At 63.7% G+C, this 56367-nt stretch carries 54 protein-coding genes, 1 tRNA gene and 1 other annotated feature (2 of these 56 running past the window's edge); of the genes, 19 read left to right on the top strand and 36 right to left on the bottom strand.

All coding sequences use genetic code 11. The features are described 5' to 3' along the window. Positions 1 to 161, bottom strand: partial view of an ABC transporter permease subunit gene (locus tag RNZ50_01170; GenBank protein ID MDT8853662.1) — the 5' end (the start) only. The gene continues 697 nt to the left of window position 1, outside the view; only the first 161 of its 858 coding nucleotides appear in the window; its start codon is at positions 159 to 161; the stop codon falls past the left edge of the window. Between the two features lie 39 nt (positions 162 to 200). Continuing rightward, positions 201 to 1001, bottom strand: a complete 801-nt coding sequence (locus RNZ50_01175; protein ID MDT8853663.1) for an ABC transporter ATP-binding protein — start codon at positions 999 to 1001, stop codon at positions 201 to 203. Between the two features lie 113 nt (positions 1002 to 1114). Between RNZ50_01175 and RNZ50_01180 the strand changes: the two genes are divergently transcribed. Next, positions 1115 to 1333, top strand: a complete 219-nt coding sequence (locus RNZ50_01180; protein ID MDT8853664.1) for a hypothetical protein — start codon at positions 1115 to 1117, stop codon at positions 1331 to 1333. Positions 1334 to 1347: 14 nt separating this feature from the next. Here the strand turns inward: RNZ50_01180 and hydA are convergent, their stop codons facing one another. Then, positions 1348 to 2799: a dihydropyrimidinase gene (gene hydA, locus RNZ50_01185; GenBank protein MDT8853665.1), complete on the bottom strand. Its 1452-nt coding sequence runs from the start codon at positions 2797 to 2799 to the stop codon at positions 1348 to 1350. An 86-nt stretch (positions 2800 to 2885) separates the two neighbouring features. Beyond that, positions 2886 to 4148, bottom strand: coding sequence for a Zn-dependent hydrolase (locus tag RNZ50_01190; GenBank protein ID MDT8853666.1), 1263 nt, complete (start codon positions 4146 to 4148; stop codon positions 2886 to 2888). A 125-nt stretch (positions 4149 to 4273) separates the two neighbouring features. Here RNZ50_01190 and RNZ50_01195 point away from each other — a divergent pair, with 125 nt between their 5' ends. Further along, positions 4274 to 4903, top strand: a complete 630-nt coding sequence (locus RNZ50_01195) for a TetR/AcrR family transcriptional regulator (GenBank protein ID MDT8853667.1) — start codon at positions 4274 to 4276, stop codon at positions 4901 to 4903. 87 nt (positions 4904 to 4990) lie between these two features. After that, a complete protein-coding gene (gene rarD, locus RNZ50_01200; protein ID MDT8853668.1) occupies positions 4991 to 5908 on the top strand; it encodes an EamA family transporter RarD in 918 nt (305 codons plus the stop codon). A gap of 7 nt (positions 5909 to 5915) precedes the next feature. On the opposite strand, the gene RNZ50_01205 is transcribed toward rarD, so the two are convergent. Further along, positions 5916 to 6173, bottom strand: coding sequence for a cupin (locus tag RNZ50_01205; protein MDT8853669.1), 258 nt, complete (start codon positions 6171 to 6173; stop codon positions 5916 to 5918). 131 nt (positions 6174 to 6304) lie between these two features. Further along, positions 6305 to 7633 carry an aspartate aminotransferase family protein gene (locus RNZ50_01210; GenBank protein ID MDT8853670.1) on the bottom strand — a complete coding sequence of 443 codons (1329 nt, stop codon included), beginning with the start codon at positions 7631 to 7633 and terminating at the stop codon, positions 6305 to 6307. 222 nt (positions 7634 to 7855) lie between these two features. Here RNZ50_01210 and RNZ50_01215 point away from each other — a divergent pair, with 222 nt between their 5' ends. After that, positions 7856 to 8470: a TetR family transcriptional regulator C-terminal domain-containing protein gene (locus RNZ50_01215; protein ID MDT8853671.1), complete on the top strand. Its 615-nt coding sequence runs from the start codon at positions 7856 to 7858 to the stop codon at positions 8468 to 8470. Positions 8471 to 8521: 51 nt separating this feature from the next. Here the strand turns inward: RNZ50_01215 and RNZ50_01220 are convergent, their stop codons facing one another. Continuing rightward, positions 8522 to 9526: an LLM class flavin-dependent oxidoreductase gene (locus RNZ50_01220; GenBank protein ID MDT8853672.1), complete on the bottom strand. Its 1005-nt coding sequence runs from the start codon at positions 9524 to 9526 to the stop codon at positions 8522 to 8524. A gap of 263 nt (positions 9527 to 9789) precedes the next feature. Then, positions 9790 to 10833 carry an IS5 family transposase gene (locus RNZ50_01225; GenBank protein ID MDT8853673.1) on the bottom strand — a complete coding sequence of 348 codons (1044 nt, stop codon included), beginning with the start codon at positions 10831 to 10833 and terminating at the stop codon, positions 9790 to 9792. Positions 10834 to 11066: 233 nt separating this feature from the next. On the opposite strand from RNZ50_01225, the gene RNZ50_01230 reads away from it, so the two are divergent. Beyond that, positions 11067 to 12095: a hypothetical protein gene (locus tag RNZ50_01230; protein ID MDT8853674.1), complete on the top strand. Its 1029-nt coding sequence runs from the start codon at positions 11067 to 11069 to the stop codon at positions 12093 to 12095. A 58-nt stretch (positions 12096 to 12153) separates the two neighbouring features. Here RNZ50_01230 and preA read toward each other — a convergent pair whose 3' ends face one another. Together preA and RNZ50_01240 are read right to left on the bottom strand one after the other, a co-directional pair. Continuing rightward, complete coding sequence (gene preA / locus RNZ50_01235) at positions 12154 to 13455, bottom strand: NAD-dependent dihydropyrimidine dehydrogenase subunit PreA (protein MDT8853675.1); 1302 nt, start codon at positions 13453 to 13455, stop codon at positions 12154 to 12156. A 130-nt stretch (positions 13456 to 13585) separates the two neighbouring features. Further along, positions 13586 to 14947 (bottom strand): NAD(P)-dependent oxidoreductase, encoded by a 1362-nt coding sequence (locus RNZ50_01240; GenBank protein ID MDT8853676.1) that lies wholly within the window; start codon positions 14945 to 14947, stop codon positions 13586 to 13588. 258 nt (positions 14948 to 15205) lie between these two features. Here RNZ50_01240 and accB point away from each other — a divergent pair, with 258 nt between their 5' ends. From accB to aat, 3 genes are read left to right on the top strand one after another with little or no spacing between them, the layout of a single operon-like run. After that, positions 15206 to 15697 (top strand): acetyl-CoA carboxylase biotin carboxyl carrier protein, encoded by a 492-nt coding sequence (accB, locus tag RNZ50_01245; protein ID MDT8853677.1) that lies wholly within the window; start codon positions 15206 to 15208, stop codon positions 15695 to 15697. Between the two features lie 22 nt (positions 15698 to 15719). Further along, a complete protein-coding gene (gene accC, locus RNZ50_01250) occupies positions 15720 to 17069 on the top strand; it encodes an acetyl-CoA carboxylase biotin carboxylase subunit (protein ID MDT8853678.1) in 1350 nt (449 codons plus the stop codon). 34 nt (positions 17070 to 17103) lie between these two features. Further along, positions 17104 to 17754: a leucyl/phenylalanyl-tRNA--protein transferase gene (gene aat, locus RNZ50_01255; protein MDT8853679.1), complete on the top strand. Its 651-nt coding sequence runs from the start codon at positions 17104 to 17106 to the stop codon at positions 17752 to 17754. Here the strand turns inward: aat and RNZ50_01260 are convergent. The 6 genes from RNZ50_01260 to RNZ50_01285 all read right to left on the bottom strand — a co-directional run bounded on the left by RNZ50_01260 (position 17718) and on the right by RNZ50_01285 (position 22040). Then, entirely contained in the window at positions 17718 to 18014 is a 297-nt protein-coding gene (locus RNZ50_01260; protein ID MDT8853680.1) for a DUF2155 domain-containing protein, read from the bottom strand. The two genes, aat and RNZ50_01260, sit on opposite strands and share 37 nt — an antisense overlap. Positions 18015 to 18070: 56 nt before the next feature. Beyond that, positions 18071 to 18541, bottom strand: a complete 471-nt coding sequence (gene mlaD / locus RNZ50_01265; protein ID MDT8853681.1) for an outer membrane lipid asymmetry maintenance protein MlaD — start codon at positions 18539 to 18541, stop codon at positions 18071 to 18073. Continuing rightward, positions 18541 to 18915, bottom strand: coding sequence for an NADH:ubiquinone oxidoreductase subunit NDUFA12 (locus RNZ50_01270; GenBank protein MDT8853682.1), 375 nt, complete (start codon positions 18913 to 18915; stop codon positions 18541 to 18543). The genes mlaD and RNZ50_01270 overlap by 1 nt, the downstream gene beginning before the upstream one ends. A gap of 140 nt (positions 18916 to 19055) precedes the next feature. Continuing rightward, a complete protein-coding gene (clpX, locus tag RNZ50_01275) occupies positions 19056 to 20321 on the bottom strand; it encodes an ATP-dependent Clp protease ATP-binding subunit ClpX (protein MDT8853683.1) in 1266 nt (421 codons plus the stop codon). Positions 20322 to 20435: 114 nt separating this feature from the next. Continuing rightward, positions 20436 to 21068: an ATP-dependent Clp protease proteolytic subunit gene (locus RNZ50_01280; GenBank protein ID MDT8853684.1), complete on the bottom strand. Its 633-nt coding sequence runs from the start codon at positions 21066 to 21068 to the stop codon at positions 20436 to 20438. Positions 21069 to 21428: 360 nt separating this feature from the next. Next, positions 21429 to 22040: a CDP-alcohol phosphatidyltransferase family protein gene (locus RNZ50_01285; GenBank protein MDT8853685.1), complete on the bottom strand. Its 612-nt coding sequence runs from the start codon at positions 22038 to 22040 to the stop codon at positions 21429 to 21431. Between the two features lie 165 nt (positions 22041 to 22205). Between RNZ50_01285 and RNZ50_01290 the strand changes: the two genes are divergently transcribed. From RNZ50_01290 to RNZ50_01300, 3 genes are read left to right on the top strand one after another with little or no spacing between them, the layout of a single operon-like run. After that, positions 22206 to 23420, top strand: coding sequence for an ABC transporter substrate-binding protein (locus RNZ50_01290; GenBank protein MDT8853686.1), 1215 nt, complete (start codon positions 22206 to 22208; stop codon positions 23418 to 23420). After that, positions 23417 to 25096, top strand: coding sequence for an ABC transporter permease subunit (locus tag RNZ50_01295; protein MDT8853687.1), 1680 nt, complete (start codon positions 23417 to 23419; stop codon positions 25094 to 25096). Before RNZ50_01290 ends, RNZ50_01295 begins: the two co-directional genes overlap by 4 nt. Further along, the gene (locus tag RNZ50_01300; GenBank protein ID MDT8853688.1) at positions 25093 to 25773 is read left to right on the top strand and encodes an ATP-binding cassette domain-containing protein; all 681 of its coding nucleotides are present in this window, start codon (positions 25093 to 25095) and stop codon (positions 25771 to 25773) included. Before RNZ50_01295 ends, RNZ50_01300 begins: the two co-directional genes overlap by 4 nt. A gap of 113 nt (positions 25774 to 25886) precedes the next feature. Here RNZ50_01300 and RNZ50_01305 read toward each other — a convergent pair whose 3' ends face one another. Beyond that, positions 25887 to 27209, bottom strand: coding sequence for an ATP-binding protein (locus RNZ50_01305; protein ID MDT8853689.1), 1323 nt, complete (start codon positions 27207 to 27209; stop codon positions 25887 to 25889). Positions 27210 to 27253: 44 nt separating this feature from the next. On the opposite strand from RNZ50_01305, the gene RNZ50_01310 reads away from it, so the two are divergent. The 3 genes from RNZ50_01310 to RNZ50_01320 all read left to right on the top strand — a co-directional run bounded on the left by RNZ50_01310 (position 27254) and on the right by RNZ50_01320 (position 33656). After that, a complete protein-coding gene (locus RNZ50_01310) occupies positions 27254 to 28165 on the top strand; it encodes an MBL fold metallo-hydrolase (GenBank protein MDT8853690.1) in 912 nt (303 codons plus the stop codon). 80 nt (positions 28166 to 28245) lie between these two features. After that, positions 28246 to 28320 (top strand) — tRNA-Asn (locus tag RNZ50_01315). A 443-nt stretch (positions 28321 to 28763) separates the two neighbouring features. Next, the gene (locus tag RNZ50_01320) at positions 28764 to 33656 is read left to right on the top strand and encodes a type ISP restriction/modification enzyme (GenBank protein MDT8853691.1); all 4893 of its coding nucleotides are present in this window, start codon (positions 28764 to 28766) and stop codon (positions 33654 to 33656) included. Between the two features lie 24 nt (positions 33657 to 33680). On the opposite strand, the gene RNZ50_01325 is transcribed toward RNZ50_01320, so the two are convergent. The 7 genes from RNZ50_01325 to RNZ50_01355 form a co-directional block, all read right to left on the bottom strand. Then, complete coding sequence (locus RNZ50_01325) at positions 33681 to 34322, bottom strand: hypothetical protein (protein ID MDT8853692.1); 642 nt, start codon at positions 34320 to 34322, stop codon at positions 33681 to 33683. Between the two features lie 636 nt (positions 34323 to 34958). Beyond that, on the bottom strand, positions 34959 to 36962 hold the full coding sequence (locus RNZ50_01330) for a phage/plasmid primase, P4 family (GenBank protein MDT8853693.1): 2004 nt from the start codon (positions 36960 to 36962) through the stop codon (positions 34959 to 34961). Next, positions 36962 to 37570, bottom strand: coding sequence for a hypothetical protein (locus RNZ50_01335; protein MDT8853694.1), 609 nt, complete (start codon positions 37568 to 37570; stop codon positions 36962 to 36964). The genes RNZ50_01330 and RNZ50_01335 overlap by 1 nt, the downstream gene beginning before the upstream one ends. Beyond that, on the bottom strand, positions 37567 to 37869 hold the full coding sequence (locus tag RNZ50_01340; GenBank protein MDT8853695.1) for a hypothetical protein: 303 nt from the start codon (positions 37867 to 37869) through the stop codon (positions 37567 to 37569). The genes RNZ50_01335 and RNZ50_01340 overlap by 4 nt, the downstream gene beginning before the upstream one ends. Positions 37870 to 37979: 110 nt before the next feature. Then, positions 37980 to 38261, bottom strand: coding sequence for an AlpA family phage regulatory protein (locus RNZ50_01345; protein ID MDT8853696.1), 282 nt, complete (start codon positions 38259 to 38261; stop codon positions 37980 to 37982). An 85-nt stretch (positions 38262 to 38346) separates the two neighbouring features. Continuing rightward, positions 38347 to 38814: a hypothetical protein gene (locus tag RNZ50_01350; protein MDT8853697.1), complete on the bottom strand. Its 468-nt coding sequence runs from the start codon at positions 38812 to 38814 to the stop codon at positions 38347 to 38349. Continuing rightward, positions 38811 to 40070: an integrase arm-type DNA-binding domain-containing protein gene (locus RNZ50_01355; GenBank protein ID MDT8853698.1), complete on the bottom strand. Its 1260-nt coding sequence runs from the start codon at positions 40068 to 40070 to the stop codon at positions 38811 to 38813. The genes RNZ50_01350 and RNZ50_01355 overlap by 4 nt, the downstream gene beginning before the upstream one ends. 419 nt (positions 40071 to 40489) lie before the next feature. Here RNZ50_01355 and RNZ50_01360 point away from each other — a divergent pair, with 419 nt between their 5' ends. Next, positions 40490 to 41425 carry a hypothetical protein gene (locus RNZ50_01360; protein ID MDT8853699.1) on the top strand — a complete coding sequence of 312 codons (936 nt, stop codon included), beginning with the start codon at positions 40490 to 40492 and terminating at the stop codon, positions 41423 to 41425. Here the strand turns inward: RNZ50_01360 and RNZ50_01365 are convergent. The 3 genes from RNZ50_01365 to RNZ50_01375 form a co-directional block, all read right to left on the bottom strand. After that, positions 41426 to 42669 (bottom strand): IS3 family transposase gene (locus tag RNZ50_01365; GenBank protein ID MDT8853700.1). Its coding sequence is split into 2 segments (ribosomal slippage): positions 41426 to 42366 and positions 42366 to 42669, totalling 1245 coding nucleotides; the frame shifts between segments, so codons are not numbered across the junction. It abuts the gene before it with no gap. Beyond that, positions 42257 to 42373 (bottom strand) — a sequence feature (AL1L pseudoknot). Its footprint overlaps the gene before it by 117 nt. Beyond that, positions 42623 to 43900, bottom strand: coding sequence for an IS256 family transposase (locus tag RNZ50_01370; GenBank protein MDT8853701.1), 1278 nt, complete (start codon positions 43898 to 43900; stop codon positions 42623 to 42625). The genes RNZ50_01365 and RNZ50_01370 overlap by 47 nt, the downstream gene beginning before the upstream one ends. Before the next feature lie 59 nt (positions 43901 to 43959). After that, complete coding sequence (locus RNZ50_01375; protein ID MDT8853702.1) at positions 43960 to 44220, bottom strand: integrase core domain-containing protein; 261 nt, start codon at positions 44218 to 44220, stop codon at positions 43960 to 43962. Between the two features lie 109 nt (positions 44221 to 44329). Here RNZ50_01375 and RNZ50_01380 point away from each other — a divergent pair, with 109 nt between their 5' ends. From RNZ50_01380 to RNZ50_01390, 3 genes are read left to right on the top strand one after another with little or no spacing between them, the layout of a single operon-like run. After that, entirely contained in the window at positions 44330 to 44686 is a 357-nt protein-coding gene (locus tag RNZ50_01380; GenBank protein ID MDT8853703.1) for an RAD55 family ATPase, read from the top strand. Between the two features lie 18 nt (positions 44687 to 44704). Then, positions 44705 to 45787, top strand: a complete 1083-nt coding sequence (locus RNZ50_01385) for an ATPase domain-containing protein (protein MDT8853704.1) — start codon at positions 44705 to 44707, stop codon at positions 45785 to 45787. Further along, complete coding sequence (locus tag RNZ50_01390) at positions 45788 to 46159, top strand: response regulator (GenBank protein MDT8853705.1); 372 nt, start codon at positions 45788 to 45790, stop codon at positions 46157 to 46159. A gap of 146 nt (positions 46160 to 46305) precedes the next feature. Here RNZ50_01390 and proX read toward each other — a convergent pair whose 3' ends face one another. From proX to RNZ50_01405, 3 genes are all read right to left on the bottom strand, one after another. Beyond that, entirely contained in the window at positions 46306 to 47334 is a 1029-nt protein-coding gene (proX, locus tag RNZ50_01395; GenBank protein ID MDT8853706.1) for a glycine betaine/L-proline ABC transporter substrate-binding protein ProX, read from the bottom strand. A gap of 73 nt (positions 47335 to 47407) precedes the next feature. Further along, complete coding sequence (locus tag RNZ50_01400) at positions 47408 to 48340, bottom strand: proline/glycine betaine ABC transporter permease (GenBank protein ID MDT8853707.1); 933 nt, start codon at positions 48338 to 48340, stop codon at positions 47408 to 47410. Next, positions 48324 to 49550, bottom strand: coding sequence for a glycine betaine/L-proline ABC transporter ATP-binding protein (locus RNZ50_01405; protein ID MDT8853708.1), 1227 nt, complete (start codon positions 49548 to 49550; stop codon positions 48324 to 48326). The genes RNZ50_01400 and RNZ50_01405 overlap by 17 nt, the downstream gene beginning before the upstream one ends. A 460-nt stretch (positions 49551 to 50010) precedes the next feature. Between RNZ50_01405 and RNZ50_01410 the strand changes: the two genes are divergently transcribed. Further along, complete coding sequence (locus RNZ50_01410) at positions 50011 to 50370, top strand: hypothetical protein (protein MDT8853709.1); 360 nt, start codon at positions 50011 to 50013, stop codon at positions 50368 to 50370. A 76-nt stretch (positions 50371 to 50446) separates the two neighbouring features. On the opposite strand, the gene RNZ50_01415 is transcribed toward RNZ50_01410, so the two are convergent. The 6 genes from RNZ50_01415 to RNZ50_01440 form a co-directional block, all read right to left on the bottom strand. Beyond that, positions 50447 to 51415 (bottom strand): type II secretion system F family protein, encoded by a 969-nt coding sequence (locus tag RNZ50_01415; GenBank protein MDT8853710.1) that lies wholly within the window; start codon positions 51413 to 51415, stop codon positions 50447 to 50449. Between the two features lie 12 nt (positions 51416 to 51427). Next, positions 51428 to 52429, bottom strand: a complete 1002-nt coding sequence (locus RNZ50_01420; protein MDT8853711.1) for a type II secretion system F family protein — start codon at positions 52427 to 52429, stop codon at positions 51428 to 51430. A gap of 11 nt (positions 52430 to 52440) precedes the next feature. After that, complete coding sequence (locus RNZ50_01425) at positions 52441 to 53673, bottom strand: CpaF family protein (GenBank protein MDT8853712.1); 1233 nt, start codon at positions 53671 to 53673, stop codon at positions 52441 to 52443. A gap of 279 nt (positions 53674 to 53952) precedes the next feature. After that, positions 53953 to 55224, bottom strand: coding sequence for an AAA family ATPase (locus RNZ50_01430; protein MDT8853713.1), 1272 nt, complete (start codon positions 55222 to 55224; stop codon positions 53953 to 53955). A gap of 16 nt (positions 55225 to 55240) precedes the next feature. Further along, entirely contained in the window at positions 55241 to 56056 is an 816-nt protein-coding gene (cpaB, locus tag RNZ50_01435) for a Flp pilus assembly protein CpaB (GenBank protein ID MDT8853714.1), read from the bottom strand. Positions 56057 to 56096: 40 nt separating this feature from the next. Next, a protein-coding gene (locus tag RNZ50_01440; GenBank protein MDT8853715.1) for a prepilin peptidase crosses the window boundary here: on the bottom strand, positions 56097 to 56367 show its 3' portion. 239 nt of this gene lie beyond the right edge of the window; only the last 271 of its 510 coding nucleotides appear in the window; the start codon falls outside the window, past its right edge — the gene reads right to left on this strand; the stop codon is at positions 56097 to 56099.

The raw sequence follows: 56367 nt of genomic DNA on the forward strand, positions 1-56367 counted from the left end.
TCCTGCGCCATGGTCAGCGGCAGCAATTGCGCGACGGAAAGCTCCGTCCCCGCCCGCGCCGCCTGATCCCGCTCCCACGGCGCATTCAGCCAGACCGCCGCGCCATACCAGACCGCGACAATCACCCCCAGCACCGTCAGGATCGGCAGCACCGACTTCATGCACAGACCCCGCCAGCAGTGCGCGACGCATCCCGGCCGCTATGCGTCATAGGAATGCCCCGCCCGCAGCTCCTCGCGCACCCGGTGCGCAATCTCGATGAATTCCCGCGAATCGCGGATGTCCAGCGGGCGGTCCCGCGGCAGGGTGCTTTCGATCACATCGGTGATCCGCCCCGGCCGCGGGCTCATCACCACGATGGTGGTCGACAGATACACCGCCTCGGGAATCGAGTGGGTGACGAAACCGATGGTCTTGCCGGTCCGCGCCCAGAGCTTCAGCAGCTCCTCGTTCAGCCGGTCGCGCACGATCTCGTCCAGCGCGCCGAACGGCTCGTCCATCAGCAGGATGTCGGCATCGAAGGCCAGCGCCCGGGCAATGCTCGCGCGCTGCTGCATCCCCCCCGAAAGCTGCCAGGGAAACTTGTTGCCGAACCCGTCCAGATCCACCAACGCCAGCACCCGCGCCACCCGCGCCGCCATCTCGTCGCGCGAAAACCCCATGATTTCAAGCGGCAACCGGATGTTTCCCGCGATCGTGCGCCAGGGGTAAAGCCCCGCCGCCTGAAACACGTAACCATAGGCGCGCGCGCGCCGCGCTTCGTCCGGCGTCATGCCGTTGACGGTCAGCGTGCCCCCGGTCGGATGCTCCAGCGCCGCGATGGCGCGCAAGAGCGTGGTCTTGCCGCAGCCCGACGGCCCGATGAAGCTGACGAACTCGCCCTTGCGGATCGTCAGGTTCACGTCCTTCAGCGCCTGCACCGGCCCGTCGCCGGTCTGGAACACCAGATCCAGCCCGCGCGCCTCGACCACCGGTTCGCCTGAAAATGCCGTGTCTTTCATCTTGCCCCACACCACGTCCGCGTCATGCCGCCTTCACAGGACCGTGAGCCCCGGGTGCTAGCCTGCCGCAGAATCGGCACCGCCCGCTTCACAGCCAACACAGGAGAACCTTGATGTCCACCGATCACGAAGTCGCCGAAATGCTGGAACAAGCCGTCGCCGCCGCCGCGATGATGATGGCCGTTCCGGTCGACACCCCCTCCGGCCTGACAGCCGAAGAGGAAGACGCCGACGAGGAAGACGGCGCCGACGAAGACGGCACCGAGGAAGACGAAGACGACGAAGACGGCGACGAAACCGAGGACGACGAAGAAGAAGACGAAGACGCCTGACAGGTCACGCCGCATCACACGCCCGTCGCCGGCAGACCCGAGCGGGCGACGGGCCGCGGTGCGGTGATCTCCTTCCACGCCGAAAGTGCCCGGTTGACCGCCGGGCGCGCCTCGCGCGGCACGAACTTCCCGTGACCCTCCTCGGTCTGCACCACGCCATCGGCCACCGCCACCTTGCCGCGCGTCAGCGTGTAGCGCGGCAGCCCCGTGACAACCTTGCCCTCGAACACGTTGTAATCAATCGCGGATTGCTGCGCGGCGGCGGTGATGGCCTTCGACCTCGCCGGGTCCCACACCACCAGATCGGCATCCGCCCCCACCAGAACCGATCCCTTTTTCGGATAACAATTCAATATCTTGGCGATGTTTGTTGATGTAACGGCCACAAACTCGTTCATCGTCAGCCGACCCGTGGCGACCCCATGCGTCCACAGCATCGGCATCCGGTCCTCCAACCCGCCCGTTCCGTTCGGAATCTTCGTGAAATCCCCCAGCCCGAACCGCTTCTGCGCCGTGGTGAAGGCGCAATGGTCGGTCGCCACCACCGACAGGCTGCCCGACTGCAACCCGGCCCACAGGCTGTCCTGATGCGCCTTGCTGCGGAACGGCGGGCTCATCACCCGGCGCGCGGCATGGTCCCAATCCGCATGAAAATACTCGCTCTCGTCCAGCGTCAGATGCTGGATCAGCGGCTCGCCCCAGACCCGCTTGCCCGCCAGCCGCGCCCGGCGGATCGCCTCGTGGCTGTCCTCGCAAGAGGTGTGCACCACATAAAGCGGCACCCCCGCCATGTCGGCGATCATGATCGCGCGGTTGGTCGCCTCGCCCTCGACCTGCGGCGGGCGGGAGTAGGCATGGGCCTCGGGCCCGGTGTTGCCCGCCGCCAGCAGCCGCGCCGAAAGCTCCGCCACCACGTCGCCATTCTCGGCATGAACCATCGCCAGCGCGCCCAGATCGGCGCAGCGGCTGAAGGAGTGGAACAACTCGTCGTCGTTCACCATCAGCGCGCCCTTGTAGGCCATGAAATGCTTGAAGCTGGTGATCCCCTGATCCACCACCGCCGCCATCTCGTCGAACACCTGCTCGCTCCACCAGGTCACCGCCATGTGGAAGGAATAGTCGCAGTTCGCCCGGCCGGTCTTGTTGTGCCACATCTGCAAGGCATCCAGCAGCCCCTGCCCGGGGCTCGGCAGCGCGAAATCGACCACCATCGTGGTCCCCCCCGCCAGCGCCGCCCGCGTGCCCGATTCAAAGTCATCCGCCGAATAGGTGCCCATGAACGGCATTTCCAGATGGGTATGCGGGTCGATCCCGCCCGGCATGACATAACACCCGGTCGCATCCAGAACCGTATCGCCGACCAACCCCGGCCCGATGGCGGCAATCACCCCGCCTTCCACCAGCACATCCGCCTTGTAGGTCAGATCGGCGGTGACAATGGTTCCATTCTTGATGACCGTGGTCATGGCTCGCTTCTCCCGGAGAATCCCTGCATTCATCTTGGTCCAAATATCCCACGGGGGTCCGGGGGTGTGAAACCCCCGGTCCGGCCTCAGCCAGCCACTCCCGCCACCTCAAGCACCGCGTGCAGCAGCACATCCGTCCCCGCCGCCGCCCACTCGGGCGAGATCTCCTCGGCCTCGTTGTGGCTCAGCCCTCCCACGCAGGGGCACATGATCATCACCGTCGGCGCCACGCGGTTGATCCAGCAGGCGTCGTGCCCGGCGCCGCTGATGATGTCCATGTGGCCGTAGCCCAGCCGCTCTGCCGCCGCGCGCACCACCGTCACCAGCTCCGGGTCAAAAGTCACCGGGTCGAAATGCCCGACGTCCTCGATTGCGATGCCAAGCCCCAGTTCCACCGCCACCGCCTGCGCCGCACGCGTCACCTCGGCCTTCATCGCGTCGAGCTTGGCCTGCTCGGGGCTGCGGATGTCCACCGTGAACACCACGCGGCCCGGAATCACATTGCGCGAGTTCGGGTAGACCATCACCTGCCCAACCGCGCCCACGGCGTTCGGCTGGTGGCTCATCGCGATCTGGTGGACCCGTTCGGTGATACGCGCCATCCCCAGCCCGGCATTGACCCGCATTGCCATCGGCGTCGATCCGGTGTGGGCGTCCTTGCCGGTCAGGGTGATTTCCAGCCACCACAGGCCCTGACCATGGGTCACCACGCCGATTTCCTTGCCCGCAGCCTCCAGGATCGGGCCCTGCTCGATGTGCAGCTCGATCATGGCGTGCAGCTTGCGCGCCCCCACCGGCTCGTCCCCGACCCAGCCGATCCGCGCCAGTTCCTCGCCGAAAACCTTGCCCTCCGGGTCGCGCCGCGCCTTGGCATAGTCTTCGCTATGCACCCCGGCGAACACGCCCGAGGCCAGCATGGCCGGGGCGAAGCGCGCGCCTTCCTCGTTGGTCCAGTTCACCACCATCACCGGATGCCGCGTCCTTATCCCTGCGTCGTTCATGCTGCGCACACATTCGAGCGCCCCCAGCACCCCCAGCACGCCGTCGAACCTGCCCCCCGTCGGCTGGGTGTCGAGATGCGAGCCCATGCAGACCGGCAGCGCATCCGGGTCGCTGCCCGGCCGCGTGGCGAACATGTTGCCCATGGTGTCCACCCCCATGGTCATCCCCGCCGCCAGACACCAGTCGCGGAACAGGTGGCGGCCTTCGGCATCGGCATCGGTCAGGGTCTGGCGGTTGTTGCCGCCCGCCACGCCGGGGCCGATCTTCGCCATCTCCATCAGGCTGTCCCACAGCCGCGCCGCGTCGATCCGCAGGTTCTCGCCCGGTGCAGGCCCCCGTTCCGCCATCTTCTTCCCCCCGGTCGCGGTGCCTGACGCCCCTTGCGACGAATCTTTTCCTGACCGTATGGTCAGATTGAAACGCACCACAAGCCGACCAACCGGTCAACGACATTCTTGCCCCCGGAGCGCCCATGACCGAGCCCGCCCGGCCCCCGAAACGCCGCGAAATCCGGCAGCAGAATGAAACGCTCATTCTTCAGGCAGCCGAAAAAGTCTTTGCCGAGGCGGGGTTCGGCGGGGCCACCATGCAGCTGATCGCAGATGTGGCGGGTCTGCCCAAGGCCAACCTCCACTACTATTTCGCCACCAAGGAAGACCTCTACCGCCGGGTGGTGCAGAACATCTTCGAGATCTGGCTGCACGCCGCCGACTGTTTCGACGCCGCCCCCGGCCCGCAAGAGGCGATCGGCGCCTATATCGACGCCAAGATGGAAATCTCGCGCCGCCACCCGGCCGGGTCGAAGGTCTGGGCGTCCGAGGTGATGCACGGCGCCCCGGTGATCCAGGACTGCCTTGAAACCACGCTGCGCGACTGGACGCGCGGCCGCGCCGCCCTGATCCGGCGCTGGATCGACGAGGGCCGCATGGCGCCGGTCGACCCAGAGCATCTGCTCTACATGCTCTGGGCCACCACCCAGCATTACGCCGACTTCGGCCACCAGATCGAAACCCTGAACGGCGGCAGGCCCCTGACCGACCGCCAGTGGCAGGCGGCCAAGGACGGCGTGAAGGGCATCATCCTGCGCGGCATCGCGGTCTGACCGCGATTGTGGCGGGTACAAGTTTGAATTGGCACCCGGCCTGCGGATGGTCTAGCCCTGCGCTCGACCATCAGGGGGGGCACGGGCATGACCGATACGGGCATGATCAAGAACGAGGACAGCCTGCGCGGCTTTGCCTTCGCGCTGACCGCGTATTTCCTCTGGGGGTTCCTGCCGATCTACATGAAGGCGCTGGCGCATGTCTCGCCCGTCGAGGTCATCGCGCACCGGGTGCTGTGGTCCATTCCCATCGCGGGCGCGGTGCTGTGGGTCACCGGGCGCACGGGCGACCTGAAGGTGGCACTGCGCACCCCGCGGATGCTGGGCATGGCGGTGGTGACGGCGACGCTGATCTCGGTCAACTGGGGCATCTATGTCTGGGCCATCGGGTCGGGCCATGCGCTCGACGCGGCGCTGGGCTACTACATCAACCCGCTGTTCAGCGTGTTTCTGGGCGCGGTGCTGCTGAAGGAACGGCTGGATCTGGCGCAGAAGGCGGCGCTTGTGCTGGCGGCGGCCGCCGTGCTGCTGCTGACCTGGGAAAACGGCCGCCTGCCCTGGGTGGCGCTGGCGCTGACGCTGTCCTGGGGCGGCTATGCCTATCTGAAGAAATCGCTGCCGATCGGTCCGAATCAGGGTTTCCTGCTGGAGGTGCTGCTGCTCGCGCCGCCTGCGGTGGCCTATGTGGCCTGGGCGCAGGCCAGCGGCAGCAGCCATTTCCTGACCGGCCCGGCATCGGACACCTGGCTGCTGCTGGGCTGCGGCGTTGTCACCGCCGTGCCGCTGATGATCTATGCCAACGGCGCCAAGCTGCTGCGGCTTTCCACCATCGGCATCCTGCAATACATCGCGCCGACCATGATCTTCCTGACGGCGGTGTTCATCTTCGACGAGCCGTTCGGCACGGCCCGGATGATCGCCTTCCCGATGATCTGGGCGGCGCTGGCGATCTACACCGCCGCCCTGATCGGTCAGGCCCGGCGCGGCAGCGCGCCGTCCCGCTGACCGGGCGCTATTTCAGTTCGACCTCGACAAAGCTCATGTCCTCGTCGCCGTCGCAGATCACGTTGTGCTCGGCCCCGGCATCCCGCCGATAGCAGGTGCCCGCAGGCACCAGCACCCGGCGTTCCGCACCATCCGCCCAGATCATCAGCATCGGGCAGTCGGTCAGGGCGGTGATGACATAGTCAAGCATGTGCCGTTGCATCCCGGTTTCGGCCCCCGGCACGAAATCGAACCGCGTGACATGCACCCGGTCGTCATTGATCATCAAAGTGGCTGTGCAGGAAGGACGCATGTCTTCGGTCCGGGTTGGGCAGGAAGACTGATACCAGAACGGAATCAATGACCTGCGGGTGTTTCTTGAAGTGGCGGGGCCGGGGTCGCCCCCGGCCCGGCCGGTCACGGCAGAGTTTTCAGCACATCCGCCAGCGTGCCGACCAAGGTGTCGATTTCGGGTTTCGACACGATCAGCGGCGGGCTCATCGCGATGATGTCGCCGGTGGTGCGGATCAGGATGCCCTTGTCATAGGCGCGCAGGAACGCCTCGAACGCCCGCTTGGTAGGCTCGCCCGCAATGCCTTCCAACTCCACCGCTCCGATCAGCCCCAGATTGCGGATGTCGATCACATGCGGCAGGCCGCGCAGCGAATGCAGCGCCGCCTCCCAGTAGGGCGCCATGTCGGCGGCGCGCTGGAACAGCCCTTCTTCCTTGTAGATCTCCAGCGTCGCGATCCCGGCGGCGCTGGCAATCGGGTTGCCGGAATAGGTGTAGCCGTGGAACAGCTCGATCATGTGTTCCGGGCCCTGCATGAAGGCGTCGTGGATGTCGGCGGTGGTCAGCACCGCCCCCATCGGAATCACGCCGTTGGTCAGGCCCTTGGCAGTGGTCATCATGTCGGGCAGCACATCGAAATGCTGCGACGCAAAGGCCGACCCCAGCCGCCCGAAGCCGGTGATCACCTCGTCGAAGATCAGGAGGATGCCGTGCTTCTTGGTGATCGCGCGCAGCTTTTCCAGATAGCCCACGGGGGGCACCAGCACCCCGGTCGATCCCGCCACCGGCTCGACGATCACCGCCGCGATGGTTTCCGCGCCATGCAGCGCCACGATGCGCTCCAGCTCGTCCGCCAGGTTGGCGCCATGCTCGGGCTGCCCCCTCGACCAGGCGTTCAGCGCGGGCAGATGGGTGTGGGGCATGTGGTCCACCCCGCCCAGCAGCGTGCCGAACACCTTGCGGTTGCTGACGATGCCCCCGACCGAGATGCCGCCGAAGTTGACCCCGTGATAGCCGCGCTCGCGCCCGATCAGCCGGGTCCGCGCGCCCTCGCCCCGCGCCCGGTGATAGGCGATCGCCAGCTTCAGCGCGGTTTCAACCGACTCGGACCCCGAGTTGGTGTAGAACACATGCTCGATGCCCTTGGGTGCAATCTCGATGATCCGGTTCGCCAGTTCGAACGCCACCGGGTGGCCCATCTGGAAGGCCGGCGCATAATCGAGTTCCGCCGCCTGACGGGCAATCGCCTCGGTGATCTTCGGACGGCAATGGCCTGCGTTGCAGCACCACAGCCCCGCCGTGCCGTCCAGCACCTGCCGCCCGTCGCTGGTGGTGTAGTGCATGTCCCTGGCACCGACGAACATGCGCGGCGACTTCTTGAACTGCCGGTTCGCGGTGAACGGCATCCAGAACGCGTTCAGGTCGTTCGGCGTGGGCTTGCGATCAAGCGCCATCTGGGTCTCTCCCGGGTTGTGGCCTGCCGGGCGGGGCGGGCCATGGTGGCTGACCAGATGGTCAAGGAAACGCTAGCACCGCGCCAACGCCAGTCAAGGGCCGTTGCCGTGCCATTCGGTTTGCATCCTGCCCCGTTTTCCGGCAAGCCTTCGGTCCTGACTGCGGCGTGGACTGGTCTGTCCACGACTTTATTCGCACCCAGCCCCGCCCGAGGAGCCCGGATGACCCAACCCCGCCCCCAGACCCGCATCCGGGCCCGCAATTCGCAGACCATCCTCGATGCCGCGCTGGAGGTGTTTTCGCAGCACGGCTTTCGCGGCGCCACGCTGGACCAGATTGCCGAGGTTGCGGGGCTGTCGAAACCGAACCTGCTCTATTACTTCCCGTCGAAAGAGGCGATCCACGTCACGCTGCTGAAGCAGTTGATGGAAACCTGGCTCGACCCGCTGCGCGACCTGGACCCCGCAGGCGACCCGGTCGCGGAAATCCTGACCTATGTTCACCGCAAGCTGGCGATAAGCCGCGACTACCCGCGCGAAAGCCGGCTGTTCGCCAACGAGATCCTGCAGGGCGCGCCGCGCATGGGCGATGCCATCGCGGGCGAGCTGACCGCTCTGGTGCAGGAAAAGGCAGGTGTGCTGCAGGGCTGGATGGACCAGGGCCGGATCGCCCGGCTGCATCCGGTGCATCTGGTGTTCTCGATCTGGGCGCTGACCCAGCATTACGCCGATTTCGACACGCAGGTGCGCGCCGTGCTGGGCCCGGAGGGCGCCGACCCCTACCCCGAGGCCGGGCGCTACCTCGACACCCTGTTCCGCCGCCTGCTGCAGCCCTGAGCCGTCAGGCGGACCTGATCCCGCGCCGCCAGGCGACCGGACCCCGCGCTGTCAGGCCACCCGCACCCCGCGCCGGATACCCTCCAGCACCTCGGCCGCAAGCGCGAAGGACCGCAGCCGCGCCACGGGGTCGTGAATCATTCCCGTGACGATCACCTCGTCGGGCTGGTGGCGGGCGATCAGCCGCTGCAGCGCCGCCGAGACCGTGGCGGGCGAGCCGGTGGCCGAACAGGCCAGCGCCTCCTCCACCCCCGCCAGCACCGGCGGCGCGACATGGTCGCGGATGTCGCTGACCGGGCGCGGCAGCTTGCCCGGCTTCCCCGAGCGCAGCCGCGCAAAGGCCAGTTGCTGCGAGCTGCGCAGAAACCGCGCCTCGTCGTCGCTGTCGGCGACACAGACCCCCGCCGCCATCATGAAATACGGCCGCGCCAGATGCGTCGAGGGACGGAAGGTCTGCCGGTAGGTCGCCGCCGCATCCGCCAGCATCGCCGGGGCGAAATGCGAAGCAAAGGCATAGGGCAGCCCCAGATAGGCCGCCAGCTGCGCGCCATAGAGGCTCGACCCCAGGATCCACACAGGCACATGCGTGCCCGTGCCCGGCACCGCCCGGATGCGCCCCTCGCCCGGGTCGCCGAAATAGCCGATCAGCTCCATCACGTCCTGCGGGAAGGTGTCGCCCGCATCCATGTGCCGCCGGAGCGCCCGTGCCGTCGCCATGTCGGTACCCGGCGCGCGGCCAAGGCCAAGGTCGATCCGCCCCGGATAGAGCGTGGCGAGCGTGCCGAACTGCTCGGCGATCACCAGCGGCGCATGGTTCGGCAGCATGATCCCGCCCGCCCCGACCCGGATCGTCTTCGTCCCGCCCGCGACATGCCCGATCACCACCGCCGTCGCCGCACTGGCGATGCCCGGCATGTTGTGATGCTCGGCCAGCCAGAAGCGGTGATACCCCAGCGCCTCGGCCTGCCGCGCCAGCGCCAGCGTCCCGGCCAGCGCCTGGGCGGCATCCGAGCCTTCGGACACCGGCGAAAGATCGAGAATCGAATAGTGCTGCATCGTGAGACCCCTCAGGTTGCCCCGATATGGGGCGTGGGGGCGGGAAAGGGAACAACCGGGTGGTCATATGTGGGGCACCTCGATTTTTGACTGTTTTCGCGGCAACGGCATAGCAGGTTCTGCCCGAAGCGCGGCAGCGACCTTCAGCTGACCGATTGTTGCCTTGGTTTTTATGATCTGCCGCCCATTTCGCCTCGCGGACCTTCGGTTCAGGGCCGTTTTTAGCGATGCGCGGGGCGATCTGCGTCCTTGGCCGACCGTTTTCAGGCTGGGTGCGGGTTGATGCGACCCAGTTGGCCGAGGCGGCGCATGTTGTAGGCGAGATTCTTCATGCCGACTTTGGCCTTCGCCCGCACCAAGCCGATGGTGCGCACCAGGGTGCCGCCCATGTCGTTGGCCTGCGCGCCGAAGATGTGCTCAACCCGGACCCGCACGGTGGATTTGGTGCGGTTGCTGCCCTTGGCCTGGTCGGTCAGCGGCTTGCCCCGATTGCCCTTGCGGTGGATGTGGCTTTTCAGTTTTAAGGCGCGGAGTTTGGCCTCCATCTCCTCGGACCGATAAGCAGCATCCGCCCACACGCCAGACCCGGTGTTGCCCTGCATCAGCAGATGATCCACTGCCTGGCTGTCATGCACAGCGGCGTCGGTGACGTGGTAGCGCCGGACCAGCTTATGCGTGCGGTCCACATTCACATGGTTCTTGTAGCCGTAGTGGCTCTTGCCGTGCTTTTTCGTCCAACGTGCGTCCACATCCTTTTGCACCCGTTTCGCTGGCTTATCAGCCCAATCCTCGGGGACCTCGCCCTTCTTGATCGTTGCGTTTTCATCGCGCGTGTTGTGATTGCGCGGCACCGGCACGATGGAGGCGTCCAGGATCTGACCGCCGCGCGCAATGTAGCCCCGCCGCGCCAAATGACCGTCAAACAACCCGAACAACTCCTCCACCTTGCCGGCCTGCGCCAGCGCATCGCGATACAGCCACACCGTCTTGGCGTCGGGCACCCGGTCACCAAGGCCCAACCCCAGGAAGCGCATAAAGGAAAGCCGGTCGCGGACCTGATATTCGATCTGATCATCCGACAGGTTGTAAAGCGCGCTCAGAACCAGCGTCTTGAACATCAGCACCGCATCTATCGGCTTGCGCCCCGCGCGGGACTTGCGATCCGCAACAGGCTTGCGCCAGACCCGCTCAAGAGCCGGACGAAACTCCTCCCACGGCACGACGGCATCAATTTCGACCAGCGGATCCCTTTTGGCATCGAGGCTCGCGTAACGGTCCGAAAGATCGAAAAAACCCATCTGCGCCATCGTTGCATCCCCAATGCCAGTTCACTGTCTCACCATACCGAAGTGCGGGGGATGGGGCAATTTATAGAGGTGCCCTGTGCTTGATCGGGGGGGGGGTGGGTTGGTGGGGAGCGGGGCTCTACCCTGTTTCACGATGGACGACCGCCGAGGTAGGAGTATACGGTTACCCCAAAGTTGCCAGTTAACATTGATGTGGCGTGCTGCGGTTAACTCTCCAAAATAAAGGCTAACAGATGGCTGGAAGAAATCAGCATCACTTTTGGCAGGTCCTGCAACGGGGCTTCGGCATTGAACGTAAGCCAGGTTTTACCACGGTGTTTGCATATCAAAAAGGCAAGCCGCCTTTCAATGTTGGAACCAAAAATCTTGGGGCGGAACGGGATTTCTTTGATTTCGCTCCAGGGGACGGGGCTGATGACCTGATCACAAAGACAGAGAATGATCTTCAAGGCCTCGTGAGGCATCTGCAAAACGGCGGCCATTTGGCAGAGGATCATACCGCCATGATTGCACTTCTCATTGCTCACCTTGAAACCAGAACGAAGTTTCTTCGGCAACACCTTGCAGAAACGCTTTCAGACCTCACGGGTGGAATCTATAGCTGGTTTGCAGACCCACATATATTTCAGAAGATGATGAAGAGGCATGCATCTGATAGCTTCGCGGAGATAGACACTCAGCTTGCAAAGCACGTCTCAGATCCAAGCATTCGCGCTGCACTCAGGGGATTCATGATTGATAATATCGACCAGCTTGGTGCAAATGTGATTAAAACCGCTTCAGATAATGCAGCGGAAGCGATTAAGTCTCTGGCAGAAAAATTGCAGGGCATTGCCAAGCAATCTCATATCAAGGCAATACTAAACATTGAGCCCAATAACACCCGATCGAACCGATATCTGGATTTAAAGTATCGGACACAATCTAGATTCAGTGGAAATCTTATCTGTCCTGATACTATGGTTGCGTTCCTGACAGATCAAAAACCAAAGCCATTCCTTGATATAGGTGACCAGCTAGAAGCTGTTTGGATTCCCCTCACCTCTGACCTGATGCTGATCGGGGAGAGTGGTGCCAGTGTGGATCGCACCCATCAGTCAGTCCTGCGCGTACTGGCGAGCACATCATATTCGACCTTCATTGCAAACTCAGATGCTCCTGATCTACGCAAACTGTCATCGCGCATCGGAAAGAATGCGGAAATCTTGTCCGCGACAGAGACTAAGGCAATTATGCGTGAAACTCTTTCGAGTCTGCTCTGAGCGAGATTTCGACGCCATGCCAGAGCCATTCTAGAATGACCTCTCGCTGCCCTCCCCCCTACTCCGCCGCCTGCGCGCTCGGGTTGTTGGGATGCGTCGTCCAGTTGGCATAGCCCGTGACCGTGCGCCCCGTGCGAGGGTCCACGCTGCCCTGCGCCATCTCTTCCATGGTGATGCAGTTTTCCACCGGGCAGACGTTGACGCAAAGGTTGCAGGCGACGCATTCGTCGTCCTTCACGGTGAACACCCGCTCGGGGCTCATCGCGATGGCCTGGTGGCTGGTGTCCTCGCAGGCGGCGTAGCAGCGGCCGCACTTGATGCAGAGGTCCTGGTCGATGCGGGCCTTGGTGACGTAGTTCAGGTTCAGGAACTGCCAGTCGGTGACGTTGGGCACCGCGCGGCCGACCAGGGGGGCCGGGCTGTCGAAGCCCTTGCTGTCGAGGTAGTCCGACAGGCCCGAAATCATCTCCTCCACGATCTTGAAGCCGTAGGTCATCACCGCGGTGCAGACCTGCACGTTGCCCGCCCCCAGCGCCATGAACTCGGCCGCGTCGCGCCAGGTCGTGACGCCGCCGATGCCCGAGATCGGCAGGCCGTGGGTTTCGGGGTTGCGGGCAATCTCGGCCACCATGTTCAGCGCGATCGGCTTTACCGCAGGGCCGCAATAGCCGCCGTGGGTGCCCTTGCCGTCGATCATCGGCTCGGGGCTGAAATCATCCAGATTCACCCCGGTGATCGAGTTGATCGTGTTGATCAGCGACACCGCATCCGCCCCGCCACGCTTTGCCGCCTCGGCCGGCTTGCGGATATCCGACACGTTGGGGGTCAGCTTGACGATACAGGGCATCCGCGAATGGGTCTTGACCCAGCGGGTCACCATTTCGATGTATTCCGGCACCTGCCCCACGGCCGAGCCCATGCCGCGTTCGGCCATGCCGTGCGGGCAGCCGAAGTTCAGCTCCACCCCGTCGGCCTCGGTATCCTCGATCTGCTTGAGGATCGCCTTCCAGCTTTCCTCGTCGCAGGGCACCATCAGGCTGATGACCAGCGCGCGGTCCTTCCAGTCGCGCTTGACCGCCTTGATCTCGCGCAGGTTGACCTCAAGCGGGCGGTCGGTGATCAGCTCGATGTTGTTCAGCCCCAGCAGGCGGCGGTCTGCCCCCCAGATCGCGCCGTAGCGCGGCCCGTTGACGTTGACCACCGGCGGCCCCTCGGCGCCCAGCGTCTTCCACACCACCCCGCCCCAGCCCGCCTGAAACGCGCGGCGCACGTTGTATTCCTTGTCGGTCGGCGGCGCAGAGGCCAGCCAGAACGGGTTGGGCGAATTGATTCCGATGAAATGCGAGGTCAGATCAGCCATCCGAAGGTCTCCTTGGCAGGGCGGGCGTCGCCGCGCACCGTTTCGCTGGAAGGGTGCGCAGCCCTGCGCACCGGGTTCATGGCCGGAGGTAAATGGCCCGGGGATCATGGCCGGGGCTCATGCACGGGGCTCATGCACGGGGGCCGGCCATCAGGCATTCGTGCATGTCCATCGCGGCATCGCGGCCCTCGGCCACGCCGGTCACCGTCAGGTCCTCGCCGCCCGTGGCGCAGTCGCCCCCGGCCCAGACTCCGGGCAGGCTGGTGCGCCCCGGCCCGGTGACGGCGATCTTGGCCCCGGCCAGCGCCAGCCCGTCGGGCGCGCCGGTCAGGGTCTGGCCGATCGCCTTGAACAGCTGGTCGGCGCGCAGCCGGAAGGTCTCGCCGGTTTCCTTCAGCCCGGTCAGCGTGTCCTCGGTATAGGCGAACTCCACCTCGCGCAGGACGGTCTGGCCATGCACCGGCTGCCCGTGCAGCGCCACCGGGGCGGCGTTGCAGATGATCCGCACCCCGCGCGCCGCCGCCAGTTCCTGCTCGTGTCCCGAGGCGCTCATCTTCCCCTGACCGCGACGGTAGACGATGGTGACGTTTTCCGCCCCCAGCAATTTCGACTGCACGGCGGCATCGACCGCCGTCATGCCGCCGCCGATCACCACCACGTCGCGCCCGACCTCCAGCGCCCCGCGGTCCTGCGCCTGCCTCAGCTCCGCAATGAAATCGACCGCATTGCGGACATTCTTCATGTCCTCTCCCGGCACGCGCAGCGTGTTCACCCCGGACAGTCCGATTGCCAGGAACACCGCGTCATGCTCGGCGCGCAGGTCGTCGAGGCTCAGGTCGCGCCCCAGCATCCGCCCGGTCGAGATCCGTATCCCGCCGATCCGCAAGAGCCAGGCCACCTCGCGCTGGGCGAAATCGTTCGGGGTCTTGTAGGTGGCAATGCCGAATTCGTTCAGCCCGCCGGGTTTGCCGCGCGCATCGAAGATCACCACCTCGTGCCCCAGCACCGCCAGCCGGTGCGCGCAGGCAAGGCCGGCGGGCCCCGCCCCGACCACCGCCACCGTGCGCCCGGTCGGTGCCGCCCGGGTGAAGGGGTGGATGCCCTTTTCCATCAGCACATCGGTGGCATGGCGCTGCAGGCGGCCGATCTCCACCGGCTTGCCCTCGGCGGCCTCGCGCACGCAGGCGGCCTCGCACAGCTGTTCGGTCGGGCAGACGCGGGCGCACATGCCGCCAAGGATGTTCTGCGCGAAAATGGTGCGGGCCGCCGCCTCGGATGTGCCGGTGGAGATCTGGCGGATGAACAGCGGGATGTCGATCGCGGTCGGGCAGGCCGTCACGCAGGGCGCGTCATGGCAGAAATAGCAGCGGTCCGCCGCCACCAGCGCCTCGTGCACGCCCATCGGCGGCTCCACGTCGCGAAAATTGTCACAATAGGCGCGGGCTGGCAGACGCCCCGGCACCACGCCGGGCGTAAGCGGGCTGTTGGTCAAGGTCGGCACCTCCCCTTGGTCGTTTCTTCCACGCTGCCACAGGATATTTTTTTTATCAAACGGTAAATTTTATACGGTTCGCGGATTCGTCGGCCCCGCGTCAGCTTGCCGCGAAAAGCGGCAATCTGACCAGCCCCCGGCCTGCAACTGGTGCTTTTCACCCATGGATGTGTCGCGTATAAGCGCGTTCAGCCAAGTCGGGCCCGGCGCCCGCACCGACACGGCCACCAACAGGCGAAAGCGCCAAACGAGGACGGCATGAGCAAACATTCCACCGAAGATGACGTCGCATTCATTCAGGCCCTCGCAGAGCTTCTGAACAAGAACGAACTGACCGAAATCTCGGTGAAACGCGAGTATGGCGAGGATGACCGGCTCGACGTGCGGGTCACCAAGCAGGTCAATGTCGTGACCACGCAGGTGGCCGCGCCGATGATGATGGCCCCCGCCGCCGCCCCGGTCGCCACAGCCGCCCTCCCCGCCCCGGCGATGCCGAACGAAGACCCGGCGCAGCACCCCGGTGCCGTCACCTCCCCCATGGTCGGCACCGTCTACCTTTCGGCCGAACCGGGTGCGACGCCCTTCGTCGCCATCGGCGCCAGCGTCACCGAAGGCCAGACCGTGCTGATCATCGAGGCGATGAAGACGATGAACCACATCCCCGCCCCGCGCGCGGGCACCGTGAAACGCATTCTGGTCGAGGATGGCAACCCGGTCGAATACGGCGCCCCCCTGATGATCATCGAGTGAGGCGGCAACAGTGACACAACCGATGTTCGAGAAGATCCTGATCGCCAACCGGGGCGAAATCGCGCTTCGCGTGATCCGCGCCTGCCGCGAGATGGGGATCAAGTCGGTCGCCGTCCATTCCACCGCCGATGCCGACGCGATGCATGTCCGCATGGCCGACGAATCCGTGTGCATCGGCCCGGCCTCCTCCACCTCCAGCTACCTCAGCAAGGCCGCGATCATTTCCGCCTGCGAGATCACGGGCGCGCAGGCGGTCCACCCCGGCTACGGCTTCCTGTCGGAAAACGCCGCCTTCGCGCAGGCGCTGGAAGATCACGGCATCACCTTCATCGGCCCCTCGGCGGAACATATCCGCATCATGGGCGACAAGATCACCGCCAAGGAAACCGCCAAGGCGCTCGGCATTCCGGTGGTGCCCGGCTCTGACGGCGGCGTGGCCGACTTCGAGGCCGCGATCGGCGTTGCGGCGGGCATCGGTTTTCCGGTGATCATCAAGGCCACGGCGGGGGGCGGCGGCCGGGGCATGAAGGTCGCACGCAACGCGGCCGAACTGGAAGTCGCCTTCCGCACGGCCCGCGCCGAATCCAAGGCCGCCTTCGGCAACGATGAAGTCTATATCGAGAAATACCTGCAGAAACCGCGCCATATCGAGATTCAGGTGTTCGGTGACGGCAAGGGCCGCGCCGTGCATCTGGGCGAGCGCGACTGCTCGCTGCAACGCCGCCACCAGAAGGTGTTCGAGGAGGCCCCCGGGCCAGTCATCACCCCCGCCCTGCGCGACCGCATCGGCAAGGTCTGCGCCGAGGCGATGGCCAAGATCAGCTACATCGGCGCCGGCACCATCGAGTTCCTCTATGAGGACGGCGACTTCTTCTTCATCGAGATGAACACGCGTCTTCAGGTCGAACATCCGGTGACCGAGGCGATCTTCGGCGTCGATCTGGTGCGCGAACAGATCCGCGTCGCGGCCGGGCTCGACATGTCCTTCCATCAGGAAGAACTGGAAATCAACGGCCATGCCATCGAGGTCCGCATCAACGCCGAAAAACTGCCGAACTTCGCGCCCTGTCCGGGCCGGGTGCGGGTGTTCCACGCGCCGGGCGGCCTTGGCGTGCGGATGGATTCGGCACTTTACGGCGGATACACCATCCCGCCCTATTACGACAGCCTGATCGGCAAGCTGATCGTGCATGGCCGCGACCGGCCAGAGGCGCTGGCCCGCCTGCGCCGCGCGCTGGGCGAGCTGATCGTTGACGGGGTCGATACCACGGTGCCGCTGTTCGATGCGCTGCTGAACGAACCCGACATCCAGAACGGCGACTACAACATCCACTGGCTGGAAAAATGGCTCGCGGCGCAATTCGGCGGCTAGGCTCCGGCGGCCTGCGCCGCCGTCCGGCCGGGCCTTGACCCCCGGGCACGCCGACCTGACGCCCGACATCCTGCTGCGTGCCTATGCGGCGGGCATCTTTCCCATGGCCGAAAACCGCGAGTCGCCCCGGATCCACTGGGTTGATCCGCGTCGGCGCGGCGTGCTGCCGCTCGATGGTTTCCACATCTCGCGCAGCCTCGCGCATCGCATCAGGACATGGCGCTACCGCGTTGAGATCAATACAGATTTCACCGCCGTGCTGCACGGCTGCGCCGACCGGCCCGACACCTGGATCAACCACGCCATCTTCCGGCTTTACCAGACCCTGCACCGCGCAGGCCACGCCCATTCGCTGGAGGTCTGGGAAGGGGACGCGCTGGTGGGCGGGGTTTACGGCGTCACGCTGGGGGCGGCGTTCTTCGGAGAAAGCATGTTCTCGCGCCGCACCGACGCGTCAAAGGTGGCGCTCGCCTGGCTGGTGCACCGGCTGCGCGCGGGCGGTTTCACCCTGTTCGACACACAGTTTTTGACACCGCACCTGCAAAGCCTCGGCGGGGTGGAGATCAGCCGCACCGCCTATCACCACCGCCTGGCCCATGCCCTGCAATCCCCGGCGACGTTCGACCCGCCGGGTTACGCCCCCGATCCTCAGGGCGTGACGCAGCGCAGGATCCACACGTCGTAGCGCGCATGGTCCAGCGCCGAAAGCGCCGGGCTGTCGGCAATCATCCAGCCGGAGAACACCGGCTCCGCCACCAGGGAATCGCGGATCGTCAGGTGCGCGAAGGCGTTCGAGGCCGGGTCGTCCGCCGGATAGCGGCAATCGTCCAGCTGGATCGTCAGCCGCCCGCTGACCGCCGACTGACCCCGCGACAGCTCGATATCCGCCGTCTCACCCGAAACCTTGTCCAGCCAGCGCAGCAGGCCACCAGGCGCATTCGCCATGTCCTGCGCGCCCGCAGGCAGCGCCAGCAGCAGCCCCGCCGCCACAACCGCGGCCTTCACGGCGCACTGCCGCCGATGGCGTCCTCTGCCGACTTTCCGACGAACTTCATCAACAGCGCGATCAGGCTCACCGCGCCCTGCGTGTCCTCGATCTCGGCCCCCGGGCCCAGGTTTTCCAGCGACCCGCCGGGGATCAGCTCGACAAAGTTCCCGCCCAGCAGCCCTTCCGACGAAATCAGGATGGCCGAATCCTCGGGCAGCACGATGTCCTTCTGCACCGTGATGGTGGCATCGGCGAAATAGGTCTGCGGGTTCAGCGCGAGGTTCGTGACCGTGCCGACCTTGACCCCCGCCAGCCGCACGTCGCTGCCCACCGTCACCCCCTCGACCGAGCGGAAGCTGGCGACCAGCGGGTAGCTGCCGGTGTCGCGCGTCAGGCCCGAGTTCTGCCCGGCATAGAGCAGAAACCCCACCGCCGCTGCCAGCACCGCCCCGCCCGCGATCACTTCTGAGATGTTCTCGGCCATTATTCGGGCTGCCACGCCTCGTAGTCGCGCCGCGCCACCGGGTCCTGCCGCCGGATCGACCCCGGCGGCGCATAGGCCGCGTCGGTTCCGGTCAGGTTTTCCTGATGCGGCTTTTCCCAGGCCTTGTGCAGCAGCGGCGCATCGGTCGGCGGCTGGTCCCAGGTGAAATGCAGCCAGCCATGCCAGTCGGGGCTGACCCGGCTCGCCTCGGCCTCGCCGTTGTAGATCACCCAGCGCCGCTTGCCGCCGGTGGTCTGGTAGAACACGTTGCCCTGCACATCCTCGCCCACCCGGATGCCGCGCCGCGCCGTGAACAGCTGGGTGCCCAGGGTCTGGCCGTTCCACCAGGTCACAAGGCGTTTGAGGAAAGACATGCACGAACCTCCAAGCTTTGCCCTGATATGACCGATGCACGGGGCCGCGTCCAGAGCCAAGGCACCCCGGGCGCGGATGCCCGCGCAACATGCAAAAGGCCGGGGAAACCCCCGGCCCTGCGCCCCGTCCGCCCCCGCCGTCAGCTGGCGGTCGCGGCTTCCTTCTTCTTCATCTCGGTATAGATCAGCAGCGGCTTGGCGCCATTGCTGACCGCCTCCTCCTTGACCACGACCTCCTGCACGCCCGCCAGACCCGGCAGTTCGAACATGGTATCCAGCAGGATATCTTCCATGATCGAGCGCAGGCCCCGCGCCCCGGTCTTGCGCTTGATCGCCCGCTTGGCAATTGCCACCATCGCATCGGGGGTGAAGGTCAGCGTCACGCCCTCGATCTCGAACAGGCGCTGGTATTGCTTGACCAGCGCGTTCTTCGGCTCGGTCAGAATGGTGACCAACGCCGCCTCGTCCAGATCGGTCAGGGTGGCGATCACCGGCAGGCGGCCGACGAATTCCGGGATCAGCCCGAATTTCAGCAGGTCTTCCGGCTCCAGCTCCTTGAACAGCTCGCCCACACCGCGGTCTTCCGGCCCCTTGACCTGGGCACCAAAGCCGATGCCCGAGCCCTTGTTGCGCTGCGCGATGATCTTTTCCAGACCCGAGAACGCGCCCCCGCAGATGAACAGGATGTTCGTCGTGTCCACCTGCAGGAATTCCTGCTGCGGATGCTTGCGCCCGCCCTGCGGCGGCACAGAGGCCACCGTGCCCTCCATGATCTTCAACAGCGCCTGCTGCACGCCCTCGCCCGACACGTCGCGGGTGATCGACGGGTTGTCCGACTTGCGGGTGATCTTGTCGACCTCGTCGATGTAAACGATGCCGCGCTGCGCCCGTTCCACATTGTATTCGCTGGCCTGAAGCAGCTTGAGGATGATGTTTTCCACATCCTCACCGACATAGCCGGCTTCGGTCAGCGTCGTGGCATCGGCCATGGTGAAGGGCACATCCAGAATCCGCGCCAGCGTCTGCGCCAGCAGCGTCTTGCCGCAGCCGGTCGGGCCGATCAGCAGGATGTTGCTTTTCGACAGCTCGATGTCGGTTTTCGAGGAATGGTTCAGCCGCTTGTAGTGGTTGTGCACCGCGACCGAAAGCACCCGCTTGGCATGGATCTGCCCGATGACATAGTCATCCAGCACCTTGCAGATCTCGCGCGGGGTCGGCACCCCGTCCGAGGATTTCAGCCCGCTGGTCTTGGTTTCCTCGCGGATGATGTCCATGCAAAGCTCGACGCATTCGTCACAGATGAACACCGTCGGCCCTGCAATCAGCTTGCGCACCTCATGCTGGCTCTTGCCGCAGAAAGAGCAATACAGGGTGTTCTTGCTGTCGCTGCCAGAATTGTTCGCCATCGTCTTCCTCTGCAGTCTGCCGCACCTGGCATCTTCTGCGAAGTCTAGGCCAAGGCCCGGGCCTTCACAATGTCAAATCGCCCCCGGTCCGGGCTGCGTTCCGGGGGCGAAAAATCACTTCGGCGTGTCTTCCGCCTTGCCGCGGCTCTCAAGGATCTCGTCGATCAGGCCCCAGGCCTTGGCATCCTCGGCCGACATGAAGTTGTCACGCTCCAGCGCCAGCTCCACCGTCTCCAGATCCTGCCCGGTATGCTTGACATAGATCTCGTTCAGGCGGCGCTTCAGCTTCTCGGTCTCGCGGGCGTGGATCATGATGTCGGTCGCCTGCCCCTGATACCCGCCCGAGGGCTGGTGCACCATCACCCGGCTGTTGGGCAGGCTGAACCGCATCCCCTTGTGCCCTGCGGTCAGCAGCAGCGACCCCATCGAGGCCGCCTGCCCGATCACCAGCGTCGAGATCCGCGGCTTGATGTACTGCATGGTGTCGTAGATCGACAGCCCGCTGGTCACCACGCCGCCGGGGCTGTTGATGTACATGCTGATTTCCTTGGACGGATTCTCCGATTCCAGGAACAGCAACTGGGCGCAGATCAAGGACGACATGCCGTCATGCACCGGGCCGGACAGGAAGATGATCCGCTCCTTCAACATGCGGCTGTAGATGTCATAGGCGCGCTCGCCCCGGCTGGTCTGCTCGACCACCATCGGGACCAGTGTATTCATGTATGTGTCGATCGGATCTTTCATTGCGCCCGCCCTTGTCGCTTGGGATATGATTATCGCCTCAGGATTACCCGAGTCTTAGTGGGGCGTGCCGGGGGCTGCAAGGGCAAGGGGTCATAATTGCACACCCCTGGCCTCCCCGCCGGCCCATCTGCCGGGGCGCCCGCCCTTCACCCTTTTCCGGACCCTTTTGCCGTCCGCCGCCCGTCTTGATTCCCCGGTTTCTCTTTGGACCAAATACCCCGGGGGTCCGGGGGCAGAGCCCCCGGCCTTTCGGCCCGGCCAACCCGGTGCCGGAAAAGATGAACAATGTCCAAACGAAAATCTAAAAATAACATTAAAACAATATGTTGTCAGGCATTTCACGCGTGAAAATCCGGCCCCTCACCCCCCGAACACCCGCCGCGCCAGCAAAACCCGGCTCAGCGCCGTCACGAAACACAAGGCCCCGAATCCCCAGGCCAGCGGCACGAAGAACGCCGGAAACAGGCAGATCGCCGCAAAGAACGCGATCGTCTCCGTCCCCTCCAGCAACCCGGCGGTGAAATACAGAGACTTCTCCCCCCGGTCCCGCGTCACCATCCCGCGCTTTTCCGCAAGCACGGCATAGCCCAGAAAACTGGCGCCGTTGACGTAGAAAGAGGCCAGCAGAAACGCCCCCGCGACCCCGTTTTCCCCCGGATCGCGCAGCACGAAGGCCAGCGGAACCGCCGCGTAGAACAGGAAATCGCAGGTGATGTCGAGATAGCCGCCGAAGTCGGTCCTGGCCGTCGCCCGCGCCACCGCCCCGTCCAGCCCGTCGGCGATCCGCGAGCCCGCCAGCGGGATCAGCGCGACCCACCCCGGCGCCCCCGCCGCGATCAGCGCCGCGGCCAGCAGCCCCAGCCCCAGCCCGGCCAGCGTCACGCGGTCCGCCCCGACCCCGCGCGCCGCGAGCCAATGCCCGCCCCGGTTCAGCCCCGGGTCGATCACGCCCCGCATCCATCCGTCCAGCATGGCACCCCCGTTCGTTTCCCCAGCCTTACCGCCCGCCGCGCCGCCCGTCACCCCGGGGCGGCGTCACATTGGCGTGGCCGCGGGTTACACCCCTTGCACGCCCCCCCCGCCGCCGCCTAGCAAGGGGCATTCCGCGCCGATGCGGGCCGCAACACAGGACGACACATGCAGTTTTCCCTTCTTCCGGCACTGGCCGCCACCGCCCTGCTGGCCACCCCGCTGGCCGCCGAAACCCCCGACCCGGCCGACTGGCCCGCCGTGCTGGAGCAGGCGCGCGGCCAGACCGTCTACTGGAACGCCTGGGGGGGTGATCCGAAGATCAACGCCTTCATCGCAGAGGTCGGCGGGATGGCGCTTTCCCGCCACGGGGTGACGCTGGAGCATGTGAAGCTCGCCTCGACCGCCGATGCGGTGGCGCGCGTGCTGGCTGAACAGCAGGCCGGGCAGACCACGGGCGGCGCGGTGGACCTGATCTGGATCAACGGCGAGAACTTTGCCGCAATGAAGGCGCAGGGCCTGCTGCGCGGCCCGTTTGCCGAAGACCTGCCGAACTGGCCGCTGGTCGATGTCGCGGGCAAGCCCGCCGTGATCCGCGATTTCACCGAAAGCACCGGCGGGCTGGAAAGCCCCTGGGCGATGGCGCAGTTGGTGTTCGAGCATGACAGCGCCCGCCTGCCCGACCCGCCGCAGAACACGGCGGCGCTGCTCGACTGGATCGTGGCGAACCCCGGCCGCTTCACCTATCCGCAGCCGCCCGACTATCTGGGCACCACGTTTCTGAAGCAGGTGCTTTACGGTGTGATCGACGACCCGGAGGTGCTGCAATCCCCGCCCGACCCCGCGACCTACGAGGCGGTCGTGGCGCCACTCTGGGCCTGGCTCGACGCGGCGACGCCGCATCTTTGGCGCGCGGGGCGGGCCTATCCGGCCAATGAACCGGCGCTGGGGCAATTGCTGGCCGACGGCGAGACCGACATCTCGTTCGCGTTCAACCCCGGCCGCGCCTCGGCGGTGATCGCGGCGGGCGAGCTGCCCGACACGGTGCGGACCTTCGTGCTGGACAACGGCACGATCGGCAACGCCTCGTTCGTCGCGATCCCGTTCAACGCGGCGCATCAGGCCGGGGCGATGGTGATCGCCAACCTGCTGCTGGACCCTGAGGTGCAGGCCCGCGCGCAAGACCCGGCGGTGCTGGGCTTCCAGACCGTGCTGGACATGGACGCCCTGCCCCCCGAAGACCGCGCGCGGTTCGACGCGCTCGACCTTGGCGTGGCGACCCTTGCCCCGGCCGACCTTGGCACCGCCCTGCTGGAGCCGCACGCGGGCTGGATGGTGAAGATCGCTGAAGACTGGACCGCCCGCTACGGGGTCGCCCCGTGACAGGCCGGGGGGGCGGCTGGTTGCGGCTGGCCCCCCCGGTCACGCTGGCGCTGATGCTGGGGCCGGTGCTGGCGGGGCTGGCGGGCACCTTGGCCCCGGCCCTGATGCAGGACGCGCGCGGCTTTGCCACGCTGGCCGACTGGCCGGGGCTGGCGGGCGCGGTGTGGCTGTCGCTGACCACGGGGATTGGCTCGACGGTGCTGGGGCTGGCGGCGACGCTGCTGCTGGTGGCGGGCCTGCACGGCACGCGGATCTTTGCGGCGCTGACGCGGGCCATCTCGCCCCTGCTGGCGGTGCCCCATGCGGCGGCGGCGCTGGGGATCGCCTTCCTGATCGCGCCCTCGGGCTGGATCGCGCGGGCCCTGTCGCCCTGGGCCACCGGCTGGGACAGCCCGCCCGACCTTCTGATCCTGAACGGCCCGGCGGGGGTGGCGCTGACGCTGGGGCTGGTGGCGAAAGAGGTTCCGTTCCTGTTGCTGATGACGCTGGCCGCCCTGCCGCAGACCGACGCGCGGCGGCGGCTGATGCTGACGGCGAGCCTTGGCTATGGCCGGATCGCGGGCTTTGCCTTTGCGGTGCTGCCCGCCCTTTACCGCCAGATCCGGCTGCCGGTCTATGCGGTGCTGGCCTATGCGATGACGGCGGTCGAGATGGCGATGATCCTGGGCCCGACGCGCCCCCCCACCCTGTCGGTGCAGATCGTGCTGTGGATGTCGCATCCCGATCTGGCCTACCGCGCCACCGCCTCGGCCGGGGCGGTGCTGCAACTGGGGCTGGTGGTGGCGGCGCTGCTGGGCTGGCGCGGGGCCGAGATGCTGGCCGCACGCGCCTTGCGCGCCCTGGCCGGGGCCGGGCGGCGCGGGCGGGGCCTTGACGGCACGCTGCGCCCCGTGGCCGGCGGGCTGGCGGTGGGGCTGGTGGCGGTGCTGGCCGCGGGGCTGGCGGGGCTGGCGGTGTGGTCGGTGGCGGGGCTGTGGCAGTTCCCCGATGCCCTGCCCGAAACGCTGAGCCTTGCCACCTGGACGCGCGCCGCCCCGGGGCTGGCACAGGCCGCGGCAGTGTCGGCCGGGCTGGCGCTGGCGGCAACCGTTGTGGCGCTGGCGCTGGTGCTGGCGTGCCTGGAGGCCGAAGCGCGGCACGGGCTGCGCCCCGGCAGCCGGGCGCTGTGGCTGCTGTATCTGCCGCTGATCGTGCCGCAGGTGGCATTCCTGCCCGGCCTTCAGCTGATGGCGCTGCTGACCGGGGCCGAGGGCACGGGCCTCGCGGTGGCGGCGGCGCATCTGGTCTTCGTGCTGCCCTATGTGTTCCTGTCGCTCGCGTCGCCCTTCCGGGCATGGGACGGGCGGATCGCGGTGGCGGCGCAGGCGCTGGGGGCCGGGCCGGGCCGCATCTTCTGGCGGCTGCGGCTGCCGATGCTGCTGCGCCCGGTGCTGACCGCGGCGGCCGTCGGGGTGGCGGTTTCGGTCGGGCAATACCTGCCGACGCTGATGATCGGCGGCGGCCGCGTGGTCAGCCTGACGACCGAGGCGGTGGCGCTGTCGTCGGGCGGCAACCGGCGGGTGGTGGGCGCCTATGCGATCCTGCAGATGGCGCTGCCCGCGCTGGCCTTCGGGCTGGCGCTGGCGCTGCCCGCGCTCGTGTATCGCCACCGGCGCGGCATGGCGGTGGCGGCATGACCGGGCTGGCGCTGATCGGCCTGCAGGTGTCGCTGCGCGGCGAGGTGCTGGTGGCGCTGGATGCGACCGTTGCCCCGGGCGAGGTTCTGACGATCATGGGCGCCTCGGGGTCGGGCAAGTCGACGGCGCTTGCGGCGATGCTGGGCACGCTGGACGCGGGGTTCGCCATGCAGGGCCGTATCGTGCTGGACGGCGTCGATGTCACCGCGCGGCCGCCGCAGGAGCGGCGCATCGGGCTGCTGTTTCAGGATGACGTGCTGTTCCCGCACCTGTCGGTCGGCGGCAACCTTGCCTTTGCGCTGCCCGCCGCCCTGCGCGGCCGGGCTGCCCGCCGGGCGGCGGTCGAGGCGGCGCTGGAGGCGGCCGGGCTGGCAGGTTTCGCCGACCGCGACCCTGCCTCGCTGTCGGGCGGCCAGCGCGCCCGGGTCGCGCTGCTGCGCACCCTGCTGGCCGCCCCCCGCGCGCTGCTGCTGGACGAGCCGTTCTCGCGGCTGGATGCCACGCTGCGCACCCAGATCCGCACCTTCGTGCTGAACCGGGCCCGCAGCGAAGGCTTGCCGGTGGTGCTGGTGACGCATGACCCCGAGGATGCCCGCGCCGCCGGCGGCCGGGCGCTGACGCCGCTGGGGCAGCCGGTGCCCCTGCCCCGCCAGACCCCGGATGCCCGCCGCGCCTGATGTCCTGCCGCGGCTGATCTCGCCGCACCTCGCCTCGCCGCGCCTGTCCTCGCCGCGCCTGTCCTCGCCGCGCCTGTCCTCTTTCCGCGCCTCACCTTTCGCCGGGACTGACCTCAACGCGCCAGCACCAGTTCCGCCTTCAGCCCGCCCATGCTTTCGCTTTCGCCCAGTCGCAACATGCCGCCGTGGTTGCGCGCGATGTCGGCGGCGATCGGCAGGCCAAGGCCGACGCCGCCGCCCCGGTTGGGGTCGCGCGCCCGGTCCAGCCGGGTGAAGGGGTGCATCGCCTCCTCGCGCCGGGCCTTGGGGATACCCGGCCCGTCATCCTCGACCGTCAGGCGCAGGGCACGGTCGGAAACGGCAAGAGCCACTTCGGCCCGGGTGCCGTAGCGGATCGCGTTGCCCAGAAGGTTTTCCAGCGCCCGCGTCACCGCAGCGGGCCGCAGCCGGACCCGGATCATCTGCCCGTGAAAGGGCCGCAGCGTGACCGGCTGCCCGGCCCGCACCGCGTTTTCCACCACATGCTGCATCAGCGCCAGCGGATCGACATCCTCGGCCGCATCCAGCGCGTCGCCGCGCGCGAAGGCGAGGAATTCATCGACCAGCCGCTCCATGTCGGTAACATCGGCCAGCAGGGCGCGGGTCTGCTCGTCCTCGGGCAGCATCGAGAGGCCCAGCCGGAGCCGGGTCAGCGGCGTGCGCAGGTCATGGCTGACCCCCGACAGCATCAGCGTGCGCTGTTCGATCTGCCGTTCGATCCGGGCGCGCATGTCGAGGAAGGCATTGCCCGCCGCCCGCACCTCCAGCGCCCCGCGCGAGCGGTAGTCCGACGGGCGGCCCTTGCCGAACGCCTCGGCGGCCTCGGCGAGTTTCTTGATGGGGCGCAACTGGTTGCGCAGGAACATGTAGGCGATCACCGTCATCAGCAGCGAGGTCGCCACCATCAGGACAAGCAACTGGTGCGGGTTCGACGCCGACACACGCCGCCGGTCGATGATCACCGACAGCGGCCCCTGCGCCGAGGCGAACAGCAGGCGCACCTCGCTGGTATTGGCCAGCAGGTCGGCCGCCACCAGCGACGGCAGCGCCTCGCGCATCGTCTCGATCACCACCCGCCCCGACAGGTCGTAGAACACCCGCCGGTCCCCGGCCGCGTCCCAGTCGGCAGGCAGGGCGACACGCAGCACCAGCGCCTCTGCCAGCCTTGCGGCGCGCGCCTGTGCCGCCGCGAAATCGGGCGCCCCCGCGACCTCGTCCAGCAGGTAGCGCACCTCGATCCCCATGCCGCGCGTCATCTGCCGCGTCACGCCCTCGAAGTGGCGCTGGATGAAGTTTACCGATACCACCAGCTGGATCATGATGATCGGAACGACCAGAATGAGCGCTGCACGGCCATAGAGGCTGCGGGGCACGAAGATTTTCAACCGGGCGAACATGGGGCAAGCCTAGCGGGCCCTTCGGCCCGGCGAAAGGGGGAAGCATGGGCACGCAGGATCAGGACCGGCCCGAACCGGGCCGCTGCCTCGCGCTGGAGCTGGGCCTGCGCCGGGTGCTGGCGCCAAACCCGTCGCCGATGACCCTGTGGGGCACCCAGACCCACCTGATCGGCGAGGGCGACGTTGCGGTGCTCGACCCCGGCCCGGCGCTGCCCGGCCATCTGGCCGCGATCCTTGCCGCCCTGAGGCCGGGCGAGCGCATCCGCCACATCCTGGTCAGCCATGCCCATCTCGACCATTCGCCGCTCGCCCGCCCGCTGGCAGAGGCGACCGGGGCCGAGGTGCTCGCCTTCGGCCCCGCCACCGCCGGCCGCTCGCCGCAGATGCAGCGGCTGGCAGAGGCCGGCATGGCAGGTGGCGAAGGCGTGGACCACGGCTTTGCCCCCGACCGCTGCCTTGAGGACGGCGAGCGGCTGGAGGGCGACGGCTGGGTGCTGGAGGCGATCCACACCCCCGGCCACATGGGCAACCACCTGTGCTTCGCCTGGGGTGACCGGCTGTTCTCGGGCGATCATGTCATGGGCTGGTCCTCGTCGCTGGTCTCGCCGCCCGATGGCGACATGGGGGCCTACCTGCGCGCGCTGGAACGGCTGGCCGCGCGCGACTGGCGGGTGCTGCACCCGGCCCACGGCGCGCCGGTGCCCGCCCCCGCCGCCCGTCTGGCCTTCCTGGCCGAGCATCGCAGGCAGCGCGAAACCGCGATCCTCGCGGCGCTGGACGAGGCACCCCAGCGCACCCTGCCCGCGCTGACCGCCCGCGTCTACCACGACACGCCGGCCGCCCTGAAACCCGCCGCCGCCCGAAACCTGCTGGCCCATCTGATTGATCTGGCAGAAAGAAACCTGGTCATCGCCACCCCGTCCCTCTCGGCCGACGCCCGGTTTTCCCGGGCCTGACCGGTCTTTCGCACCCCCGCCCATTTTTGCACATTTGCCTCTGGACGCCCCCGGATCAGCTTGCTATGTAGCCCCCGTGTTCCGGCGTAGCTCAGCGGTAGAGCAGTTGACTGTTAATCAATTGGTCGTAGGTTCGATCCCTACCGCCGGAGCCAAATTTCCCCAAGAAAGCAATTACTTAGCTTTAACCGCTCTAAGCGGGCTTGGCGGATTTTGGCGTGGGGTAACATCTAGGGTAACTTGCAGGCGGTTTGGGTAACTGCCAAAATGTCGTGGCCAGATTCAACATATCATCCGGTCAAACAGAAAAAGGCCGGGAAGCATCGCCCCCGGCCCCTTGAACAGTCTCTGCGCCAGTCCCTGTTGTCAGTTGACAAAAAATAGGACACCCGCTCCCATAACGATGATTGACCCGTACGTTCTCCTACAAGGCATCAGCCGTCCCTGCGCTCTTTCGCATCGTTGATGATGCGGCGAAAAAGGTCCTCGTGGGCTTTCAGGTCCTTGTCCGTGACGCGGATATACAGAGTGCAATATTTATGAGTCGCACGGCGCGACCTTCACCACTAAGGTCATAAAAATACTGCTTGGAGGAAACATGGCCGCCCTTGATCAAATTCTGCAATCTTATCGCGATTTCGCCATTACTGAACGAGAAAAGGGCACCTATTTTGAGCGTCTTGGGATGGCGTTCTTCATAAATGACCCGGTTCAGGCTGAAGAGTATGAAGCGGTGTGGCCCTGGTCCGAATGGGCCAAAGCCAACGGCTGGGATGGCAAGGATGTCGGGATCGACCTCGTGGCAAAGTTGCGCAACGAAGATGGTTTTGCTGCGATCCAAGCCAAGTTCTACGCGGCAGATACCCGCATCCAAAAGGCGCATATCGACAGCTTTATCTCTGCGTCCGGAAAGGAACCGTTTCGCAGGCGGGTTGTTCTTGACACGACTGAGCAAGAGTGGGGCGCAAACGCTGAGGAGATGATCCGAGGTCAGGCTATTCCGGTCATCCGGATCGGGCTGACCGACCTGCGAGAGAGCAGGATCGACTGGACGATCTTTGAGGCGCGCGGCGAGATCGTTTTGGCCGCAAAGAAAACCCTGATGCCACATCAGCGCGATGCACTGATAGATGTTGCTAAGGGGCTGGCCGTCGCCGACCGTGGCAAGATGATTATGGCTTGCGGCACCGGAAAAACCTTTACCTCGCTGAAAATCGCAGAGGCCATCGCAGGCAAGGGCAAGCGTGTTTTGTTCATGGTGCCATCGCTGGCGCTGATGTCCCAGACGGTTCGGGAGTGGACCAATGACACCGAAACACCGATCCGCGCCTTTGCTGTCTGTTCGGATGCCCATGTAGGCAAGCGCCGGAAAAGCACCGATGACGTGGCCGAAATCGAAATCCATGATCTGGCGTTTCCGGCTACCACCGATCCCGTCAAGGTCGCGGCAAAGGCTGGCGAGGATGATCCGGAACGTATGACGGTCATTTTCTCGACCTATCAATCCATCGTCACCCTGTCCCGTGCGCAGGAAGCGGGCCTTCCCGACTTCGATCTGATCATCTGCGATGAAGCGCACCGAACCACCGGCGCAACGCTAGACGGCGAGGAAGAGTCGAACTTCGTCAAGATCCACAGCAACGACCATGTCAGGGCCCGCAAGCGCCTCTACATGACGGCGACGCCACGCATCTTCGGCGACAATGTCCGCAGCAAGGCCGATGAGGTCGGCGCCGAGCTGGCCTCGATGGACAACCCCGCCCTATTTGGCGAGACGCTGTTTTATCGCGGCTTCGGTTGGGCTGTGCAGAACGGGCTGCTCACCGATTACAAGGTCATCGTCCTGGCGATGGACGAAGGGCTGGTCAGCGCGGCGGTCCAGAAGCGCCTCGGCGATGCGGGCAGCGAGTTGGTGCTGGACGACGCCACCAAGATCATCGGTTGCTACAAGGCGCTGACCAAGGTCGACCTCAAGGCTGACGTCACCGCCGATCCCCACCCGATGCGGCGCGCGCTGGCCTTCGCCAAGGATATCCGCAGTTCCAAACTTATCCGCGACGAATTCACCGCCGTGGTTGATGAATACCTCGGCCAGGACAGCCTGATTGAATCCGACGAGCCGTCCAAGCACCTGCAATGTGAAATCGAACATGTCGACGGCACCTTCAACGCCAAGACCCGCGGCGCTCTGCTGGATTGGCTCAAGGCCGATGCTGGCGAAAACACTTGCCGCATACTGACCAACGCCCGTTGCCTGTCCGAAGGTGTCGACGTGCCCGCCCTTGATGCGATCATGTTCCTGCACCCGCGCAAAAGCCAGATCGATGTGGTGCAATCGGTTGGTCGCGTCATGCGCAAGACTGACACCAAGAAGATGGGCTATGTCATTCTGCCGGTCGGCGTCCCCGCAGGTGTGCCGCCTGAACAGGCGCTTGCCGACAATGAACGATACCGCGTCGTCTGGCAGATTCTGAACGCCCTGCGCGCCCATGACGAACGCTTCGACAGCACCATCAACAAGGCTTCCCTCGGTCAGGACATCTCGGACAGGGTCGAAATCGTCGGCATCAACGCTGACACCGAAGAACTCCGGTCGGTCACCGCCGTTGTCGACAAGCTGCCCACCAAAACCAAAGCCGCAAGTTCTGGCATTGGCGCAGGCAACGGCGGCCCTGGCGATGACGTCATCGAGGGGCCTGAACCCCGCCAAACCGAAATGACCTTCTCCATCGACGAATTCTCCCGCGCCATCATGGCCAAGATCGTCAAGAAATGCGGCACCCGCGATTATTGGGAGGATTGGTCCGCCTCCATCGCCGAGATCGCCAAGAACCATATCACCCGCCTGACCGCCCTTCTGAAAGCCCCCGACACCGAAGCCCGCAAAGCCTTTGACGCCTTCCTCGCTGAACTGCGCGACGATTTGAACGACACCATCTCCGAAGGCGACGCCATCGAGATGCTGGCCCAGCACATCATCACCCGGCCCGTGTTCGAGACCCTGTTCGAAGGCCACAAGTTCACCGCCGAAAACCCCGTCTCCCGCGCCATGCAGCGCGTGCTGGATGTGCTGAACGAGGCCAATCTCGACAAGGAATCCAAAGACCTCGAAAAGTTCTATGCCAGCGTCAAGATGCGCTCGCAGGGCATCACCGACCCCCAGGCCAAGCAAAAGCTGATCGTCGAGCTTTACGACAAGTTCTTCCGCCGCGCCTTCCCCCGCACCACCGAAAAGCTGGGCATCGTCTACACCCCGGTCGAGATCGTCGATTTCATCATCCATTCGGTGAACGAGGTTCTGCAATCCGAATTCGGCCAGACCCTCGGCTCCCCCGGCGTCCACATCATCGACCCCTTCACCGGCACCGGCACCTTCATCACCCGCCTGCTGCAATCCGGCCTGATCGCGCCCGAAGAGATGGAGCACAAGTTCCGCAACGAAATCCACGCAAACGAGATCGTGCTGCTGGCCTATTACATTGCCGCGATCAACATCGAAGCGGTCTATCACGGGCTGCAGGGCGGCGACTATGTGCCGTTCGAGGGCATCTGCCTGACCGACACCTTCCAGATGTATGAAAGCGACGACCTGATCTCGCATTACATGCCCGACAACTCGGAGCGGCGGAAACGGCAGAAGGCGACGGATATTCGGGTGATCGTGGGGAACCCGCCCTATTCCTCTGGCCAGCAAAACGAAAACGACAATAATAAGAATGTGTACTACACAAATCTTGATGCTCGCATTTCTGAAACTTACGTTGCATCTTCTGCTAATCAGATGGGCAAAAGTAAATCTTATAACTCCTATATCCGAGCCATTCGCTGGGGCAGCGATCAGCTTAAAAAGGCAGGTGGTGGCGTTATGGGGTTCGTCACCGATGCTGGATGGATCGATGGAAATGCGATGGACGGTATGCGCGCATGCCTTGAGGCAGAGTTTAGCAGCCTATACATTTTTCATCTTCGAGGTAATGCTAGGACTTCTGGAGAAAAGCGTCGCAAAGAGAAAGGCAACGTTTTCGGTGAAGGAACTCGATCCCCTATCGCCATTTCAATCTTGGTTCAGAATCAAAGCGATGGTGGCATGATACATTTTCATGACATTGGGGATTACCTTACTGAGCAAGAGAAGCTCAATGTCATTCAGGATTTTGGTAGCATCGGCGGTATTTCGAAGAAATCTGGATGGAAAAATATTACGCCGAATGATCAGCATGATTGGCTGGACCAAAGAGATGACTCATTTTCCGCCTTTTTGAAGGCGGGAGACAAGAAAAGTACGGAAGTCACTCTATTTGAGACTTACTCAATGGGAATAAAATCTAATCGCGATGATTGGGTTTACAATTTTTCGAAGAGCGACCTGAAAGCCAACACTTCCCTCATGTTTGAAACTTTTTCTGCCGAAAAGATTGTCCTTTCAAACTTGAAGGGGGATGAAATAGCAGAGCAAGTCACTAGGGATAGCCGTAAAATAAAATGGACAACGGATGTGATATCTGATTTGAGTAAGGGCAAATCGTTCTTCTTTGATGCAGAAAATATTGAGCACGCAGTTTATCGGCCATTCCAAAAAATGTGGTGGTATTCTGACCCGAGCTGGAATTGGACGAGGCACCTTATGCCATTGTTTTTCCCCACCTCAAAAGTGAAGAACCACACCATTTGTGTGTCAGGGGTCGGCGCAGGCAAGGGCTTTTCGGCGCTGATGGTCGACAATGTACCCAATCTTCACACCGTAGATACCGGTCAGTGCTTTCCGTTGAAGCTATATGAAGATCAGCGGGAAAAAGGCGACGCAGACCTGTTCTCTGGTCGAGATGTCGCGGATGGCTACCGTGTTCGCGACGGTATCACCGACGCTGGCTTAAAACACTTTGAGGACGCGTATCCCGGCGAGACGATCACCAAGGAAGACCTGTTCTACTACGTCTACGGCCTCCTGCATTCCGAGGATTACCGCGCGAAATACGCCGACAACCTGTCCAAGGAACTGCCCCGCATTCCCCGCGTGAAAACGGCCGCCGACTTCTGGGCCTTCAACCGCGCCGGTCGCACCCTCGGCGATCTGCATGTGAACTATGAAACCGTCGAACCCTATCCGGTCACGATCAAGCAAGGCGATCTGCGCCTGGCCGACGTCAAAAACCCCGAGGCCTTCTACCGCGTCACGAAATGGGCTTTCGGTAAATCCGGCAAGGACAAGGACAAGACCACCGTCATCTACAACCCCAACATCACCATGCAGGATATCCCGTTGGAGGCCTACGACTACGTCGTGAACGGCAAGCCCGCCCTCGAATGGGTGATGGAACGCCAAGTGGTCAAGACCGACAAGGACAGCGGTATCGAAAACGACGCCAACCGCTATGCCAACGAGACGATGAACAACCCCGCTTATCCGCTGGAACTCTTCCAGCGCGTCATCACCGTCAGCCTGCGCACCATGGAAATCGTCCGCGCCCTGCCAAAGCTGGAGGTGATGTGATGCAGGGGATACCGGGTCAATCGGTCATGGGCCAAAATACATTTCCAGTTCTTCGCGGCTGAGGGAATGTCGATACCTCCCAAGAAACGCGCGGTTGGCTTGGTCTTCGCACCATTCGATTTCGTCGCAGTGCCGGGAATAGGTCCGCTGCCACATCCCTTTTGGCTTGAGGGCGATTCCATATGCAGCGCCACGTTGCCCGCCCATTGCCATGCGCCGCTTGTCCGCGCGGCGCAGCATCCGGTCTTCAACGGCCTCCGACTGGCTCGCATAGGCAATGCTGTAGCAGTGACGGCAGAGAAAGTAGCGCCCGCCCTTAAACAGCTTTGCAACTCTGCGTCGGCAAGGGGTGCCATTTAGGACGCCGGGACAGCCAAAGAACGGTCGGGTGCCACCGTAGTGGCAGTGGATTTGGAAGACAGGGATTGATTGCTCTACATCATAGTAGTCACCTGTCTTTTCCGTGATGCGAAAACTGACTACCAACTGCGACTGTTGGGCGCTCAGGCTTATACCCGCGACTTGCTCGCCATCCCGGTGCCAGCGCCAGTTGCCAGACCAGCCGGGTTTTAGACAACCTTCACGGTTGAGCCTGTTCACATCCAGCGTGCGGCAATCCTCTGCCAACTGGTTACGACGGGGGCGTCCAGAGCCGTATCCACCCATTATCTGCCGCCCCGGCTTTTTCCGAAATCATTAGTCAACTTCTGCTTCCTCTCAGTTTTGGACCTGTCGGGTTGCCGCTGGCAAAGGTGCCCTCGTCGTCCGCCCATCTACCCCAAACACCGTAACCGCGCCTGTTCCCCGGCGTGTGCTAAATTCCGGCGGTGGTGGTGCTTTCGTCATGTCAAAGGCAGCCTTTGTTACCCGTCAGTTACCCCTGTAGCATGTATCATAAATACAGGTAATCTAAACCTTTGTTTAATAGCGTTAATTATATTTAGGAAATTTGACTATATATCAAACTATCTTCACGTTCTGGGCAGAAAAAGGTGCGGAAAGGCTCTCTTTTGTGATTGGTTCGCAAGTGGGTTCAACGGCCATCGCGTCGAGGTGAGCAGTTTGGCCAATGGTTAATTAAAGCCGATCCCGTGCCAGTATCTGTAGGGCGTCCAAAAATTACAGGTGTGCCGGGCGCTGGTGTGAATGGCACGAATGGCGCGTTTTTTCGGGTTGTGACGTATGAGGGAAAAAAGAAAAACATGCGCCCACAAATTACAGCAATTACTGACACAGACTTTTTCTTTTTTCCTATTGCACCATAATTGAGAAAACGCGCCATTCGCGCCATTCTGGCCCCCGTTAAATTACTGAGCCGCGCGGCGCTGGCATCATGGGCAGTATCGGCTCTGGTGAATTAATTTTAATGTGTTCATAAATCCGCAATCCGTCAGTGACTTTGCCTGTCGGGTGGCCCAAACGCTGTAACCGCTTCGAGAAGGTTTCGCGGTTGACTGTTTTCTTGATGCCCTGCGCCTCCGCCCATCGTCCGTATGCCTCATACAGCCACCCGCCCGGCGTCTTGGCACCAACCTCACGCGTGCAAGCATCCTGCACAAACTGCGCCACTTGGTCCGCATCCAGCCGCCATTCTGCCTTGGCCGCCTCGCTCGATGCCGGTTGCGTGAAGCCATTGGCCACCGCGTGAGCGTAGGCGGTAAGGCAAATCGTCAGGATGCCAGGTAGCTCCTGAAACAGCTTCCCCTTGAGCGTCACGTCCTGTTCGTGCTCTGCGAATGTCCGGTTGAATGTCAGCAGCACGGCCCGGCGGAACAGTGCATCCGAAAAATCACGGGTATGCGGTAAGTGGTTCGTGCCGAACCAGCATGTAGAAAATGGTCGCATGTCGAAAGGATCCCGATGCTTACGCTCAACTGTCGATGTTTCGCCGGACGTGATTGCCTTCAACTCGGCGTCAGCTATGACTTCGCCCTGATGGAGTTCTGACACGATGTTCGCCAACTTGTCCTTCAGGTGCGCGCGCTGGTAGGGGCTTTCGAATTTAGACGGCGCAACGCCTGCCACGTTCTCCGCCCCGGCCATCGCTTCCAGCACGGCCAGTGCCACGCTCTTTCCGTTACCGCCTGGTCCCAAGAGCATCACGAAACGCTCATGCTGGGCGTGGCTCATCAAGGTGTATCCCATGAGTTCCAGCAGGCACGTACACTTGTCGTCGCGGTCCGCGTCGTCGCGGAATACGTCGCCTAGGAATCGCCGGAATAGCGGGGCGGTCGCGCTCAGGTCGAGATCGACTGGAATTTGCGTAGTGCGGTAATCCTCGCGCCGGTGCGGCCTGAGCGTCCATCTGCCGCCTTCCAGCACGGCCAGCCCGTTGAGGCAGTTGACCACTTCCGGCTCGCCTATGTTGAACGCATGGCCGGGGCGGTAAATCTCGTTCTTCAGCACCTCTGCAACGCCGTTGACGGCATGGTTCATCACAGTAACGCCACGCGCCTCCAAGGCGGCTTGCGTAGCCTTTTTTACCGCCCTGTCCTCTTGTTCCCTCCAGACGCCAGACGCTTGCCAGCGCCACACGCCCGAGTCTGTGCACAGGATATTTTCTTGCCCAATGCCGTCGAGCGTCGCCCGTGCCAATGTCAGATGGTCCGGCGCTTCCTGGTTGCCATCGGCGTGTGCCTCTTTCAGCGCCTCCCTCAATTCACCCATACCGATGCCGGTGGCCGCTTTCAGGGCCTTCAAGATGATCTCTTGTTTCAGGCGCGGCAACGCATTGGCTTCAATCAGAATCTCATGGATTTTGTCGGCATCGTCGGCCGTCACATATCGGGCGTGCATCTTCAGCGTTTCGAAGTCGCGAAGCGTGACGGCTGGTGCCGTGTTTGTGCCCGGCATCTGCGGCATATGCTGTCGAGTCCGGGACAGGCTAACCATTGCCGCCGCTTCAGCATATGCCGCCTTTTTTTTGCCTTCGTGTTTGAAGTGGCAAAACAGGTCGAAGGCGTCGCCCGTGCGGTCTCCGTTTTTCGTCACGATGCCCAGCCCGGCGGTGGCATCGCTACCAGAGTGTGAAAGCCAATGGTCGCCATAGTCACGGGTTGCGAAACTGCCGCTTGTCTGGTGAGTGCTTTGCCAGTCGTCGCTATTCCTGCGCTGCGTGTATCCGCACTCGGCAAGCATGTATTCGACGCTGAAAAGTGCGCAGAATTGGCTGATAATGCCGTCTGTCTCGCTTGTCGTGCCGCGCGCCGCGCGGCGTTGTTCGGCAATCTGCGCGGCCTCAACACGGGCCGCCCGTATCTGCGCGGCATCAATCACAAGCGGGTGTTCCATGGTCAGTGTCAGCATCATTTGTCCGCCCCCAGTGCGTAATGGTAGAAGTCGCCGGTGCGGCAGGGTAGGAACACAATCTGGCCAGGCCGAGCTAATGCTCTGTCCGGTTGAATCCCGCGCGCCTCCAAGGCGTCGAAAAAGGCATTCTGCGTATCTTTGAAGTCTTCGCCAGATAGCCAAGTGGTCAGCGGTATCAGCGCCCGCCAACGGGGCAGTTCAGACGTGGCGCTGGCCGTCGAGTAAATCAGCCTCCGCACGTCGCCCAAGATTTCGCACAATGCTCTATCCAGCATATCAAGCGGCGGGTTGCCGTCGTCAATATCAAGAGTGAGCCACCAGAACCGGCCTTCCCGTCGCTGCACTTCGTGGGTGCGGGCATCGTGGGCGGCATAGTCGGACGGGATGAACCAGGGCGCTTGCCTCAGCTTGTCCTGCACCATGGTCGGATTGACCAGCATGTGCTCGATCTGCGCCACCGTGATGGTGGCATAGGGCGTCCCTGCGGACGGGTGACGGTTTGGACTGCCGTCGTTCAGCGTTTGGGCGTGCGTGTCGCTCTTGCCGTGTCCGCAAGGGAAGGACGGCAAAACCGCCGGTGCGCCCGGCATTTGCTCTGTGTTCATTGCGCAGCCCCTATGTGCTTCAAAAGGCCAGCAACACGGCGAAGGATTTCAGAAGTGCTTTCCGCCTCTGCCAATGTCATCTTGAAGTCAGGCTCAACGCCGTCTTCCCAACTATCTGAATTGCAGATTTCACTATCCACATAGCCGCGCATCTTCTCTGCAATGTTTTGGGTCATGACGCTGGCCGCACGTGCAGCTCCGCGCAAGGCCGCGCGGTTAAGCTGCATGTCGACTTCGGCTACTGTATGCGCCGCTATGCTGACGGGGTTCAAATCGTTGTTAGGGGTATCAATTTTCATTTTACTACCTCTGGATATTGCCCCAAAGGCGCAGCGGTGCTATAATGCCCCATCAAAGCTGTCCGCTCTGACTTCGTTAAAGCCCGTCCGCGCTCAATGCGGGCGGGTTTTTACTTTTGAGTGAAGATCGGTTGTGCGACGCCCTTGGCTTGGGCGTCCAGCCAATCGACGATTTCGGCCTCACGCCAGAAACGGCGACGTCCAATGTAAGTCGGGCGGGGGAAGTCCAGTTCGGGATTATCCAGCCAGCGCCACAACGTCATGTCGCTGATACCGCCGCACATCTGGCGAACGGTTGCCGCTTGAATGCGACGGTGCGGGTGGCACATGTCCGCTTCGGTGCGTGCCCTTTCAGAAAGCTCGTTAGGTGACAGACTAGGTTGCGTGTTCATTGGCCTACCTCGTTATAACAGGTTAGACCTCTCAATATTCACAGAATAAAGCATGATGCAAAACAAGGCGTGACACGTATTTCTTTTAATTAGGTTTCAAGTCAGTTTCCCTTTGCCTACGCAATAATTCGATGATCTCCAGATCGTCTGATTCAAGCAAAAGCTCCCGATTCACCTTTTCGTGATTAAATATGAGCCTTTGAATCGCTTGTGCTTTCGAAGAAGGTCTATCGATTTGTTTGAGATATTTTTGCGCCATAGTTCGGCTTACATCACATTTCATCTCGATTTCTCGACTGATAGAATCCTTGTCCGTCCATCCATCAACGTCTCTGCGCCAGAAACGAACTAACGCCGCTGCAACAGGCTTTAGGCTAGAAAGTTTGGCACCTCTTTGACGCTTCGGTGGGTCACCAAAAATAATTCTTGCAATAAGTTCACGTTCGCCTTCGTTTAGATCACCCTTCATCACCTGCTGAATAAGAAGCGATGGATCACCTTCTTTCCATTTTAACACAGGTTTGTTTCGAAATTGCGACATATCAACCATCAACGCAAACCCCCGATCCGCACCACGTTATCCGGCGTCCCGTCCACAAGATCGCCCACAAACCGCGCCCACGCATTAAGTGCATCGCGCTTTTCGTCGGCATAGTCGTGCCGCTGATAAACGCTCACAATGCCGCCTGCGGTGCCGCTCACATGGTTCAGAACCGCCTCGGTGACACGCACCGGGATGCCCAGCCGCGCCATGCCGGTCGCTGCCGTGCGGCGCAGATCGTGAAACGTCCAGTGCGGAATTTCCACCGTCTCGCCGCGTTCCTCGCTGGCAATCTCGGCCATGCGTTTGGCAATGTGATTCCGGCCCTTGTGATAGCCCTGTAGGGCGCTTGCTCCGTTTATGGTGAACACATATCCCGACTGCCCCTTGACGCGCTCCACGGCCCCCAGAACGGCGCGCGCGGCTTCTGACAGTGCTACATCATGCGCGCGCCCGTTCTTTGTGCGGTCGGCGGTCAGGTGCCATAGATCGCCGGTGATTTCGCGGTCGGTCATATTCACAACCTCGCCAAGCCGCTGGCCGGTCAACAGAAGCATTTTGCCAAGGTGGCCCCAAGGCTGGCCCTCAATATAGCAGGCTTGCCAGAACAGTTTGATCTCATGATTTGTCAACACGCGGTCGCGGCTCTTTTCCTTTGCCGCCGGTTTGACGCCCATGGCTGGCGATTGCGTGATGATATCGCGCTCAACACACCAGCTTAGAAACTTGTTCAGATACGCCCGAACGCGATTTGCAGTCACAACCCGCCCGCTGTCTGCAATCCCGTCCAGCAGGTCGATCACGTCGCGCTTTGTAATGGTTTGAATATCCCTTTCGCCCCAGATCGCCACAACGTGCCGGTTCAATTCGCGCTTGACCGTCTCGCCAGATTTCAGGGTGGACAGGTGTCGCGCGCCGAATTTCTCCACCAGCGTCTTGATCTTGTCGCGCTCGGATAGTTGGGTTTCCAGCCGTGCGGCCTTGGTCGCCTTCTTCGCTGCGCTCGGATCGTTGCCATAGTCCACCGCCTCGATAGCATTGGACGCGGCGGCGCGCGCATCGGCCAGCCCCATCACTGGCCAGCGACCAAGGGTCAGCTTCTTGGGTTTGCCCGCGTAGCGATAGCGCAAGGCCCATGATTTGGCCCCGCTGGGTTGCACCACAAGGTAAAGGCCAGACAATGCCGGGTCTGGCAATTCTAGGCGTTGGTTTGGGTCGGGTTTGATCGCTTCCACGGTTTTCGTGGTTAGTGCGCGGCGTATAGTCAATTCATCACCTCCATCTGTTACCCCAAGGTTTCCCTTAGCTTCCAACGGCTTGCCGGAAAGCGGCTGTCGCTACCCGGCTTCGGCTCAAGATTTCCGCCGGGGTAACACAGGGGTAACAGATTTAGACGTTTTGCGCCGTTACCCCGCGTTACTACCATTGCATAACATCTAGCGCAATATCAAGCAAAATATGGGGAAAAGTGCAGCCGATAGTTTTACAAAGTTAGGGCCAGTTTGGCCATAAAACTTGACTGTTAATCAATTGGTCGTAGGTTCGATCCCTACCGCCGGAGCCAAATCAGCGCTAAACTGTTGATCATGTTATGCTTTTTTTGATTTAGGTTTGATGTGTCACACATGGGTGTCACACACGAATCCGGATCTTGGGGCTCTTTCCTCTCATAGAGGGAAATGGCCGGATGGCTTTTCATACGCACGTAATCCGTCGGGGCAGCGTTTTCCACTGGAAGCGCCGCTTTCCGAAATCCACATGTTTGAAGGTCTTGCAGGTCAGTTTGCGCACCTCAACGCTGTCGGAAGCCTGTATGATCGCCCGCAGACTGTCTTCTGTGAGCGACCGAATGTTTGATGAGATAAAGACCAACCACCTGAGTGTGGAAGATGCCCGCGCCTGGCTGCGCCATGTGGTGAGCGAGGAGCTTTCGCGCATCCGCAAGAATCAGACACTGATCTGCGCTGATGGTGGAGGAGATGCCACTGCTGACTGGGCGATGCGCGAAGCTTGGCGGATGCTCGCGACCATCGGGCCGAACGCTGGCATCGGCGATCTTGAATTCGACCGGCTTCAGGCGGAGGGTCGATCCGAATTGGAAATGTTCCAGCTTGACCGGACGTTGAAAATGCTGGGACAGGACCTCCGGAGCGAGGCCCGCATGCTGCGGCTGGCACGTGAGTTCCGGGAACTCACATCCCGCAAGGATGAGCTTTCGGCACAGGCCATGCTGCGCGTGCGCAAGCTTTTCACCGAGGGGCGCGCTGCGGCTTGGGCGGCTGCTCCTCCGGACCAAGGCCCGAATACTGCAAATGCGCTCGCGGAGGATCTCGCGCGAGAAGCCGTCGAGCTGGAACGCGAAGCTTTTCTCGGCTCCGGCAGGACCGGAGGAGGGTCCCTTGCTCCGCAGGCGGCCTTCATTGCGGAGGTTTCCGTCGGGCATCAAGCTCCCGGCGTGCCCGATGTCGTCGAGGAACCACCTTATGACCCGGCGATCCCCTCGGTGATCGAGCGGCTCATCCATCACAAGGGTCGGCAGGGTGTTACCTCGACGACCCTGCAACAATATTGTTCTTTCGCATTGAACCGCCCCGGGTTTACCGGAGGGTGGTTTGTTCAATGACTACGCGACCATATCGAGTGAGTTCAGGTTTGCATAGAACGCCTCCTCTGCTTCTGCGGGTGGGATGTATCCGATTGGGCCAAGCAGGCGGCGGTTGTTATACCAATCGATCCATTTCAGCGTTTCCCATTCGACCTCGCGCATTGATTTCCAGGGGCCGATCTGGTTGATGACCTCTGTCTTGAACAGGCCGATGACGCATTCAGCCAAGGCGTTGTCATAGGCATCGCCAACTGTTCCAACGGAAAGGTCGATCTCGGCCTTGGCCAGGCGTTCGGTGTATTTGATCGACAGGTATTGTGATCCGCGGTCCGAATGGTGGACCAAGCTCTTGTTATCCGGCGTCTTTCTTTGCCAGATCGCTTGCTCCAGCGCGTCGAGCACAAACTGGGTCTTCATCGATGTCGAGACGCGCCAACCGACAATACGACGTGCAAAGACGTCGATGACGAAGGCCACGTAGACGGTGCCGGACCATGTGGGCACATAGGTGAAATCTGAAACCCACAGCTTGTTCGGCCGATCCGCCATGAACAGCCGGTTCACCTTGTCGTCCGGGCAAGGCAGAGACGTGTCAGGATTGGTCGTGATGACCTTCTTGCCACGGACCACGCCCCTGATGCCCAGATGGCGCATCAATCGTTCCACGGTGCAGCGGGCGGCGTCTTCACCCTGCCGTCGCAAAACATGCCAGATCTTCCGCGCGCCATAGAGCTTGCGGTTGGCATCCCAGGCCGCGTCGATCTTGAGGCTCAGGGCGGCATCCGATTTGGCCCGGGCCGAGGCCCGGTCAGGATCACGCATGATCGCCCGCCGGTCATAAAAGGTGGAAGGGGCAAACTGCAGTGCCCTGCAGATCGGCTCGACCCCGAATGCCTCTCGGCTTTCCTCAATGAAAGCAGTCATTTGCGAAACGGGCGGTCGAGCTCCGCCTGGGCAAAATACGCTGAAGCTTTGCGCAGAATCTCGTTCGCTTGCCGCAGTTCCCGGTTCTCGCGCTCAAGCTCTTTGATCCGCGCGATCTCAGCGCTGGTAGGTCCCGGCCGTTCGCCACCATCGCGCTGGACCTGTCGCATCCAGACGCGAAGGCTGTCCGTCGAACAGCCCAATTTACCTGCAATCGCCGTCAGCGCCGCAGCCTCGCTCTGATAATCATCGCGGTGTTCCATCGCCAGCCGCACCGCACGCTCGCGGAACTCAGGTGAATACGGCTTCGAGGTCTTCTTCTTTGAGGTCTGTTCCATAACGGGCAATTCTCCGAGAGTTTTGCCCTCCGGTAAACCCGGGGCGGTTCATCTCCCAGCCGTCGACCTTGCGCATCTGGATCTGGCCGGATGCCAGCAGCGCCCAGAGCAGCATCGGCACGGTCTCGGCGCAGGGCAGCACGGTCTGGGTCTTGACGCGGCGACGGAACTCCTCGTTCAGCCGTTCGATGGCGTTGGTGGTCCGGGCCGACTTCCATTGCGACGGGTCGAGGCGGGTGAAGCTGAAGAGCCGGTCCCCTGCTTCTTCAAGGCTGTCGGCAACGGCCTTGCACTTGAGCTGCCACTTGCGCAGGAATGCCTTGCGGCGGGTCTCGATCCCGGCGGCGGTGTCGGCGCAGATCATGTCGCGGTAGTCCTCGGTCAGCTCGTCGTGCAGGTGCCTGGGCGCGTGCGCCAGCAGGTTTCGGTGCTTGTGGACCGTGCAGCGCTGGATCGGCAGAGCCTCGCCCCACAGCGCGACCAGAGCGGCTTCCAATCCGGGGGCGCCGTCAACAATGACGAACTCGGGCCGCTTCAGACCGCGGGCATCAAGGTCGTCGAGGAACTGGCGCCAGGCAGATGTGCTCTCTCCGCCCATGTTCTTGATGGATAACAATACCTTCTGCCCGTCGCGGCGGATGCCGATCGCCGCCAGCACCGAGATGTTGGTGGCCTTCCGGTCCAGCCGGGTCCGGATCACGGTGCCGTCGAGGATCAGCCGGACGATGTCCTCGTCGGCCAGGCTGCGGGCCGACCAGGCATCCCAATCCACCTTCACCTTGCGCCAGGCCCGGCTGACCACATCCTTGCTGACGGCGCCCTCGAACAGCCCGAACAGCGCCCGCTTGACGCGCCGGGTGTTGGTCCCGGCAAGATAGACCGCCGCGATCAGCGCCTCGGCCTTCTTCGTCAGCCGCTGGTAGCGCGGCAGCGCCTTCGAGCGCCATTCCTTAGCCTTGCCGTCCTCGTCCTCGACCCGGGCGCGGGGCACGCGCACCGTTTCGGTGCCGAAGGTGCCGGTCAGCTGCCGCTCGCGGTGCCCGTGGCGATAGCCCTTCGCCTTCTCGTCGCCGCGACCGTAGCGCATGCGGCCGAGAAACTCGGCCAGTTCCTCTTCAAACATGGTCTCGATGGTCGCGCGGACGCTCGCCCGCAGGCGCTCCTCGATCGGGTCATACCCGGTCGTGTCGGGCAGTAGCGAAAAGGCCGAGCTGTCGGTAATGTCGTTCATGGCGTGATCTCCCTGGCGGTTGGCGCCGCCGGCTGGGTGGGTTTCAGTTCACCCGGAGATTACGCCGCCTTCAAATTTCCACCACTCCCGCGACACCACCGATCCTCGTCGGTTTTGGTTTGGGCACGCGCGCCGGGTGCGGTGAGGTCAGATTGCTCAGGCGCTCGGCGCGCTTGGGCGGGTGTCAGGTCGCCCAGCGAGGAATGCGGCCTGACGTTGTTGTATTCGTAGCGCCAACCCCTGGGGCTAACCTGCGTTGCAGCAATCCATCGGCCGTGGCGTATCTGCTGGTTCAACCAGAGGTAGCGAAGGGCAATGATGTGCGTGCCGCTTCAGCGCGCGACGCTGCCACTCTTTCTGATCCATTGTCGCGCGCGCTGCCGGTTTTGCTCGGCGGGGCGGACCCGGCCAATGTTCACTGAACACAGGATGACGATGCGGATTACATGCACTGACAGGATCAAGACGGGGGTCGAGGGGCTCGACACAATTCTGAACGGCGGGCTTGTGCGCGGTGCGGCCTATATCGTGCACGGCCCCCCGGGGGCCGGCAAGACCATCTTTGCCAACCAGGCGTGCTGCAACATCGCGCGCGGCGGGGGGCGGGCGCTCTACGTGTCGCTTCTTGCCGAGTCTCACGACCGGATGATGATGCACATGAGCGCGATGAGCTTCTTCGACCGGAGCCTGGTCCCGGCCTCGATCGTGTATCTGAGCGCCTTTGCCACCCTGCACTCGGATGGGTTGGCGGGGCTGCTTCGGTTGGTCTTCGAGGAAAGCCGCTGACATGATGTCGGCCTTGTCGTGCTTGACGGCCTGTTCGTCGCGCATGACAGCGCCGCCGACGAGCGGGAATTCCGGCGTTTCGTCCACGACATTCAGGGGCAGGCGGCACTTGGAAATCGCACGCTGCTGTTGCTGACAAGTCAGAGCCACAGGGAGGGATCGCCCGAGCATACCATGGTCGACGGCGGGATCGAATTCCTGGACGAGATGTGCGGGATGCGCGCGGTGCGCAATCTGGTCGTGCGCAAGCAGCGCGGCGGCGCCTTCATGCGGGGCCGCCACCAGTTCCGCATCACGGAGAATGGACTGGAGGTCTTTCCGCGGCTCGAGGCGCTGATGAATCACAAGCCGACGCCTTCGGTGACCATCGACCGCGTCAGCACCGGGATCACCGGTTTCGACAAGATGATCGGCGGCGGCTATCCTGCGGCCTCCGCGACGGTCTTGGCCGGCCCGTCCGGTTCGGGCAAGACGACGTTCGGGCTTCAGTTTCTGGCGCAGGCGACGCCCGAGGCCCCCGGCCTGCTGTTCGGCTTCTATGAAACACCCGCAAGGCTGCTGACGAAGGCGCGCAGCATCGGCATCGACATTGACGGCCTGATCGCCTCGGGCGCGCTCGAGATCATCTGGCAGTCGCCGGCCGAGAATCTGCCCGACGAACTTGCCAGGCGAATGCTGACCGCGATCAGCCGGCGCGGCGTGAAACGCGTGTTTCTCGACGGCATCGGCGCGTTGCGCCATGCCTTCCTGTTTCCCGAGCGTCTTCCGCTATTCGTCAATGCCTTGAGCGCAGCCCTGCACGAGTCCGGTACCACGAGCGTTTATTCATTGGAGATGCCACAGTTGTTCATGCCCGAAAGGATGGCGATGGACGACCTGTCGCAAATGGTCGACAATGTCGTTCTGGTTCACTACGCTCGACGAGCCAACCATATTGCCAACAATATGGATCGCGAGCTGCTGGTGCTGAAGATCAGGGATAGCGGCTTTGACACATTCCCGGAGGTCTTTCACATCAGGGACAAAGGCGCACAGTTTGGCCAGGGCCATACCGGCGGCCGTCGGCCCGACGAAGCCGTCAGCGTCGGCGATGGCGCATAGATGGCATACATCCTGATCGTCGAAGACGAACTGATCATCGCGCTTTCGGCCAGCATGGTGCTGGAGGATGCGGGCCACAAGGTGGTGATGGCCGCAAACGGCGAAGCGGGGCTTGCGCAAGCCCTGTCTTCCGCGCCTGATCTGATCATTTCCGACTACATGATGCCCCGGATGAACGGCCTTCAGATGATCCGGGCGTTGCGCGAACGAGGTGAGACCACGCCCGTGATCCTCACCACGGCCGTTCCGGAGTGTGGTCTGCCCTTGAACGATGATCCGGCTTATGACGCGTATCTGATCAAGCCCTACCATGACGGGTCGCTGATGGACGCCGTGAACCGGCTCCTGGACAGGGGGTCGGAACAAGGATGAACGCACGAAGAATGTCCCGGATGAGGTGATGATGACCGGGCGGGGGCAGCCAGTGCTGCGCCGGCTCCCGTTGTCAAGGTGATCACAGCCCCGGCAATGTGGCGCCCCGCTGGCCGGGCGCATCGCCCGGCCAGCGGAGGATGCGCTTACTGCGTCGCAACCCGTGCCTTGCCGAGCCAGCCATCCACCTGGGCCCGGTGTCCGGCGATCCAGGCCTTTGCCTGGGCCTCGATGTCGGCATCGCCCGCATTCATCGCGGCATTCTGCGCGAAGATGTCGGCCAGCGGAATCTCGACCGCGGTCAGCAGGGTTCGCACGGCCGGATTGTCTTGCAGGAACGCGCTGTTGGCCACCGGCACGATGTCGTTGGCCGGGAAGCCGAGCTTGCAGGGATCATTCACGCAACCGACGACACCCGGCCGCGTCGCGGCGTCTGCGAGCTTCATCATGTCGCCCGGTAGATCGACCCTTGGCACCTCGATCCAGACGACATCCTCGCCCGGAACCAGTTCGTTCACGGTCCAGTTCGGCGTCCAGGTGTAGAACAGGATCGGCTCGCCAGCGCCATAGGACGCGACCGCATCGGCCATCGAGGCGGAATAGCCGGCCTTGATCGGGTTGATGTGGTCGCGCAGTTCGTAGGCGTCGAGGTGGTGCTCGATGTTGATCTCGCAGCCCCAGCCCGGCGGGCAGGCGACCAGATCGGCCTTGCCGTCGCCATCGCGGTCGAAGGCTTCCTGAACCTCGGCCCGCTTGAAATCGTCAAGCGAGGTGATGCCGAACTTGTCGGCCGACGCCTTGTCGACCAGATAGCCTTCCAGTGCGCCACCCCTGGCCACGGCGCCAACGGTTTCGGCCCCGGTCTCGAAGGCCGCGCGGTAGGTGTCGTGCAGCGGGAACCAGCCATCGACCCAAAGCGTCACGTCGCCGTAGGCCACCGACTGATAGAAGGCCGGGTTGTCGAGCGTCATGGTGTCGCCCAGCGCATAGCCCAGCTCTTGCAGGAGTTGCTTGTAGATTTCGGTATGGAACCAGCCGGTATCCCAGGTGGGTTGGGCCATGACGATGGTCACGCCTTCACCGGGCTTTTCCTGGGCCAGGGCAGAATGTGCCGTGGCGGTGGCGAGAAGCGCGATGGTTCCGACGGTGGTGAGTGTTTTGCCGAGACTGAACATGCGTTGCGGTCTCCTTCCGATTGACTTTCAGACAAGATGGGCGGGCCGGATGGCCCACCCGCGAAAGGGCGGTTCAACCCGCCTTCTTGGTTGCACCTTCGGGGGCGGAGCCCCGGAAGCGGAACAGGTTCATCAGGCTCGCGCCCAGCGACAGTCTTGCGACCTTTGCCTTTTCGGCCAGCCCCTGGGTGATGCGGTCAAGCACGATGGCAAGGATCACGATCCCCATGCCGCCCGCCGTCGCCCCGCCGACATCCAGCCGGCCGAGCCCGGTGTTCACCACCAGCCCAAGGCCGCCCGCGCCGATCAGGGCCGTGATGACCACCATCGAAAGCGCCAGCATCAGCGTCTGGTTCAGGCCCGCCATGATGGTGCGCAGCGCCAGCGGGATCTGCAGATCCCACAGCATCTGCCAACCGGTTGACCCGAAAGCCTGCGCCGCCTCGATCAGATCCTCGCGCACGTTGCGGATGCCGAGGTTGGTCAGCCGCACGATGGGCGGCAGGGCGAAGATGATCGTGGCGATGATGCCGGGCGCCATGCCGACGCCGAACAGCATCACGATCGGCACCAGATAGACGAAGGACGGGATCGTCTGCATGATGTCGAGCACCGGCCGCGTGACCTTCCACATCCGGTCGCTGCGCGCGGACAGGATGCCGAGCGGGATGCCGATCATGGCGCAGAAGATCACCGAGGTCAGGATCATCGCCAGCGTGGTCATGGTCTGGGGCCAGAGCCCGATCATGTCGATGAAGGCAAAGCCGACAAGGGTGAAGATCGCCATGCCCCTGCCGACCACGCGCCACGCCATGCCGGCAAAGACCGCCGTGGTCAGCAGCATCGGCACGAACAGCAGGAAGGTGTTGAGATTGTTCAGCACGACCGTGACCGGCACCTGCGCCGCGCGGAAGGCGGGGCGGAAGTTCGGCACCAGCCAGCCGCGCACGAAGGCGGTCACCCAGTCGTCGAACGGGATCGTGATCAGATCAGCGGGACTGAGCATCGGACGCCTCCGGTTCCGTTGAAGGGGTGTCGGCGGACAGTTGCGCCAGCACGTCGCGCGGCTGCACCACGCCCACCAGCCGGTCGCGGCTGTCGGTCACCGCGATCGGCAGCCCCGATCCGGCCGCGCTGTAGAGCGTGTGCAGTTGCGCATCGCCATCCACCGCCGCGAAATCGGTGATCAGCGCCTGCCCCAGCGTGCCGGGTGGCCCTGCCCCGTTGCCCGCCTGCGCGGCCAGATCCTTGTAGGTGACAAGGCCCACCAGCCGCTCGCCATCCACGACGTGCAGGGCATGGCTGTCGTTGTCCTCCATGATCCGCAGGGCCTGATCCGAGGTGTCGCTGTGCAGTTGCACCGAGGTCGGGCGCCCCGAGATGTCGTCTGCCGTGAACACGCGGCCGCGGTCGATGTCGGCCACGAAGGCGGCAACGTAGTCGTCGGCCGGATTGGTCACGATCTCCTGCGCCGTGCCGATCTGGACCAGTTCGCCATCCTTCATGATCGCGATGCGGTCGCCGAGCAGCAGCGCCTCGTTCAGGTCATGCGTGATGAAGATGATCGTCTTCTTCATCGTCTGCTGCAACGTCAGCAGTTCTTCCTGCATCTGGCGCCGGATCAGCGGATCGAGGGCGCCGAAGGGTTCATCCATCAGCAGGATCTGGGGGCCGGTGGCAAGGCCGCGCGCCAGCCCGACGCGCTGCTGCATCCCGCCCGAAAGGTCCGACGGCAGGCTGTCGGCCCAGGGTGCCAGCCCGACCATTTCCAGCGTCCGCAGCGCCTCCTCGCGCCGCTCGGCCGCGCCCACACCCTTGATCTTCTGGCCATAGGCGACATTGGCAACCACGGTCCAGTGCGGGAACAGGGCGAAGTGCTGGAAGATCATCGCCACCTTGTTCCGGCGTATCCGCCGCAGGGCCGATTGCGCACAAGAGGCGATGTCTTCCCCGTCTATAAGGATTTCCCCGGCCGTTGGCGCAATCAGCCCGTTCAGCATACGCACCAGCGTCGACTTGCCGGACCCCGACAGCCCCATCACCACGAAAATCTCGCCCTGTGCGACCTCGAAACTGGCATCCTGCACGCCAACGGTCGCACCGGTATCTTCAAGGATGGCGGCCTTGCCCTCGCCCTGCCGCAGACGCTCCAGTGCCCCGGCCGCGTTGTCTCCGAAAATCTTGTAGACATTCCTGACGGATAGTTTCGCCTGCATGGGCCCCCTGAAAGTGCCGCCGGCCGCCCGACATGCGGTCATGAACGGGGGGCTGCGGCACACGCTGCATGTCGGCAAAAAACACTCGGGCGCGATCCTTCACTGATCGCACAGGTGCCTCTGGCCTTGTGATATGATGTGGCCCTTGTAGCGCCGATCATCGGAAACTTCAACCCGAACGCCCGGATTCTTGCCTTGCCCCGAGGTTTGCCCGCATCCGGCGCAGCCCTGCCACGGAGAAACGGCGCAATGGAACCGGCCTTGGCCGGTCGTGTCTGCCGTGTGCTGCGGTGGCGTTTGCCGCGGCTCCACCGACCCCGCCCCGGCCCCGTCACCACCGCGTTTCCTGCCGTCTGCCCGCGGTTTTGACGGGCCGCGGAAGCCCAAGCCAAAATCAGTCAGAGAAATCCGGGAACGTAACCGGGCGACTTTTGTTGACCCTTTGGAAGTGGAGGACGCCATGAAAGAGAAGACACCTTCAAACGAAGCGCTACGAAAAAAGGGTGGGGTGATCGATCAACGAAATCAGCAGATCGATCCTGCCGGCGAGCGGCGCGCCGATCCGAATGAAGTGGCCAGGCGGTCACAGAAACAGCCCGGCCAGGACCTGCGCGACCCTCAGGTGGATGCCGACCATGGCGATGAACCCAAACACGCCAGGGAAAAGCGCACCCCGCCGGGAAAGCGTCAGAACGCGCAGGGCGATCCGGAGGGTTCGGCGCACAGCCCGGACGAGTTTGACGTGATGAACCCGCAAAAGCAGGGGCTTGGCGACAAGAAGCCGGATCAAAGCCCCGCAAAGCCTGACGGAGAACGTTAGCGGGGTATCTGCCCGGACTTCCTGAACCGCGACACATCTTCGCGGCCACTGTAAAATGCGCCGTGCAACGCTGCGCCTAGTTCGACATGATCTGGATCGCGGCGGGGGTGATGATCACGGCGAACAAGACGGGCAGGAAGAAAAGGATCATCGGAACCGTCAGCTTGGGCGGCAGCGAAGCCGCGCGCTTCTCGGCATCGCTCATCCGCATGTCGCGGTTTTCCTGCGCCAGCACGCGCAGGGCATGGCCCAGCGAGGTGCCGTATTTCTCGGACTGGGTCAGACCGGACACGACCGAGCGCACGCCGTCAAGGTCGGTCCGCATCGCAAGGTTGTTGTAGGCGGCACGCCGGTCCGGCAGATAGGCCAGTTCGGCCGTCGTCAGCGACAATTCCTCGGCAAGCTCCCTGGACTGGCCGCCGATTTCCTCGGCCACCTTCCGGAAAGCCGCTTCGCTGCTCATGCCGGACTCGACGCAGATCAGCAGCAGGTCCAGCGCGTCGGGCCAGCTTTGACGGATCGAGATCTTGCGCTTGGCAATCCGGTTCTTGATGCAAAGCTGCGGCAGGAAATGGCCCATGATGGCGGCACTCACGGTCATTGCGGCACGCGCCGCAAAGGGCAGGTCGGGCCGGATCACCACGAAGACATAGAACACGGCAAGCATGAAAACGATGATGGGAACCAGCACCTGCAGCGCCTGAAAGGCGACCATCGGCGCCCGCCCGCGATAGCCCGCGATCAGCAGCAGACGCTCTGTTGCGCCGTCGTCCGAGCGCCACAGCAGGTTCAGCCGTTCCACAATGGCGGCGAACATGCGTCGGGGTTCCCGGAGCAGCAGCGCACCGTTCTTGTCGCGGTCGCGATCTGCCCCCCCGCGCAACCGGATCCTTTCCCGCTCGTCGGTCAACTGGAGCACGCGCAGACCCAGGGCATTGCGCGCGAGCCAGGGCCACGCCACGGCGATGATCCCGCAGAAGACCGCAATGGCCGCCAGTGCGGCGGCGATCAGGTCGGGGTCGATGCCCAGATCGGAAAGGCTCATGTCCGCCACCTCTCAGAAGTCGAAATTGATCATCTTGCGCATGATCAGCACGCCGATCATCATCCAGACGCCGCAGACGGCGAGGACGATGTTGCCGACCGTCTCGGTGAACAGCAGGCCGATGTATTCGGGGCTCATCAGATAGACGAACAGGCACACGACCACCGGCAGCGACCCGATGATCCAGGCCGAAGCCTTGGCCTCGGCCCCCATCGCCCGGATCTTGGCACGCATCTTCTTGCGCTCGCGCAGCACGACCGACAGGTTGTCGAGCGCCTCGGCCAGGTTGCCGCCGCTCCGGCTCTGGATGGTGATCACGATGGCAAGGAAGCGGGTCTCGGCCGTGGGCACCCGCAGGGCCAGTCGCTGCACCGCCTCGTCCACCGGCATCCCGAGTGTCTGGTTGTCGATCACCAGTTTGAACTCTGTCCTGACCGGCTCTTGCGCCGAGGTTGCCACCACCCGCAGGCAGTCGCCCACCGGCATCCCGGCCTTCACGCCGCGCACGATGGTGTCGACCGCGTTGGGAAACTCGGCGGCAAAGTGCGAAAAGCGCCGGTTCCGGCGATAGCCCACATAGCCATGCGGCACCAGCAGGCCGAGTGCGCCGCCCATGCCCGCCGCCAGGACCGGACCCAGATCGGTTTCCGACAACAGGGCCGCAAAGGCGACGACGCCGATCACGATGGAAACGCCCCAGTAGGTTGAAATCGACCAGTGCAGGCCGCCCTGCCGCAGCCGACGGGTCAGGGACGGCTGCTCGCGGCGGGCGGTGCGGACCTTCTGCTGTTCGGCCATCTCGCGCAGGGTTTCATCGACCGACCGCTTGCGGCGCTTGCCTTCTGCGGCGGCGCTTTGCGAGGCGGCGGGGGCAACCGCGCCCAGCGCCAGCGCCATCCGCTGCCGCGTCTTGTGGCCAAGACCCAGCCGTGGCTGGAACAGGGCGAAAAGAAGCCCTCCGATGCAGAGCGTGACCAGTACGAAGACGAGGATGGGCGAGGTCTGGGTCAGCATCGCGGGTCCGATCAGATCAGGTCTTCGGCACGGGCTTTCGACGCTTCCAGCGCCGCCGCCAGCCGCTTTTCCTCGCCGAAGTATCGCGCCCGTTCCCAGAAGGCCGGGCGGCCGATTCCGGTGGACCGGTGCCGCCAGATGACGTTGCCCGCGGCATCCTCGCCCAGGATGTCGTAGACAAAGATGTCCTGGGTGATGGCCACGTCGCCCTCCAGCCCCAGAACCTCGATGATATGGGTGATGCGCCGCGACCCGTCGCGCAGGCGGGCGGTCTGCACGATCACGTCGATGGACGCCACCGCCATCTGCCGGATGGTCAGCGACGGCAGGGAAAAGCCGCCCATGGTGATCATCGATTCGATCCGCGACAGCGCCTCGCGCGGCGAGTTGGCGTGCAGCGTGCCCATCGACCCGTCATGCCCGGTGTTCATCGCCTGCAGCAGGTCGAACGCCTCGGGGCCGCGCACCTCGCCGACGATGATCCGTTCGGGCCGCATCCGCAGGCAGTTCTTCACCAGATCGCGCATGGTGATCTCGCCGATGCCCTCGATGTTCGGCGGTCGGGTTTCCAGCCGGACGACGTGGCGCTGCTGCAGTTGCAGTTCGGCCGAGTCTTCGCAGGTCACGATCCGCTCGCCCGGCGCGACATATGCGGTCAGGCAGTTCAGCAGCGTGGTCTTGCCCGAACCTGTCCCGCCCGAAATGATCACGTTGCAGCGCACCCGTCCGATGATCTTCAGGATGTCCGCCCCCTCGGCGGTGATCGCGCCAAAGCCGACAAGCTGGTCGAGGGTCAGCTTTTCCTTCTTGAACCGGCGGATCGTCAACGTTGGCCCGTCGATCGACAGGGGCGGCGCAATAACGTTTACCCGGCTGCCATCAGGCAGGCGTGCATCGCAGATCGGGCTGGATTCGTCGACGCGGCGCCCGACCTGGCTGACGATGCGCTGGCAGACGTTGAGCAACTGCGTGTTGTCACGAAACCGGATGTCGGTTTCCTGGAGCTTGCCGTTCACCTCGATGAATATGCGCTTGGTTCCGCTGACCATGATGTCGGCAATGTCATCGCGTGCCAGCAGCGACTCGAGCGGGCCGTAGCCCAGAACGTCGTCGCAGATCTCCTCGACCAGCGTGGCCTCTTCGTCGGATGAAATCACCGCCTTCTTGGCGTTGAGGATGTCGCGGACGATGCCGCGCACCTCGGTGCGCGCCTGGCGGGTTTCCATGACCGACAGTTGCGCCACGTTGATCGATTCGATCAGGGCGAGGAAGGTTTCCTTCTTGAGGTCGTATAAGCCGGGGGTCTGCCCCCCGATTGCCGGCGGTCGTCCCCGACCGGGGCAACGGTCAGAGGCGGGTGAACCAACTGCGTCGTGTTGACACCCGGTGCAGGCGTACGGGGCAGTTCGACGATCTGCGGCTTTGAATCCGGTCGATCTGCCTGTTTGCGCGTGCCGAACATCTTTTCTGCCTTTCATGCGGGGCTTGGCGTCCGAAGCCCTCAGGTCAACCCGGACGATCCGTCAGCGCCGCCAGAAGCGCGCAGGGGTGGCCGGTTTTGGCGGGGCGTCCTTGCGATCGACCAATGCCTGCACCAGGCTGGCGAAGGGGCGCTTGCTTGTCGTCCGGGTCGCCGTTTCGGCGAGAAGTTGCCCGCTGTTCGACGCGCTGCTGAAACAGCGCGGCTCGAAGGCGAAGGTCGCAGACGCCTCGATCTGAAGGGCTGCGGCGAATTCTGTCGTCTTGATCTCTTTCCGCGCTGGAACCCCGACCTTGTTCAGCACCAGTCGTGGCGGCCCATCGTTCGGTCGCAGGGTCCGCAACAGGTCGATCAGGCGTTTCGCGTTGCGCAGGTTGCCCAGATCGGGCTCGGCGGTGATGATGACCTCGTCAGCCGCGGCAAGGGCCCCCCGGACCCATGGCGTCCAGGCGTGCGGAAGGTCGAGGACCGCGACCGTAAAGCTGGCCTGCGCCAGTTCCAGCATCCGGTTCAGTATCTCGGGCCCCGGTTCAGATACGACGCGCATCGCATTCCCGCTGGGCAAGACACTCAGAAACCTGCCGCGCCGCACCAGCAGGCGATTGAACAGACCGTCGTCCAGCCGACCGACATCGTCCTTCCGCGCGGCACCGCCGAGCTGGTCGGCAAAGCCGGATGCGGTTTCGAGGTTCAGGTTCAGCGAAACCGAGCCGAACTGCAGGTCCATGTCGGCCAGCAGCACTGGCCGAGCAAGCTCCTGCGCGATGTTCCAGCCCAGGTTCTGCGCGATGACCGAGGAACCGACACCGCCCTTTGCGCCGATGAAGGCGCAGATCCCGCCGGGTTTGACCGCACCTGCCCTTGTGAACAGGCGCAGGACCGCGGCGATGACCATCAGCGTCTCTGTCGGCCCCACGATGTAGTCGCTGATGCCGCGGTCCATCAGGTCGCGATACAGCGACACGTCATTGGATCGGCCGATGACCACGACCTTGGTCGCGGCATCGCAGACTGTCGCCAGTTCGTCCAGTTGCGCCAGCAACGCATCGCGGGGGCTGCTGCTTTCCAGCAGCAGCAAATCCGGGGTCGGGTGGCTGCGGCAGAACGCGATCGCCTGCGGAATGCCGCCCATGCTGTTCGCCGTGACGGCACGCGACAGGCGCCGGTCTTCCGCGGCGGCACTGATGACCGCGAGGGACCCGGGCGTTTCGCAGAAGGTGCCGACCGTGATGTGCGGCACATGCCCGACCGGGCTGTCGGTTGCGACAACCGCCTCGGCCGGCCCCAGAACCAGTTTCGGAAGGGCTGCGTTCATGGTCGCGTTTCCTGCATCATGGCCGGACCACCGGGCCCGTGGCGGCTGCATCGAGCTTCATCAGTTCCAATCCGCCCGACCGATAGATGCGGATCGTTCGCGATGGCGGCGGCGCCATGACGGGGGGTGCAGGAGGCTCGGCAAGATCGGCATTGTCAGCCAGGGGGCGCAGAACCAGCGAAATTGCCCCGGATACCGCAGCCGTCGTGACCTTCTCGACCTGATCGGGAAAAAGCTCCAGCGTCGCGGTCTTGCCGACCAGCGAGTCGCTGTCCTGCCTGGCTGCCATCTGGTCGATCGCCAGCACGCGCACGTTGCTCAGAAGTACCTGGCTAACGATTGTCCCGGCACCCCCTCCGTCTATCACATTGATAGTTTGCATCACATCGACATGGTCGTTTGGCAGAATGAACCCTCCGGCTGTGGTTTCGGCATTCACCTTCACCGCCACCGCCCTCATTCCGGACTCCAGCATGACCGACAGGAACCCGGCCCCCATGCCCAGCAGGCGGCTTTCATGCACGGGCTCACCCGCGAGAAAGCCGGAGCGCACGGTCATGCCCCGGAGTTCGGCCTCGGCGTCCGGCCGCGCGGCGCGGGTGATGAATGACGGGCCGACGCCACTGGACGGCCAGGCCTGCCACCGCAGGTTCTCGGCAATCAGCGCAGCGCCGGCCGGCACATCCGTTGCTGCGACCAGAACATCCATGGTCGGAATCGGCACGGCTATGGCGGGACCGGCCTCGACCGGCGACGCCTTCTGGGAAATCACCAGCCAGGCGGCCAGTCCGCCGAACCCAAGGGCAACGAGGATGATTGCGGCACGCAGCAAGTCTGGCTCCTCTTTTTTCGAAAAGTCGCGCGACGGCGCGTTAATGGGCAGAGAGCATCCACGGGCTGTAGGGAAGCCGCGCCAACCCCGCCGCCGCAATGGCAATGCCGAACGGGATGCCGAGGGGCCGACCCAGCATATGCGAGACCCAGACCGGCATCGCCCCAGCCGTTCTCGGCGGAATTGCACGAAACGCCAGTGCGGCGAGCGCCAGCACGCCACCGAAAAGCGAGGTCCACAGCAGGAAGGACGGCAGTTGACCGGCGCCTAGCCACAGCGCCGTTACAGTGATCAGCTTGGTGTCGCCGCCC

This window comes from Paracoccaceae bacterium Fryx2, from assembly GCA_032334235.1.
In the GTDB taxonomy this organism is placed as follows: domain Bacteria; phylum Pseudomonadota; class Alphaproteobacteria; order Rhodobacterales; family Rhodobacteraceae; genus JAVSGI01.

What these genes read in the sequence shown, in the direction of transcription:
- accB (MDT8853677.1), top strand. Translation starts at nt 15,206, where the DNA reads ATGAGCAAACATTCCACCGAAGATGACGTCGCATTCATTCAGGCCCTC.
- hydA (MDT8853665.1), bottom strand. Translation starts at nt 2,799, where the DNA reads ATGACCACGGTCATCAAGAATGGAACCATTGTCACCGCCGATCTGACC.
- RNZ50_01180 (MDT8853664.1), top strand. Translation starts at nt 1,115, where the DNA reads ATGTCCACCGATCACGAAGTCGCCGAAATGCTGGAACAAGCCGTCGCC.
- RNZ50_01230 (MDT8853674.1), top strand. Translation starts at nt 11,067, where the DNA reads ATGGCTGGAAGAAATCAGCATCACTTTTGGCAGGTCCTGCAACGGGGC.
- RNZ50_01420 (MDT8853711.1), bottom strand. Translation starts at nt 52,429, where the DNA reads ATGCTGACCCAGACCTCGCCCATCCTCGTCTTCGTACTGGTCACGCTC.
- RNZ50_01320 (MDT8853691.1), top strand. Translation starts at nt 28,764, where the DNA reads ATGGCCGCCCTTGATCAAATTCTGCAATCTTATCGCGATTTCGCCATT.
- RNZ50_01280 (MDT8853684.1), bottom strand. Translation starts at nt 21,068, where the DNA reads ATGAAAGATCCGATCGACACATACATGAATACACTGGTCCCGATGGTG.
- RNZ50_01325 (MDT8853692.1), bottom strand. Translation starts at nt 34,322, where the DNA reads ATGGGTGGATACGGCTCTGGACGCCCCCGTCGTAACCAGTTGGCAGAG.
- RNZ50_01340 (MDT8853695.1), bottom strand. Translation starts at nt 37,869, where the DNA reads ATGAAAATTGATACCCCTAACAACGATTTGAACCCCGTCAGCATAGCG.
- RNZ50_01400 (MDT8853707.1), bottom strand. Translation starts at nt 48,340, where the DNA reads ATGCTCAGTCCCGCTGATCTGATCACGATCCCGTTCGACGACTGGGTG.
- RNZ50_01370 (MDT8853701.1), bottom strand. Translation starts at nt 43,900, where the DNA reads ATGAACGACATTACCGACAGCTCGGCCTTTTCGCTACTGCCCGACACG.
- RNZ50_01225 (MDT8853673.1), bottom strand. Translation starts at nt 10,833, where the DNA reads ATGGCGCAGATGGGTTTTTTCGATCTTTCGGACCGTTACGCGAGCCTC.
- mlaD (MDT8853681.1), bottom strand. Translation starts at nt 18,541, where the DNA reads ATGGCCGAGAACATCTCAGAAGTGATCGCGGGCGGGGCGGTGCTGGCA.
- preA (MDT8853675.1), bottom strand. Translation starts at nt 13,455, where the DNA reads ATGGCTGATCTGACCTCGCATTTCATCGGAATCAATTCGCCCAACCCG.
- RNZ50_01175 (MDT8853663.1), bottom strand. Translation starts at nt 1,001, where the DNA reads ATGAAAGACACGGCATTTTCAGGCGAACCGGTGGTCGAGGCGCGCGGG.
- RNZ50_01220 (MDT8853672.1), bottom strand. Translation starts at nt 9,526, where the DNA reads ATGCAGCACTATTCGATTCTCGATCTTTCGCCGGTGTCCGAAGGCTCG.
- RNZ50_01290 (MDT8853686.1), top strand. Translation starts at nt 22,206, where the DNA reads ATGCAGTTTTCCCTTCTTCCGGCACTGGCCGCCACCGCCCTGCTGGCC.
- RNZ50_01270 (MDT8853682.1), bottom strand. Translation starts at nt 18,915, where the DNA reads ATGTCTTTCCTCAAACGCCTTGTGACCTGGTGGAACGGCCAGACCCTG.
- RNZ50_01360 (MDT8853699.1), top strand. Translation starts at nt 40,490, where the DNA reads ATGGCTTTTCATACGCACGTAATCCGTCGGGGCAGCGTTTTCCACTGG.
- RNZ50_01190 (MDT8853666.1), bottom strand. Translation starts at nt 4,148, where the DNA reads ATGGCGGAACGGGGGCCTGCACCGGGCGAGAACCTGCGGATCGACGCG.
- RNZ50_01215 (MDT8853671.1), top strand. Translation starts at nt 7,856, where the DNA reads ATGACCCAACCCCGCCCCCAGACCCGCATCCGGGCCCGCAATTCGCAG.
- RNZ50_01305 (MDT8853689.1), bottom strand. Translation starts at nt 27,209, where the DNA reads ATGTTCGCCCGGTTGAAAATCTTCGTGCCCCGCAGCCTCTATGGCCGT.
- proX (MDT8853706.1), bottom strand. Translation starts at nt 47,334, where the DNA reads ATGTTCAGTCTCGGCAAAACACTCACCACCGTCGGAACCATCGCGCTT.
- RNZ50_01330 (MDT8853693.1), bottom strand. Translation starts at nt 36,962, where the DNA reads ATGCTGACACTGACCATGGAACACCCGCTTGTGATTGATGCCGCGCAG.
- RNZ50_01335 (MDT8853694.1), bottom strand. Translation starts at nt 37,570, where the DNA reads ATGAACACAGAGCAAATGCCGGGCGCACCGGCGGTTTTGCCGTCCTTC.
- RNZ50_01430 (MDT8853713.1), bottom strand. Translation starts at nt 55,224, where the DNA reads ATGAACGCAGCCCTTCCGAAACTGGTTCTGGGGCCGGCCGAGGCGGTT.
- rarD (MDT8853668.1), top strand. Translation starts at nt 4,991, where the DNA reads ATGACCGATACGGGCATGATCAAGAACGAGGACAGCCTGCGCGGCTTT.
- RNZ50_01390 (MDT8853705.1), top strand. Translation starts at nt 45,788, where the DNA reads ATGGCATACATCCTGATCGTCGAAGACGAACTGATCATCGCGCTTTCG.
- RNZ50_01205 (MDT8853669.1), bottom strand. Translation starts at nt 6,173, where the DNA reads ATGATCAATGACGACCGGGTGCATGTCACGCGGTTCGATTTCGTGCCG.
- RNZ50_01310 (MDT8853690.1), top strand. Translation starts at nt 27,254, where the DNA reads ATGGGCACGCAGGATCAGGACCGGCCCGAACCGGGCCGCTGCCTCGCG.
- RNZ50_01415 (MDT8853710.1), bottom strand. Translation starts at nt 51,415, where the DNA reads ATGAGCCTTTCCGATCTGGGCATCGACCCCGACCTGATCGCCGCCGCA.
- RNZ50_01410 (MDT8853709.1), top strand. Translation starts at nt 50,011, where the DNA reads ATGAAAGAGAAGACACCTTCAAACGAAGCGCTACGAAAAAAGGGTGGG.
- RNZ50_01195 (MDT8853667.1), top strand. Translation starts at nt 4,274, where the DNA reads ATGACCGAGCCCGCCCGGCCCCCGAAACGCCGCGAAATCCGGCAGCAG.
- RNZ50_01345 (MDT8853696.1), bottom strand. Translation starts at nt 38,261, where the DNA reads ATGAACACGCAACCTAGTCTGTCACCTAACGAGCTTTCTGAAAGGGCA.
- accC (MDT8853678.1), top strand. Translation starts at nt 15,720, where the DNA reads ATGTTCGAGAAGATCCTGATCGCCAACCGGGGCGAAATCGCGCTTCGC.
- RNZ50_01300 (MDT8853688.1), top strand. Translation starts at nt 25,093, where the DNA reads ATGACCGGGCTGGCGCTGATCGGCCTGCAGGTGTCGCTGCGCGGCGAG.
- RNZ50_01380 (MDT8853703.1), top strand. Translation starts at nt 44,330, where the DNA reads ATGACGATGCGGATTACATGCACTGACAGGATCAAGACGGGGGTCGAG.
- RNZ50_01405 (MDT8853708.1), bottom strand. Translation starts at nt 49,550, where the DNA reads ATGCAGGCGAAACTATCCGTCAGGAATGTCTACAAGATTTTCGGAGAC.
- RNZ50_01285 (MDT8853685.1), bottom strand. Translation starts at nt 22,040, where the DNA reads ATGCTGGACGGATGGATGCGGGGCGTGATCGACCCGGGGCTGAACCGG.
- RNZ50_01260 (MDT8853680.1), bottom strand. Translation starts at nt 18,014, where the DNA reads ATGGCGAATGCGCCTGGTGGCCTGCTGCGCTGGCTGGACAAGGTTTCG.
- RNZ50_01210 (MDT8853670.1), bottom strand. Translation starts at nt 7,633, where the DNA reads ATGGCGCTTGATCGCAAGCCCACGCCGAACGACCTGAACGCGTTCTGG.
- clpX (MDT8853683.1), bottom strand. Translation starts at nt 20,321, where the DNA reads ATGGCGAACAATTCTGGCAGCGACAGCAAGAACACCCTGTATTGCTCT.